This window comes from Bacillus sp. AC266, assembly GCF_979253805.1.
The window spans coordinates 514697-572367 of record NZ_CEEDEC010000004.1 but is presented as its reverse complement, the minus strand read 5'-3'; the positions used below and the strand labels follow the sequence as shown (position 1 = coordinate 572367).

53 protein-coding genes, 4 tRNA genes and 2 pseudogenes (2 of these 59 running past the window's edge) are annotated in these 57671 nt (G+C 34.7%); 49 read left to right on the top strand and 10 right to left on the bottom strand.

Annotation, left to right across the window (positions count from 1 at the left end):
* Positions 1 to 467, top strand: the 3' portion of a protein-coding gene (soj, locus tag AC0IXC_RS19855) for a sporulation initiation inhibitor protein Soj (protein ID WP_002016469.1). It extends 295 nt beyond the left edge of the window; the window shows 467 of its 762 coding nt (coding positions 296-762); the start codon falls outside the window, past its left edge; the stop codon is at positions 465 to 467.
* The gene (spo0J, locus tag AC0IXC_RS19850) at positions 460 to 1311 is read left to right on the top strand and encodes a stage 0 sporulation protein Spo0J (protein WP_170935246.1); all 852 of its coding nucleotides are present in this window, start codon (positions 460 to 462) and stop codon (positions 1309 to 1311) included. Before soj ends, spo0J begins: the two co-directional genes overlap by 8 nt.
* Before the next feature lie 20 nt (positions 1312 to 1331).
* On the opposite strand, the gene yyaC is transcribed toward spo0J, so the two are convergent.
* On the bottom strand, positions 1332 to 1928 hold the full coding sequence (gene yyaC, locus AC0IXC_RS19845) for a spore protease YyaC (protein WP_002089953.1): 597 nt from the start codon (positions 1926 to 1928) through the stop codon (positions 1332 to 1334).
* Positions 1929 to 2188: 260 nt separating this feature from the next.
* Here yyaC and AC0IXC_RS19840 point away from each other — a divergent pair, with 260 nt between their 5' ends.
* The 23 genes from AC0IXC_RS19840 (at position 2189) to rlmH (ending at position 20508) form a co-directional block, all read left to right on the top strand.
* Positions 2189 to 3046, top strand: a complete 858-nt coding sequence (locus AC0IXC_RS19840; RefSeq protein ID WP_002016466.1) for a mechanosensitive ion channel family protein — start codon at positions 2189 to 2191, stop codon at positions 3044 to 3046.
* Positions 3047 to 3066: 20 nt separating this feature from the next.
* Positions 3067 to 3264, top strand: a complete 198-nt coding sequence (locus AC0IXC_RS19835; RefSeq protein ID WP_000436054.1) for a DUF951 domain-containing protein — start codon at positions 3067 to 3069, stop codon at positions 3262 to 3264.
* Between the two features lie 115 nt (positions 3265 to 3379).
* A complete protein-coding gene (gene ychF / locus AC0IXC_RS19830) occupies positions 3380 to 4480 on the top strand; it encodes a redox-regulated ATPase YchF (RefSeq protein ID WP_002089951.1) in 1101 nt (366 codons plus the stop codon).
* Positions 4481 to 4671: 191 nt separating this feature from the next.
* Complete coding sequence (gene rpsF / locus AC0IXC_RS19825) at positions 4672 to 4962, top strand: 30S ribosomal protein S6 (RefSeq protein ID WP_001233782.1); 291 nt, start codon at positions 4672 to 4674, stop codon at positions 4960 to 4962.
* A gap of 26 nt (positions 4963 to 4988) precedes the next feature.
* Positions 4989 to 5510, top strand: coding sequence for a single-stranded DNA-binding protein (gene ssb / locus AC0IXC_RS19820; protein ID WP_000981963.1), 522 nt, complete (start codon positions 4989 to 4991; stop codon positions 5508 to 5510).
* A 44-nt stretch (positions 5511 to 5554) separates the two neighbouring features.
* Positions 5555 to 5788 (top strand): 30S ribosomal protein S18, encoded by a 234-nt coding sequence (gene rpsR, locus AC0IXC_RS19815; protein ID WP_000918874.1) that lies wholly within the window; start codon positions 5555 to 5557, stop codon positions 5786 to 5788.
* Positions 5789 to 5869: 81 nt separating this feature from the next.
* Positions 5870 to 6805: a YybS family protein gene (locus AC0IXC_RS19810; RefSeq protein ID WP_215590547.1), complete on the top strand. Its 936-nt coding sequence runs from the start codon at positions 5870 to 5872 to the stop codon at positions 6803 to 6805.
* 78 nt (positions 6806 to 6883) lie between these two features.
* Positions 6884 to 8857 carry a DHH family phosphoesterase gene (locus AC0IXC_RS19805; RefSeq protein WP_002016460.1) on the top strand — a complete coding sequence of 658 codons (1974 nt, stop codon included), beginning with the start codon at positions 6884 to 6886 and terminating at the stop codon, positions 8855 to 8857.
* Positions 8854 to 9300, top strand: a complete 447-nt coding sequence (rplI, locus tag AC0IXC_RS19800) for a 50S ribosomal protein L9 (RefSeq protein WP_002130186.1) — start codon at positions 8854 to 8856, stop codon at positions 9298 to 9300. Before AC0IXC_RS19805 ends, rplI begins: the two co-directional genes overlap by 4 nt.
* Positions 9301 to 9327: 27 nt before the next feature.
* A complete protein-coding gene (dnaB, locus tag AC0IXC_RS19795; RefSeq protein ID WP_002016457.1) occupies positions 9328 to 10689 on the top strand; it encodes a replicative DNA helicase in 1362 nt (453 codons plus the stop codon).
* 215 nt (positions 10690 to 10904) lie between these two features.
* A complete protein-coding gene (locus AC0IXC_RS19790; RefSeq protein ID WP_002034994.1) occupies positions 10905 to 12194 on the top strand; it encodes an adenylosuccinate synthase in 1290 nt (429 codons plus the stop codon).
* 154 nt (positions 12195 to 12348) lie between these two features.
* Positions 12349 to 12424: transfer RNA gene (locus AC0IXC_RS19785), tRNA-Lys, on the top strand.
* A gap of 13 nt (positions 12425 to 12437) precedes the next feature.
* Positions 12438 to 12509 (top strand) — tRNA-Glu (locus AC0IXC_RS19780).
* Between the two features lie 22 nt (positions 12510 to 12531).
* Positions 12532 to 12607, top strand: a tRNA-Asp gene (locus tag AC0IXC_RS19775).
* Positions 12608 to 12648: 41 nt separating this feature from the next.
* Positions 12649 to 12721, top strand: a tRNA-Phe gene (locus AC0IXC_RS19770).
* A gap of 282 nt (positions 12722 to 13003) precedes the next feature.
* Positions 13004 to 13711, top strand: a complete 708-nt coding sequence (gene walR / locus AC0IXC_RS19765) for a cell wall metabolism DNA-binding response regulator WalR (protein ID WP_000971867.1) — start codon at positions 13004 to 13006, stop codon at positions 13709 to 13711.
* Positions 13712 to 13714: 3 nt separating this feature from the next.
* Positions 13715 to 15550: a cell wall metabolism sensor histidine kinase WalK gene (gene walK / locus AC0IXC_RS19760; protein WP_002143958.1), complete on the top strand. Its 1836-nt coding sequence runs from the start codon at positions 13715 to 13717 to the stop codon at positions 15548 to 15550.
* Entirely contained in the window at positions 15547 to 16884 is a 1338-nt protein-coding gene (locus AC0IXC_RS19755; protein WP_159147364.1) for a YycH family regulatory protein, read from the top strand. Before walK ends, AC0IXC_RS19755 begins: the two co-directional genes overlap by 4 nt.
* On the top strand, positions 16865 to 17701 hold the full coding sequence (locus AC0IXC_RS19750) for a two-component system regulatory protein YycI (protein ID WP_098635886.1): 837 nt from the start codon (positions 16865 to 16867) through the stop codon (positions 17699 to 17701). The genes AC0IXC_RS19755 and AC0IXC_RS19750 overlap by 20 nt, the downstream gene beginning before the upstream one ends.
* Positions 17685 to 18479, top strand: a complete 795-nt coding sequence (locus tag AC0IXC_RS19745) for an MBL fold metallo-hydrolase (protein ID WP_002130181.1) — start codon at positions 17685 to 17687, stop codon at positions 18477 to 18479. The genes AC0IXC_RS19750 and AC0IXC_RS19745 overlap by 17 nt, the downstream gene beginning before the upstream one ends.
* Positions 18480 to 18542: 63 nt before the next feature.
* The gene (locus AC0IXC_RS19740; protein WP_002035000.1) at positions 18543 to 19730 is read left to right on the top strand and encodes a S1C family serine protease; all 1188 of its coding nucleotides are present in this window, start codon (positions 18543 to 18545) and stop codon (positions 19728 to 19730) included.
* Positions 19731 to 19783: 53 nt separating this feature from the next.
* Positions 19784 to 19969 carry a CxxH/CxxC protein gene (locus AC0IXC_RS19735; protein ID WP_044438334.1) on the top strand — a complete coding sequence of 62 codons (186 nt, stop codon included), beginning with the start codon at positions 19784 to 19786 and terminating at the stop codon, positions 19967 to 19969.
* Positions 19970 to 20028: 59 nt separating this feature from the next.
* A complete protein-coding gene (rlmH, locus tag AC0IXC_RS19730; protein ID WP_471653183.1) occupies positions 20029 to 20508 on the top strand; it encodes a 23S rRNA (pseudouridine(1915)-N(3))-methyltransferase RlmH in 480 nt (159 codons plus the stop codon).
* A gap of 111 nt (positions 20509 to 20619) precedes the next feature.
* Here the strand turns inward: rlmH and AC0IXC_RS19725 are convergent, their stop codons facing one another.
* Positions 20620 to 21462 carry a type II restriction endonuclease gene (locus tag AC0IXC_RS19725; protein ID WP_471653182.1) on the bottom strand — a complete coding sequence of 281 codons (843 nt, stop codon included), beginning with the start codon at positions 21460 to 21462 and terminating at the stop codon, positions 20620 to 20622.
* A gap of 55 nt (positions 21463 to 21517) precedes the next feature.
* On the opposite strand from AC0IXC_RS19725, the gene AC0IXC_RS19720 reads away from it, so the two are divergent.
* On the top strand, positions 21518 to 22480 hold the full coding sequence (locus tag AC0IXC_RS19720; RefSeq protein ID WP_471653181.1) for a DNA adenine methylase: 963 nt from the start codon (positions 21518 to 21520) through the stop codon (positions 22478 to 22480).
* A gap of 112 nt (positions 22481 to 22592) precedes the next feature.
* Positions 22593 to 22831, top strand: a pseudogene (locus AC0IXC_RS19715) (IS3-like element ISBt2 family transposase); the annotation flags it as partial.
* A 150-nt stretch (positions 22832 to 22981) separates the two neighbouring features.
* On the opposite strand, the gene AC0IXC_RS19710 reads toward AC0IXC_RS19715, so the two are convergent.
* Positions 22982 to 23737: a sigma-70 family RNA polymerase sigma factor gene (locus AC0IXC_RS19710; RefSeq protein ID WP_471653180.1), complete on the bottom strand. Its 756-nt coding sequence runs from the start codon at positions 23735 to 23737 to the stop codon at positions 22982 to 22984.
* 968 nt (positions 23738 to 24705) lie between these two features.
* On the opposite strand from AC0IXC_RS19710, the gene AC0IXC_RS19705 reads away from it, so the two are divergent.
* From AC0IXC_RS19705 to AC0IXC_RS19665, 9 genes are all read left to right on the top strand, one after another.
* Positions 24706 to 25008, top strand: a complete 303-nt coding sequence (locus AC0IXC_RS19705; RefSeq protein ID WP_471653179.1) for a hypothetical protein — start codon at positions 24706 to 24708, stop codon at positions 25006 to 25008.
* Between the two features lie 153 nt (positions 25009 to 25161).
* On the top strand, positions 25162 to 25362 hold the full coding sequence (locus AC0IXC_RS19700) for a hypothetical protein (protein WP_471653178.1): 201 nt from the start codon (positions 25162 to 25164) through the stop codon (positions 25360 to 25362).
* A 126-nt stretch (positions 25363 to 25488) separates the two neighbouring features.
* Positions 25489 to 26496, top strand: a complete 1008-nt coding sequence (locus AC0IXC_RS19695; RefSeq protein WP_471653177.1) for a hypothetical protein — start codon at positions 25489 to 25491, stop codon at positions 26494 to 26496.
* 286 nt (positions 26497 to 26782) lie between these two features.
* Complete coding sequence (locus AC0IXC_RS19690; protein WP_471653176.1) at positions 26783 to 28564, top strand: DNA polymerase; 1782 nt, start codon at positions 26783 to 26785, stop codon at positions 28562 to 28564.
* A gap of 19 nt (positions 28565 to 28583) precedes the next feature.
* Positions 28584 to 29045 (top strand): hypothetical protein, encoded by a 462-nt coding sequence (locus tag AC0IXC_RS19685; RefSeq protein ID WP_471653175.1) that lies wholly within the window; start codon positions 28584 to 28586, stop codon positions 29043 to 29045.
* A gap of 14 nt (positions 29046 to 29059) precedes the next feature.
* Positions 29060 to 30817: a DNA primase family protein gene (locus tag AC0IXC_RS19680; RefSeq protein ID WP_471653174.1), complete on the top strand. Its 1758-nt coding sequence runs from the start codon at positions 29060 to 29062 to the stop codon at positions 30815 to 30817.
* A 245-nt stretch (positions 30818 to 31062) separates the two neighbouring features.
* The gene (locus tag AC0IXC_RS19675; RefSeq protein ID WP_471653173.1) at positions 31063 to 32700 is read left to right on the top strand and encodes a recombinase family protein; all 1638 of its coding nucleotides are present in this window, start codon (positions 31063 to 31065) and stop codon (positions 32698 to 32700) included.
* A gap of 62 nt (positions 32701 to 32762) precedes the next feature.
* Positions 32763 to 33572 (top strand): bacteriochlorophyll 4-vinyl reductase, encoded by an 810-nt coding sequence (locus tag AC0IXC_RS19670; protein WP_471653172.1) that lies wholly within the window; start codon positions 32763 to 32765, stop codon positions 33570 to 33572.
* Positions 33573 to 33815: 243 nt separating this feature from the next.
* Positions 33816 to 34694 carry a radical SAM/SPASM domain-containing protein gene (locus AC0IXC_RS19665; RefSeq protein WP_002016446.1) on the top strand — a complete coding sequence of 293 codons (879 nt, stop codon included), beginning with the start codon at positions 33816 to 33818 and terminating at the stop codon, positions 34692 to 34694.
* 36 nt (positions 34695 to 34730) lie between these two features.
* On the opposite strand, the gene pepF is transcribed toward AC0IXC_RS19665, so the two are convergent.
* Positions 34731 to 36548 (bottom strand): oligoendopeptidase F, encoded by a 1818-nt coding sequence (pepF, locus tag AC0IXC_RS19660; protein WP_471653171.1) that lies wholly within the window; start codon positions 36546 to 36548, stop codon positions 34731 to 34733.
* Between the two features lie 138 nt (positions 36549 to 36686).
* Positions 36687 to 37670, bottom strand: a complete 984-nt coding sequence (guaC, locus tag AC0IXC_RS19655) for a GMP reductase (protein WP_033708487.1) — start codon at positions 37668 to 37670, stop codon at positions 36687 to 36689.
* A gap of 237 nt (positions 37671 to 37907) precedes the next feature.
* Here guaC and AC0IXC_RS19650 point away from each other — a divergent pair, with 237 nt between their 5' ends.
* Positions 37908 to 38939, top strand: coding sequence for an acyltransferase (locus tag AC0IXC_RS19650; protein WP_061673858.1), 1032 nt, complete (start codon positions 37908 to 37910; stop codon positions 38937 to 38939).
* Between the two features lie 229 nt (positions 38940 to 39168).
* Entirely contained in the window at positions 39169 to 40614 is a 1446-nt protein-coding gene (locus AC0IXC_RS19645) for a DEAD/DEAH box helicase (RefSeq protein ID WP_002035006.1), read from the top strand.
* Between the two features lie 44 nt (positions 40615 to 40658).
* Here the strand turns inward: AC0IXC_RS19645 and AC0IXC_RS19640 are convergent, their stop codons facing one another.
* A complete protein-coding gene (locus AC0IXC_RS19640) occupies positions 40659 to 41219 on the bottom strand; it encodes a DUF1836 domain-containing protein (protein WP_098635878.1) in 561 nt (186 codons plus the stop codon).
* A 164-nt stretch (positions 41220 to 41383) separates the two neighbouring features.
* On the opposite strand from AC0IXC_RS19640, the gene trhA reads away from it, so the two are divergent.
* Both trhA and galE read left to right on the top strand, forming a co-directional pair.
* Positions 41384 to 42031, top strand: a complete 648-nt coding sequence (gene trhA / locus AC0IXC_RS19635) for a PAQR family membrane homeostasis protein TrhA (RefSeq protein ID WP_002016441.1) — start codon at positions 41384 to 41386, stop codon at positions 42029 to 42031.
* Positions 42032 to 42214: 183 nt separating this feature from the next.
* Positions 42215 to 43231 carry a UDP-glucose 4-epimerase GalE gene (gene galE / locus AC0IXC_RS19630; protein ID WP_002035009.1) on the top strand — a complete coding sequence of 339 codons (1017 nt, stop codon included), beginning with the start codon at positions 42215 to 42217 and terminating at the stop codon, positions 43229 to 43231.
* Positions 43232 to 43280: 49 nt separating this feature from the next.
* On the opposite strand, the gene pelG is transcribed toward galE, so the two are convergent.
* Both pelG and AC0IXC_RS19620 read right to left on the bottom strand, forming a co-directional pair.
* A complete protein-coding gene (gene pelG, locus AC0IXC_RS19625) occupies positions 43281 to 45101 on the bottom strand; it encodes an exopolysaccharide Pel transporter PelG (protein WP_215590541.1) in 1821 nt (606 codons plus the stop codon).
* Positions 45102 to 45208: 107 nt separating this feature from the next.
* Positions 45209 to 45610: a hypothetical protein gene (locus AC0IXC_RS19620; RefSeq protein WP_193652235.1), complete on the bottom strand. Its 402-nt coding sequence runs from the start codon at positions 45608 to 45610 to the stop codon at positions 45209 to 45211.
* A gap of 523 nt (positions 45611 to 46133) precedes the next feature.
* Between AC0IXC_RS19620 and AC0IXC_RS19615 the strand changes: the two genes are divergently transcribed.
* Both AC0IXC_RS19615 and AC0IXC_RS19610 read left to right on the top strand, forming a co-directional pair.
* Entirely contained in the window at positions 46134 to 46724 is a 591-nt protein-coding gene (locus tag AC0IXC_RS19615) for an AmiS/UreI family transporter (RefSeq protein WP_061673851.1), read from the top strand.
* Positions 46725 to 46767: 43 nt separating this feature from the next.
* Positions 46768 to 47715: pseudogene (locus AC0IXC_RS19610) on the top strand (NAD-dependent epimerase/dehydratase family protein).
* Between the two features lie 88 nt (positions 47716 to 47803).
* Here AC0IXC_RS19610 and sodA read toward each other — a convergent pair.
* Positions 47804 to 48430 (bottom strand): superoxide dismutase [Mn], encoded by a 627-nt coding sequence (sodA, locus tag AC0IXC_RS19605; protein WP_002034977.1) that lies wholly within the window; start codon positions 48428 to 48430, stop codon positions 47804 to 47806.
* Between the two features lie 218 nt (positions 48431 to 48648).
* Between sodA and AC0IXC_RS19600 the strand changes: the two genes are divergently transcribed.
* Together AC0IXC_RS19600 and AC0IXC_RS19595 are read left to right on the top strand one after the other, a co-directional pair.
* On the top strand, positions 48649 to 49719 hold the full coding sequence (locus AC0IXC_RS19600) for a nitric oxide synthase oxygenase (RefSeq protein ID WP_471653170.1): 1071 nt from the start codon (positions 48649 to 48651) through the stop codon (positions 49717 to 49719).
* 363 nt (positions 49720 to 50082) lie between these two features.
* The gene (locus AC0IXC_RS19595) at positions 50083 to 51651 is read left to right on the top strand and encodes a BCCT family transporter (protein WP_002143945.1); all 1569 of its coding nucleotides are present in this window, start codon (positions 50083 to 50085) and stop codon (positions 51649 to 51651) included.
* 119 nt (positions 51652 to 51770) lie between these two features.
* Here AC0IXC_RS19595 and AC0IXC_RS19590 read toward each other — a convergent pair whose 3' ends face one another.
* Positions 51771 to 53069 carry an MFS transporter gene (locus tag AC0IXC_RS19590; RefSeq protein WP_193652232.1) on the bottom strand — a complete coding sequence of 433 codons (1299 nt, stop codon included), beginning with the start codon at positions 53067 to 53069 and terminating at the stop codon, positions 51771 to 51773.
* Positions 53070 to 53397: 328 nt separating this feature from the next.
* Between AC0IXC_RS19590 and lytS the strand changes: the two genes are divergently transcribed.
* From lytS to AC0IXC_RS19565, 5 genes are all read left to right on the top strand, one after another.
* Positions 53398 to 55167 (top strand): two-component system sensor histidine kinase LytS, encoded by a 1770-nt coding sequence (gene lytS / locus AC0IXC_RS19585; protein WP_002089899.1) that lies wholly within the window; start codon positions 53398 to 53400, stop codon positions 55165 to 55167.
* Positions 55145 to 55885: a LytR/AlgR family response regulator transcription factor gene (locus AC0IXC_RS19580; protein WP_002130151.1), complete on the top strand. Its 741-nt coding sequence runs from the start codon at positions 55145 to 55147 to the stop codon at positions 55883 to 55885. Before lytS ends, AC0IXC_RS19580 begins: the two co-directional genes overlap by 23 nt.
* 133 nt (positions 55886 to 56018) lie before the next feature.
* Positions 56019 to 56450, top strand: coding sequence for an antiholin-like murein hydrolase modulator LrgA (lrgA, locus tag AC0IXC_RS19575; protein ID WP_000104908.1), 432 nt, complete (start codon positions 56019 to 56021; stop codon positions 56448 to 56450).
* A 34-nt stretch (positions 56451 to 56484) separates the two neighbouring features.
* Positions 56485 to 57177 carry an antiholin-like protein LrgB gene (lrgB, locus tag AC0IXC_RS19570; RefSeq protein WP_000168872.1) on the top strand — a complete coding sequence of 231 codons (693 nt, stop codon included), beginning with the start codon at positions 56485 to 56487 and terminating at the stop codon, positions 57175 to 57177.
* Between the two features lie 334 nt (positions 57178 to 57511).
* Positions 57512 to 57671 carry the beginning of an AI-2E family transporter gene (locus tag AC0IXC_RS19565; RefSeq protein WP_002016425.1) on the top strand. 875 nt of this gene lie beyond the right edge of the window, so the window shows 160 of its 1035 coding nt (coding positions 1-160); it begins with the start codon at positions 57512 to 57514; the stop codon falls past the right edge of the window.

Here is a 57671-nt window from a genome sequence, read left to right as displayed (position 1 = left end):
TACCAACCATTTCCCGGGAAGTACGCTTGCAAAGAGCGTTACAGCCGATTCGTGATGAATATGAGTATATTATTATTGACTGTCCCCCATCCTTAGGGTTATTAACGATTAATGCATTAACAGCAGCAGATTCTGTTATTATTCCTGTACAGTGTGAATATTACGCGCTGGAAGGGTTAAGTCAGCTATTAAATACAGTTCGACTTGTGCAAAAGCATTTAAATAAAAATTTAGCAATTCAAGGTGTATTGTTAACGATGTTGGATGCTCGTACAAATTTAGGAATTCAAGTTATAGATGAAGTGAAAAAATACTTTAGAGATAAAGTATATCGTTCGATTATTCCTCGTAATGTTCGCTTAAGTGAGGCACCAAGTCATGGGAAACCAATTATGCAGTATGACGCTAAATCAAGAGGAGCAGAAGTATATTTAGATTTAGCAGAGGAAGTGATTGCAGGTGGCTAAGGGATTAGGAAGAGGAATCAACGTGTTTTTTCCAGATTTAGATGTGAAAGAAGAAGAAACAATTCAGGAGATTATAGTAACTGAATTAAGGCCGAATCCATATCAACCACGTAAATATTTCAATAAAGAAGCGATTCAGGAATTAGCGGCTTCTATTAAAGAGCACGGTATATTGCAACCTTTAATTGCTCGAAAGAGTATTAAAGGATATGAAATAGTTGCAGGTGAAAGAAGATATCGTGCTGCTAAAGAGGCCGGACTTGAGAAAGTGCCTGCTGTCGTAAGGCAATTAAATGAGCAGCAAATGATGGAATTTGCTTTGCTTGAAAACTTACAACGAGAAGATTTAAATCCTATGGAAGAGGCAATGGCATATCAGATGTTAATGAACGAGCTAAATGTAACACAAGAACAATTAGCAAAACGTCTTGGTAAAAGCAGGCCTTATATCGCAAATTATACTCGTTTGTTAAGCCTCCCTTCATTCGTTCAAGATATGATTGCAAACGGTCAACTTTCAATGGCTCATGGAAGAACTTTACTTACAATAAAAGATGAAGAACAGTTGAAATCTTTATTGAAGCGAATTGAAAAAGAAGGACTGAACGTTCGCCAATTGGAACAAATTGTCCAGGAAATTAATCAACGTGTTTCACGTGAAACACAACAAGTGAAAAAAGAAAGAAATATATTTTTTGTAGAGCGCGAAACGTTTTTAAGAGAAAAGTTTGGTACGGATGTAAAAATTAAAGAAACGAAAAAAGAAAAAGGTAAAATCGAAATCGAATTTTTTAATAAAGAAGATTTAAATCGAATTTTAGAATTATTATCAAAGGGAAATTAAAAAGCAAACCATCTTATTGTTTATAGATGGTTTGCTTTTTTTAATGCAGATAATTTTTGATCGGTTTCTTTTATACTTTGTGCAATTACATCGGCCATCTTCATAACTAAACTTAGTCTTGTATTTTGAAGTACGAAAAACTCCATGAAACCATTTAAATTTACGATGCCATGAATATGCAAGTCACCAATTTCAGGTAATTTCTTATTCATCGCAGCTCCAGGTTTACTGGGGCCCTTTCCGGTAGTTATAGAACCGATACTTTGAGATTTTCCTAAACATGCATCAACAGCAATAATAAATGAAGTAGGGTTTTCTTTCTGTATATTCTGAATTTTTTCCTCTAGATTTAGTGCATGTATTGGTTCGTCTAGTGTGCCGAATACTTGAAGGTTTTTGATTTCAATTTGTTCTAGTTTAGTACCAACTAATGGACCAAGTGCATCACCGGTGGAACGGTCTGTTCCGATACAAACGAGAATGAGTGGCATATTAGTCTTAATGGGAATATGGGAAAGTAAGAAATTACTGATTGTCTCAGAGGCTTCTAAGTCATGATGCATAACATTTTGAGTTTCTTTTTCAAAAAAAGGTAAGCGAAAACTTCTAATATTCATGAAGCACCCATCCTTTTAATAAATTTTCACAATATGTTATATGGTGTGTGAAATGGAAAATTATAAGTGCATACTTTCTACAAACTGTGAATGAAAATGGAAATAATAGTACTAGTATATATATATTCGTTTCATTTTATACCTGAATGGAAGTTAACAAATGGAATTAAAGTCATAAATTTTTTTCAGAAATCAGAGAGAGTTCTGATACAATAATAAGGATAACTAAAAAGAAATTTTAGCTAGAGAGGTAGAGGGACATGGATTTAGCGTTGAAATGGTTTGAGTCCATTGATTGGACGAATATAGGTGTGAAGTCACTAAAAATAATCGTTATTTTAATACTTGGTGCAATCGTTGTGCGAGTTGCAAGGGCAATTGTACGAAATGCGTTTCGTATGGGAAGCCGTTCGCCGATTCAAATTTCAGAACGTCGTACAGTTACGGTAGCGAAGTTGCTTGAAAATATTGTGGCATACGTTGTTATGTTCATTATGTTAATTGCGATTTTAGGTGTGTTTGATATTAATGCATCAGGTCTATTAGCCGGTGCTGGGGTAATTGGTTTAGCAGTCGGTTTTGGTGCACAAAGTTTAGTTAAAGATGTTATTACAGGATTATTTATTTTGTTAGAGGATCAATTTTCAGTAGGTGATTATGTAAGAATAGGGCAATTTGAAGGAACTGTTTTGGAAATTGGACTACGTACAACGAAGATGAAAAGCTGGACAGGTGAAATTCATATAATACCAAATGGTAGTATTGTACAAGTAACGAACTTTTCCGTTAGTAATAGTGTAGCATTTGTTGATGTATCTATTTCTTATGAAAGTGATATAGTACGAGCGGAGCAAGTTATTGAAGATTTATTAGTAGAATTACCAGGAAAATATGAGAAAATGGTAACAACACCTCAATTGCTAGGTGTTCAAACATTGGCAGCGTCTGAAGTTGTATTACGTGTTATTGCTGAAGTTGAGCCGATGCAGCATGCAGTTATTGCGAGGGCTCTTCGCAAAGAGATTAAAAATCGTCTTGATTTACATGGGATTGAAATTCCATACCCACGTATGGTTTTATATAGTCGCGAAGAATTAGTTAGTGAAAAAGCAATTTAATAGTGGGAGGGATTTAGAGAATGGAGCAAAAGCAATATAACTTGTACGATGTTGTGGAAATGAAGAAAGCCCATCCATGTGGTGAAAATCGCTGGAAGATTATTCGTATGGGAATGGATATCCGCGTTAAGTGCGAGGGGTGTGACCATTCGGTAATGATTCCTCGAAGAGAGTTTGATCGCAAGGTAAAAAAAATACTTGTGAAGCACGAAGAATAGTGAAAAAGCAACGGCTGCAGTAGACAGCCGTTGCTTTTTTTCATTTGGTGGAAACTTGTCATTTTTTTCGTTACTATCTATAATGATGAAAGATTGAGACATAGGAGTGAAAAATATGGGATTAACGGCTGGGATTGTTGGATTACCTAACGTAGGTAAGTCCACTTTATTTAATGCAATTACACAAGCAGGAGCAGAATCTGCGAACTATCCATTCTGTACAATCGATCCAAACGTAGGGATTGTAGAAGTACCAGATGAGCGTTTAAATAAATTAACGGAATTAGTAGAACCGAAAAAAACTGTTCCGACTGTATTTGAATTTACTGATATTGCAGGTATCGTAAAAGGTGCGAGTAAAGGTGAAGGGTTAGGAAATAAATTCTTATCTCACATTCGTCAAGTAGATGCAATTTGCCAAGTTGTTCGTTGTTTTGAAGATGAAAATATTACGCACGTTTCAGGAAAAGTAGATCCAATTGATGACATTGAAACAATTAACTTAGAACTAATCTTAGCGGATTTGGAATCTGTTGATAAGCGTATCGAACGAGTTGCGAAGTTAGCAAGACAAAAAGATAAAGAAGCTGTATATGAGCATGAAATTTTAGTTCGTTTAAAAGAAGCTTTTGAAGAGGGAAAACCAGCTCGTACTGTTGAATTTACAGAAGAGCAAATGAAGATTGTTAAAGGCCTTCATTTACTTACAACGAAAGAAATGCTATATGTAGCAAACGTAAGTGAAGATGATATTATGGATCCTTCTGACAATAAATATGTACAAATGGTAAAAGAATTTGCAGCAAATGAAAATTCTCAAGTAATCGTTGTATGTGCAAAAATCGAAGAAGAAATCGCTGAGCTAGACGAGGAAGAGAAAAAAGTATTCCTTGAAGAACTAGGCATTGAAGAATCTGGTTTAGATCAATTAATTCGTGCTGCATATGATTTATTAGGACTTGCTACTTACTTCACAGCTGGTGTGCAAGAAGTACGTGCATGGACGTTTAAACAAGGTATGAAGGCACCACAATGTGCTGGCGTAATTCATACAGACTTTGAGCGTGGATTTATTCGCGCGGAAACAGTTTCTTATGATGATTTAATGACAAACGGTTCTATGACAGCTGCAAAAGAAGCTGGAAAAGTACGTTTAGAAGGAAAAGAGTATATCGTAAAAGACGGAGATGTTATGCACTTCCGCTTCAACGTTTAATTTAATATTTCCTAGGAAAAATAAAGATATGAGCTTGGCAAATATATTATGTGTTTGCCAAGTTTTTTACGTATTGGTGAGTTGATTCATATAACTTACTATGATATAATCTAAACTCGTGAGTAATTACTATAAATTAATTGCTCCTTGCCCATTATGGGCCGTTTAGACCAAAAGGAGGTGAAAGTGTAATGAGAAAGTACGAAATTATGTACATCATTCGTCCTGGCGTTGAAGAAGAAGCTCAAAAAGCTTTAGTTGAACGTTTTGCAGGTGTTTTAACAAACAATGGTGCAGAAATCATTAACACGAAAGAGTGGGGTAAGCGTCGTTTAGCTTACGAAATCAACGACTTACGTGAAGGTTTCTACATGATCTTAAACGTGAACTCTAACTCAGAGGCGATTAACGAATTCGACCGTTTAGCTAAGATCAACGAAGATATCCTTCGTCATATCGTTGTTAAAGAAGAAGAAAAATAATTGATATATAAGGGAGAGTGGTTCGATTGATGAATCGTGTTATCCTCGTTGGTCGTTTAACTAAGGACCCTGACTTACGTTACACGCCCAATGGTGTTGCAGTAGCTACTTTTACGTTAGCTGTGAATCGCGCATTTGCGAATCAACAAGGTGAGCGTGAAGCTGACTTTATTAATTGTGTAATATGGCGTAAACAAGCAGAAAACGTGGCAAATTATTTGAAAAAAGGTAGCTTAGCAGGCGTAGACGGACGTCTTCAAACTCGTAATTACGATGGACAAGATGGTAAACGTGTATATGTAACAGAAGTTCTTGCGGAGAGCGTACAATTTTTAGAGCCGCGTAATGGCGGTGGGGAGCAACGTGGTTCATTCAATCAGCAACCATCAGGAGCTGGTTTCGGTAACCAAAGCTCTAACCCATTTGGTCAATCTAGTAATTCAGGTAACCAAGGTAATCAAGGTAACTCTGGATTTACGAAGAATGACGATCCATTTTCGAATGTTGGTCAACCGATTGACATTTCGGACGACGATTTACCATTTTAATGGTGTGAATCGGCTATTTTTAACAAAGAATGGAGGGAATAGACATGGCAGGACGCAAAGGTGGACGTGCGAAGCGTCGTAAGGTGTGTTTCTTCACATCTAACGGCATCACTCGCATTGACTATAAAGATGTTGATTTATTAAAACGTTTCGTTTCTGAGCGCGGTAAAATTTTACCTCGTCGTGTAACAGGAACAAGCGCGAAATACCAACGCAAACTTACAGTTGCAATTAAACGTGCTCGTCAAATGGCACTTTTACCATATGTTGGTGAATAATAGCGTATGAAATGCACAGTAGAGTCGGACTCTACTGTGCATTTTGCTATGCTTTTCTTTTTTTGAAAGAGAGGTTAGATGATGAAGAATACGAAATTTATTACTGAGGGTGCAGCACTGTTAGCGATATATGCAATGTTATTGCTTATATCTATGTATGTTCCAATTTTAGGTACAGTTGTAACGTTTGCGTTGCCATTGCCATTTATATTGCTAACGATAAGATATAGATTATCTAACGCCTTTATAGTTTTTACTGCGGCGCTTTTTATTACTGTTATTGTCAGTCAGCCGATGAACCTAGTAAAGACAACTATGTTTGGATTGATAGGTATCGTTTTAGGATATATGTATAAAAAACGAAAAAAGCCGGTAGAAACTTTAATGGCGGGGACGCTTGTGTACTTAATTGGTATTATGCTCATTTATGTTGCGAGTATAAAGTTTTTTAACATAGATTTAATGAAGCAAATGCAAAATATGTTTAATGAAAGTATGGCGCAAAGTGAAAAGATAGTTACTGCTGCGAGTATGCCTATTAGTAAAGAGCAAAAAGAATTATTTACACAATTTAATGATGTGTTACAAACGTTATTCCCAAGTTTGCTTGTAATGGTTTCTGTATGTTTTTCTTGGATTACAGTTATGATATCAGGTAGTGTTTTGAGAAAACTAAAGCATGACGTTATACCTTGGCCTAAATTTAAAGATATACAATTACCAAAGAGTATTGTTTGGTATTACGTTATATTTATTTTGCTATCAACTTTTATAAAAGTAGAACCGACATCATATTTACATATGGTATTTTCTAATTTATATGTCATATTTGCTTTACTACTAGTACTGCAAGGTCTGACATTTATCGCTTTTATAGCGCATAGCAAAGGTTTTACGAAAGGTGTTCCTATTATTAGTTTTATTGTCTGCATGTTTATTCCGATGATGTTTCCTCTTGTAACAATCTTAGGTATAATTGATTTAGGGATTTCATTGCGTTCTAAAATAGGGGAATAAAATAATATTCCTTACACTATTTTAATTTGTTTAACTAACTGGAAAGTGAGTTAGTTTTACTTTATAGGAGTTGTATACATGCCTGAATTTTATAAGAAACAGTGGTTTTTATATCCTGTTTACGTATTGGCATTTTTTGTATTCGTGCTAATTTCACTCCTCTGTTACTTTCATTTAATTATGGGGATATCAGCCTTCTTTATCTTTTGTATTGTACTTTTTTTCGTTATACGATTCGAACTTACTTTTCAAAGGAATTTTGAAAAACATACGACAGATATGATTACAAGGGTAAAGAAAGTGAGTAATGAAGCATTTAACCAAATGCCAATTGGTATTTTGTTATACAATAAGGATTATGGAATTGATTGGGCGAATCCTTATTTATCATCATGTTTGGGGCAGCATGCATTAGCTGGTTGGCACCTTTACGATGTATCAGAAACATTACTCCTTTTTATTAAGGGGGAAACTTCTGACGATATAGTTTCTTTAAATAATCGTAAGTTTCGTGTTTTTGTAAGGAAAGAAGAAAAACTAATTTATTTCTTTGATGTAACGGAACAAACAGAAATTGAAAAGATGTATGAAGATCAACGCACTGTTTTAGCTGTTATTTATTTAGATAACTATGATGAAGTTACACAAGGATTAGATGACCAATTACGTACGAATATAACAAGTCTTGTGACGTCACGTCTAAATGAATGGGCTGTTAAGTATGGTGCATATTTGAAACGTGCATCTTCAGAAAGATTCTTCGTTGTACTAAATGAAAGTATTTTAGCGCAAATGGAGAAAGGGAAATTTAGTATTTTGGATCAAGTGCGTGAAGAAACATCAAAAAGGAATATACCACTTACATTAAGTGTTGGTGTTGGCTCAGGTGATTTACCTTTATCAGAGCTTGGAGCGATGGCTCAATCTGGTTTAGACCTTGCATTAGGACGAGGAGGAGACCAAGTAGCTATTAAACAAGCAACGGGTAAAGTTAAGTTTTACGGTGGTAAGACGAATCCGGTTGAAAAGCGTACTCGTGTACGTGCTAGGGTTATTTCGCATGCATTAAAGGATTTAGTATTAGAAAGCAGTAATGTCATTATAATGGGGCATAGAGCTCCTGATATGGATGCGATTGGTGCAGCGATTGGTATTTTAAAGGTAGCTCAATTAAATGAGCGCAAAGGATATATTGTATTAGATGAAAATGATTCTGATAAAGGAATCAAACGTTTGATGGATAAAGTGAAACAAAATGAAGAGTTATGGTCACATTTTATTACACCAGGGCAAGCGATGGAATTTGCAAATGATGATTCATTACTTGTTGTTGTTGACACGCATAAACCTTCAATGGTGATGGAGGAAAAACTGTTACACAAGATTGAAAATGTAGTAGTTATTGACCATCATCGCCGCGGGGAAGATTTCATTGAAGATCCATTACTTGTTTATATGGAGCCATACGCTTCTTCAACGGCAGAGCTTGTTACAGAATTACTTGAGTATCAACCGAAAAATTTAAAGATGACAATGTTAGAAGCAACGGCATTGTTAGCTGGTATTATTGTTGATACAAAAAGTTTTACATTCCGTACAGGCGCTCGTACATTTGATGCCGCTTCTTATTTACGCTCGCATGGCGCAGACACTGTACTTGTACAAGAACTTTTAAAAGAAGATATGGGTCAGTATTTACGAGTTGCAAAAGCCATTAAAAATGCGTACATTTATAAAAATGGAATTGCGATTGCTAAAGTTGATGGTGATGAATATTATGACCAAGTACTTATTGCACAATCAGCAGACACATTATTGACAATGACAGGTATCATTGCATCGTTTGTTATTGCAAAACGTGGAGAAAATTTCATTGGAATTAGTGGTAGATCTTTAGGTGAATTGAATGTACAGCTAATTATGGAGAATTTAGGAGGTGGCGGGCACTTAACAAATGCAGCCACACAAATGAAAAATGTTACAGTAGATGAAGCGGAGGAGAAGCTTCGATTTGTTATTGATGACTATTTACAGGGAGGCACACAATCATGAAAGTAATTTTTCTAAAAGACGTAAAAGGTAAAGGTAAAAAAGGAGAAATAAAAAACGTACCAGACGGTTATGCAAATAATTTCTTACTAAAACAGGGGTTAGCTGCCGAAGCGACAAACAGCAGTATGAAAACTTTAGATGCTCAAAAGCGCAAAGAGGAAAAAGATGCAGCAGCAGAAGTTGAGAATGCAAAAGAGCTGAAAGAAACATTAGAGAAATTAACTGTAGAAGTAAAGGCGAAATCTGGAGAAGGTGGCCGCTTATTTGGTTCTATCACGAGTAAACAAATTGTAGATGTAATGCAAAAGTCACACAAGATTAAACTTGATAAACGTAAATTTGAAATGGATGATGCAATCCGTGCATTAGGTTATACAAACGTCAATGTGAAATTGCATCCGCAAGTAACAGCAACAGTAAAAGTTCATGTTAGTGAACAATAAAAATAAATTAAGCAAGGAGGATTGCGCATGAGTGATGTAATGGCTGATCGTACCCCTCCGCATAATATAGAAGCTGAGCAGGCAGTCTTAGGTGCCATATTAATTGATCAGGATGCGTTAACGTCAGCATCGGAACTATTGGTACCTGACTCATTTTATCGAACGAAACATCAAAAGATTTTTGAAGTCATGCTTGGGTTGTCTGATAAGGGAGAACCAATCGACTTAGTAATAATGACATCAGCGATGGCTGATCAAGGATTACTAGAAGAAGTTGGTGGGGTTTCTTATCTAGCAGAGTTAGCAGAAGTTGTTCCAACAGCTGCTAACGTAGAATATTATGCACGCATCATCGCTGAAAAGGCACTTTTACGTCGTTTAATTCGAACGGCGACTCATATTGTATCGGATGGATACGAGCGAGAAGATGATGTGGATGGCCTTTTAAATGAGGCTGAGAAAAAAATATTAGAAGTATCTCACCAAACAAATGCAAAAGCATTCCAAAACATTAAAGATGTTCTTGTAGATGCTTATGATAAAATTGAACTTTTGCATAATCAAAAGGGTGAAGTTACCGGGATACCAACTGGATTTACTGAATTAGATAAGATGACCGCAGGTTTTCAGCGAAATGATTTAATCATCGTGGCGGCGCGTCCATCGGTAGGGAAAACTGCATTTTCACTAAATATCGCACAAAACGTAGCGACGAAAACTGATGAAAATGTAGCGATTTTTAGTTTAGAGATGGGCTCTGATCAGCTTGTTATGCGTATGCTTTGTGCAGAAGGAAATATTGATGCACAAAGACTTCGTACCGGTTCATTAACTTCTGATGATTGGGCGAAATTAACAATGGCGATGGGTAGCCTTTCTAATGCTGGTATATATATTGATGATACACCAGGGATTAAAGTAAATGAGATTCGAGCAAAATGTCGTAGATTAAAGCAAGAGCAAGGTCTTGGGATGGTTTTGATTGACTATTTACAGCTTATTCAAGGAAGTGGGAAATCAGGAGAAAACCGTCAGCAGGAAGTATCTGAGATTTCTCGTACATTAAAAGGGATTGCACGTGAATTGCAAGTACCTGTTATTGCCTTGTCGCAGTTATCTCGTGGTGTAGAATCTCGTCAAGATAAACGTCCGATGATGTCTGACATTCGTGAATCAGGAAGTATCGAGCAGGATGCTGACATTGTAGCCTTCCTATATCGTGAAGATTACTATGATCGTGAAACAGAAAATAAAAATACAATTGAAATTATCATTGCAAAGCAACGTAATGGTCCGGTAGGTTCAGTAGAGCTTGCGTTTGTTAAGGAATTTAATAAATTCGTCAACTTAGAACGCCGCTTTGAGGATGGACATGCACCGCACGCATAAAGGCAGTATAAAAAAGAAACACATTTCTTATAATAAGATGTGTTTCTTTTTTTTTATATGAAAGATAGGGCTTTCATAAGGTGAATATGTAATTCTTACGAACGAAAACGTTTTTCGATAAAAAAATGTTCGTTTTTTGGTTGACTTCTCTTTCTGTTTTGGTACAATTATATTGTTTGAATAGATCGTTTGAAAATTGCGGAGGTGCTTTAATAATGTCTTCAGTAGTAGTTGTAGGAACACAATGGGGCGACGAAGGAAAAGGTAAAATCACTGATTTTCTTTCTGAGCATGCGGAAGTAGTTGCAAGATATCAAGGTGGAAATAACGCGGGACATACAATTGTTTTCGGCGGAGTTAAATATAAATTACACTTAATTCCATCTGGTATTTTCTATAAAGAGAAAATTTGTGTAATCGGAAATGGCTTAGTAGTAGATCCGAAAGCATTACTTGAAGAGTTGAAATACTTACACGATCGTGGTGTAAGTACTGATAATTTACGTGTAAGTAACCGTGCGCACGTTATTTTACCTTATCACTTAAAACAAGATGAATTAGAAGAAGCGAGTAAAGGTGATAACAAGATTGGTACAACGAAAAAAGGTATCGGTCCTGCATATATGGATAAAGCTGCTCGTATTGGTATCCGTATGGCTGATCTTTTAGACCGTGAAGCATTTAAAGAGAAGCTTGAGCGTAATTTAGTGGAGAAAAATCGTTTGTTTGAAAAAATGTACGATACAGAAGGTTTCAGCGTAGAAGAAATCTTTGAAGAGTACTTCGAATACGGACAACAAATCGCACATTACGTATGCGATACATCTGTCGTATTAAATGATGCACTAGATAACAATAATCGTGTATTATTTGAAGGTGCACAAGGTGTTATGCTTGATATCGACCACGGTACGTACCCGTTCGTTACATCTTCTAACCCAATTGCTGGTGGTGTAACAGTTGGAACTGGAGTTGGTCCTGCGAAAGTTACTCGCGTTGTAGGTGTATGTAAAGCATATACAAGCCGTGTTGGTGATGGTCCATTCCCTACTGAACTTAATGATGAAATCGGTCACCAAATTCGTGAAGTTGGTCGTGAATACGGAACAACAACGGGTCGTCCACGCCGTGTAGGTTGGTTCGATAGCGTTGTTGTAAGACATGCACGTCGTGTTAGTGGTTTAACAGATTTATCATTAAACTCTATCGATGTATTAACAGGTATTCCAACTGTTAAAATTTGTGTTGCTTACAAATGCAATGGCGAAGTTATCGATGAAGTTCCAGCTAACTTAAACATTTTAGCGAAATGTGAGCCTGTATATGAAGAGCTTCCAGGTTGGACAGAAGATGTTACTGCTGTGAAATCATTGGATGAGCTTCCTGAAAATGCAAGAAAATACGTAGAGCGTGTTTCTGAATTAACAGGAATCCAATTATCTATGTTCTCGGTTGGACCAGATCGTAATCAAACAAATATCGTTCGTAACGTATACGAAGCTTAATTGATATAAAAAATTGATTTTTTTAAGAAAAAACTCATATTTTTATGAGTTTTTTCTTATTTTTTATAAAAAAATAAAAAAAGGTATTGCAAAAATGAAAGACATCATGTTATGATATGTCTTGTCGTCACGAAAATATGACGTTGGTGAGTATGAGCCATTAGCTCAGTTGGTAGAGCATCTGACTTTTAATCAGAGGGTCGAAGGTTCGAATCCTTCATGGCTCACCATTTTATTTTTCGTGGCCCGTTGGTCAAGTGGTTAAGACACCGCCCTTTCACGGCGGTAACACGGGTTCGAATCCCGTACGGGTCATGTTTTTTTTATGTTCATTTTTGGTCCCGTGGTGTAGTGGTTAACATGCCTGCCTGTCACGCAGGAGATCGCCGGTTCGACCCCGGTCGGGACCGCCACTTTTGTTTATACCACCATTAGTGGTTTTATATATAGTTTTGGCTCGGTAGCTCAGTCGGTAGAGCAGAGGACTGAAAATCCTCGTGTCGGCGGTTCGATTCCGTCCCGAGCCACTCTCAGGATATTAAGTGGGCCCACTTAATATCCTTTTTATTTTGTCCAGTTTTACAAATGTGGGTAGTTATTTTACAATAGAATGAGGAGCCTCTAGCAGTTGAAGCTAGAGGTTTTTCTATAGATCGTATAGGATTCCGTGTAAAAGTGGATGATACATGAGTCTATGAGAATAGAGGAGAAATACTTAGACTAAGATTGTTGTCATATAGGAACATACTATAGAAACACCAATATGTTTGAGGATTATTGATCATATTTTTATAAGGAGGAAATAGACGATGATGGGAAAGAAAATTTTAGTAGTTGATGATGAAAAGCCAATTGCGGATATTTTGAAGTTCAACCTAGAAAAAGAAGGTTTTGAAATTGTAATGGCGCATGATGGTGATGAGGCGATTGAAAAAGCAAATGAAGAACAGCCAGATATGGTTTTATTAGATATTATGTTACCGGGAAAAGACGGTTTAGAGGTATGTCGTGAAATACGTAAAAGCTCAGAAATGCCAATTATTATGCTTACAGCAAAAGACTCTGAAATTGATAAAGTATTAGGGCTTGAGCTTGGAGCAGATGATTATGTAACGAAGCCATTTAGTACGAGGGAGTTACTTGCTCGTGTGAAAGCGAATTTACGTCGCCATCAGCAGGGTGGTGCTGCAGAGAAAGAAGAAAATACCGAAATGGTTATTGGACCAATCGTTATCAATTCGAACGCTTATAGTGTAACAAAGCGTGAAGAAAGCATTGAGCTTACACATCGTGAATTTGAATTACTACATTATTTAGCGAAGCATTTAGGTCAAGTTATGACTCGTGAACATTTATTACAAACAGTTTGGGGTTATGATTATTTTGGAGATGTACGTACAGTAGACGTAACAGTACGTCGTTTACGCGAAAAAATTGAAGATAATCCAAGTCATCCTACTTTAATTGTAACTAGACGTGGGGTAGGGTATTACTTGCGTGACCCAGAACAGGAATAGTATATGAAGAAAGTTGGTTTTTTTCAATCTATTCATTTAAAATTTGTGCTCATATATATGCTGTTAATATTAATAGCAATGCAAGTAATTGGTGTATATTTCGTCAGGGAATTAGAAAAAAGCCTTGTAAAAGGCTTTCAAGATTCCTTAACGCAGCAAACAAATCTACTTTCTTATAACCTGAAGCAAGAGTTTGTAAAAGAACGTCCTAAAACAGAATCAGTAGATAAAGCTATTAATGATTCGATTCAAAAATTTGCATCAGATCGTAAGAAAGATATTCAAGAAGTAAGTGTAATTGATTCTACTAAAAAATTAATGGCAATTTCAGACGGGTCTAAGCAAAATAAGGTAGGAAGAACGTCAGCAGATACAGCTGTACAACGGGTAATGGTACAAAAGAAACCAGAGTCAAAGATTGAGAAAGATGGAAATACAGGTCATCGAGTTCAAGTTATGATTACCCCTATTCTAAAAGATCCAGGCGGAGAGGTACTTGGTGTCATTCATATCGTTGCATCTATGGAAGATGTGTATAAACAAATGAAGGACATCAACCAAATTTTCGCAACGGGTACAGTAATTGCTTTATTAGTAACAGCTGTACTTGGAATTTTATTGGCTCAAACAATTACGAGACCAATTTCAGATATGCGAAGACAAGCAATTGAAATGGCGAAAGGAAATTATTCGCGAAAAGTAAAGGTGCATAGTCACGATGAGATTGGACAATTAGCATTATCTTTTAACAATTTATCTAAAAAATTACAACAAGCTCGTTCCTCCACAGAAAGTGAAAGACGAAAATTATCATCTGTTTTATCACATATGACAGATGGAGTAATTGCTACTGATCGAAAAGGGGATATCATTTTATTAAATGATCCTGCGGAAAAGATGTTAAATGTTTCGCGTGAAACGGCGCTAGATCAATCAGTTTTAGAAGTGCTAGGAATACAAGAAGAATTTACACTGGATCATTTATATGAAGAGCCGGATTCAGTTTTATTAGATTTTAGTACGAGAAATGAACCATATATTTTACGTGCTAGTTTCTCTGTTATTCAAAAAGAAACAGGGAAGGCAAATGGTTTAATTGCTGTATTATATGATGTAACAGAGCAGGAGCGGATAGAACAAGAGCGCCGTGAGTTTGTTGCGAACGTATCTCATGAGTTAAGAACGCCGTTAACAACGATGCGCAGTTACTTAGAAGCACTTACTGATGGAGCATGGCAAGATCCCAATATTGCACCGCAATTTTTAACAGTTACACAAGAAGAAACGGAAAGAATGATCAGGCTTGTAAATGCATTGTTACAACTATCTAAACTAGATAGCACAGAACATCGCTTAATGAAGGAATGGGTTGACTTTACTGATTTCTTTAATAACGTTATCGATCGTTTTGAAATGTCTAAAGAGCAAAATGTAAGCTTCAAACGATCTTTCTCTAAAAAATCTCGATTTATTGATATGGATACAGACAAAATTACACAAGTTTTATATAACATTATTTCCAATGCACTAAAATATTCGCCAGAAGGTGGTACAGTAACATATCGCCTACGTGACCGCGGGGAGTTATTAGAGATTAGTGTGAGTGATCAAGGAATGGGAATTCCGAAAGAAAATGTAGATAAAATATTTGAACGTTTTTATCGTGTAGATAAAGCGCGTTCGAGACAAATGGGTGGTACAGGTCTTGGGTTAGCCATTGCGAAAGAAATGATTGAGGCACATGGCGGCTCGGTTTGGGCGAAAAGTGAGGAAGGAAAAGGGACAACTATTTATTTCACATTGCCAATGGCGACAGATGAAGAGGACGATTGGGAATGAGTATGGAAAACTTTAAAACGATAGTTCTAATTAATTTGGTTGTCATTAGTCTATTTCTTACTTTTAACTTGTGGACATATGTTCCTGATTCTACTTCTATGCAAAATACAAAGTTCGTTCAAGGTAACGAAGAGATAAATACGATAAAGATTTCGGAGGTTGTTCGCCCATCCTCTGTCGTTATTCATAAAGAGAAAAATCATTATGTAAGCGAAAAGAAGGAAAATATGGATTCGATTTATAAAATTCTTGAAAACGGAGAATTACATAATTTCGAGGAAATAACGGGGACAGTCCCTAAAGGTGATTTTCTGTCTTATGTACACGGAGAAGAAAAAATTGAATTTGTTTTTCCTACAAATATCCCGTTAGATACGATTAAAAATATGTTTAATATTAAAGATAAAAACATAGAAAGTAACAGAAGTTTTAATCGTATTATAATTGATCCTTCTAGAAGTAAGGATCAAGAAATTAAAGTTAGCTTTGTTTCCTATGATACTCCTCATAAAATATATCAAGCAACATTAAGTGGTGCTTATATAAAGGATATTATAAATGCTCAAAATCAACTTATAACAGTAGCAAGACCATATTTTGAGTATCAAATAAATGATACAAAAAAACTTTTTTTACCAGAGGGAATTACGGAATTAAGTAAGGCAGAGTATATTACAGCTAAACTAGAAGTGGATCCATTTAAAAATGCTTTATTTAGTGATCCACGTTATTTAAGTCCTATTTCTGAGAAAACAAAGGAAACATTTACAGATGGCATCCGTTCTATGGAAATTGATAAGTCGGATGCAATGTTGAAATATAAAAATTCCGCTGTACATGGTGATAAATCTACGGATAATGCGGTAATTTTACAAAAAAGTTTTGACTTTGTAAGTGGGCATAGTGGATCCTTGAAGTCCTATCGTTTTGATTATATTAATGGGAGGAAAACTTCATTCCGTTTATATGAGGATGGTTTGCCTGTATTTAATGCAAATGGAATAGCGGAATTAAAACAAGTATGGGGTTCAGGTGAAATTATGCAGTATGAAAGACCCTTTTTTGAGTTCAGTATTACTTTGCCTAGTAAACAACAAACAACTTCTCTCGCATCAGGTCGTACAGTGATGACATCACTAGAGAATAATCCAGAAATTGATAAAAAATCAATTCAGGATGTTGGTATTGGTTATAAAATGTCATTGGAACCGTCCATCAGTGATGCGAGAATCGCTGTCTTACAGCCGATATGGTATGTAAAATGTGAAGAAGATGGTAAGCAACAAATATATGAGTGGAGTGAGGGGGGACTAAATGGATTGGGATCGAATTAAGACCATATTTATTGTGACCTTTTTTGTTTTAGACCTCTTTCTTATCTTTCAGTTCATTCAAAAGCAAGATAGTAATCAATTAGAACTTGTGACGGAAACGAAAATCGATCAACAATTAAAAGCTGAAAAAATTACTATGGGAAATTTTCCTAAAGAACCGAAAAAAGAGTCATTTATAATGGCGAAAAATAAGAGTTTCAAAGAAGAAGATGTGCAATCTTTAAAAAATCAGACAGCGCATGTGCAAGACGAATATCAAATAGAGGGTAAATTAAAAGAGCCTTTTTTAAATACAAAATCATTGTCAAAAGATAAGTATAATGAGTTTTTGAAAAATTATGTGCTGGATGGACAAAAATATGAGTTTGGAGCAATAAAGGACTCAAAAATTTACTTCTTTCAAAAGTATAAAGATAAACCAATCTTCTACAATAATCGTGCGATGATTGTTGTAGATTTAAATGAAAAAAATGAGCTTATTTCGTATACACAAACAATGTTAACGGATTTGAAGGAAATGGGCGAAAGCGAAAAGACGAAAGAACAAGAAATTATTACTGCTCAAATAGCTTTAGAAAATATATATTTGAAAAATAAAATTGCAGAAAATACGCACGTGAAAGAGGCGCAGATTGGATATGCGACTCTTGCGGAGTCTTCTTCTAATATACAAGTGCTTGCTCCAACATGGAACTTAAAGACAGAACAAAAAAAGGATTTTTTTGTGAATGCAATTGAAGGACAAGTTATGGAATTAGGGGAAACTCAAGTGCCGGAAGAACATAATGGAGTGAGAAAGAATGAGCATGCATTTTAGTGTACTTGCAAGTGGAAGTACAGGGAATATGCTATATGTAGGAACAGATGAAAAAAAACTGCTTGTCGATGCAGGTTTAAGTGGTAAAGCGACAGAGGCTTTATTTAAACAAGCTGAACTGAATATAAATGACATATCAGGTATTCTTGTAACACATGAGCATAGTGATCACATTAAAGGATTAGGTGTATTGGCGCGTAAATATGATTTACCTGTTTATGCGAACGAGAAAACATGGAATGCAATGGAACATTTAATAGGTAATATCCCAACTGATCAAAAATTCATTTTCTCAGTAGGAGACGTGAAAACATTTGGGGATATTGAAGTTGAATCATTTGGTGTTTCTCATGATGCGGCGGAACCGATGTTTTACGCTTTTCATAACAATAATAGAAAGTTAGCTCTTATTACAGATACGGGCTACGTAAGTGACCGTATGAAAGGTGTTATTAAGGGAGCAAATGCTTTCGTGTTTGAAAGCAATCATGATGTGGAAATGCTTCGTATGGGACGCTATCCATGGAGCATTAAGCGACGTATTTTAAGCGACGTTGGCCACGTTTGTAATGAGGACGCTGCATTAGCGATGGCTGATGTTATTACAGATGAGACAAAACACATTTATTTAGCGCATTTAAGCTTAGATAATAACATGAAAGAATTAGCGCGTATGTCTGTATCACAAGTATTAGAAGAAAAAGGTTTTGGGGTTGGAAAATCCTTTGAAATACATGATACGGATCAAAAAATGCCTACGAAAATTCAATACGTATAATTCTTCATTTTAGTAAACAATAAAGGTGAATATAGTTGTTTTCAGGAAGATAGGTGAACAAATATGTCCTTTATTGATGAAGAAAAATATCGTATTAAACGTGCAGGCAAAAAGAAACATAAAGGTATTGTCATTTCTAGCATAGCGGGGACAATTGTAGGGGCTTCATTATTTGCATTTGGAGCTCCTTTATTTTCAAATCATGCAGGTAAGCTTCCGCAAGCTGAAGCAAGTGAAAAAAATATGGCTGAAGCTCAAAGTGGAAATGTTCCTGTTAAACAGATTAGCTTTGTAGACGCTGTGGATCGTGCTTCAGAGGCTGTTGTTGGTGTTATTAATATTCAACGAGACAATTTTTCGGAGGCTGATTCGGAAGCTGGTACAGGCTCTGGTGTGATTTATAAGAGAACAGATGGACATGCGTATATTGTAACGAATAACCACGTTGTTGCTGGGGCGAATCGTATTGAAGTGAGCTTAAGTGACGGTAAGAAAATTCCAGGTAAAGTATTAGGAACCGATGTAGTCACTGACTTAGCTGTACTAGAAATAGATGCGAAGCATGTGAAGAAAGTGATTGAAATTGGCGACTCTAATACCGTTCGTAGAGGAGAACCAGTTATTGCGATTGGAAATCCACTGGGGTTACAATTTTCCGGAACTGTCACACAAGGTATTATTTCGGCTAATGAGCGTATTGTTCCTGTAGATTTAGATCAAGATGGACATTACGATTGGCAAGTAGAAGTATTGCAAACAGATGCGGCAATTAATCCAGGTAATAGTGGTGGAGCGCTTGTAAATGTAGCGGGACAATTAATAGGTATTAACTCAATGAAAATTGCAGCAAAAGAAGTAGAAGGAATTGGATTAGCTATTCCAGTTACGAGAGCTGTTCCTATTATGAATGAACTAGAAAAGTACGGTAAAGTAAGAAGACCTTACGTTGGGATTGAACTAAGATCATTAAATGAGATTCCGAGTTACTATTGGTCAAAAACATTACACTTACCAGGTAACGTAACAGAAGGAGTCTGCATTTTAGATGTGAAAAGTCCTTCGCCAGGTACGGATGCGGGTCTTAGAGAACATGATGTTATTGTGGCGGTAGATGGAAAAGCGGTGCACGATATTATTGGGTTCCGCACGGCCTTATATAATAAAAAAATTAATGATAAAATGACTCTTACGTTTTATCGTGGTACAAAACGAGCGACAACAACGGTGAAATTAGGCATTCAAAAGTATTAAAAACAGGAGGGCCTACCTCCTGTTTTCTATTGTAGAAAAGTGAGGTGAGGAATATGAATTTACCTTGTTGTTTAGAACATGTTGAATTAGCATTAGATATCATTGTGGATGAGTGTGAAGTCGCACCGGTTATTAACAATGTGGATAACTCTAAAGGAGAGAAAAAAACATGTGAATTTTGTCAAAATGAGGCGACATATGTTGTATCGAACACAGATTCTCACACAATATGTGGGTAACATTTGTGGATATGTGGATAAGTCCTGTGGATAACGTGTTTGTAAGGTGGGGAATAAATGTGAATATCTCGATTATTTCAATCGGAAAATTAAAAGAAAAATACTTAAAACAAGGTATAGCAGAATACTTAAAACGATTATCTTCTTACGCAAAAGTAGAAGTAATTGAATTGCCAGATGAAAAGGCACCAGAAAATTTAAGTGCAGTAGAAATGTTAATTGTAAAAGAAAAAGAAGGTATTCGTATACTGGATAAAATTTCTGATGATACGCATGTCATTGCGTTAGCTATAGAAGGAAAACAAAAATCATCAGAAGAATTTGCGGTAAGTATAGATCGCCTTGCTACATATGGAAAGAGCAAGATCACATTTGTAATTGGTGGATCACTGGGGCTTAGTTCTGAAGTAATGAAGCGTTCAAACGAATCTCTTTCTTTTTCGAAGATGACATTACCACATCAATTAATGCGATTAGTATTGCTTGAGCAGGTGTATAGAGCGTTTCGGATTAATCGTGGTGAACCGTATCATAAGTAAATGAGGTTTTTCCACTAAAGAAAGAGTTGAATATTGGTAAAGGTAAGACAGTATTAAATATGTTAAAATATAAAAAGGACAACCTCTTCTCGTTGTCCTTTTTATAATTACTTACTGGTGAGAATGCCAATCGAGAAAGTTTGGTTTATAGTTGAATAAATCCCTAAGCTCTTCTAACTTTGTAGGGTCATCTTCATTACGTATTGTTAGTTCTAACCACTCAAAATATGTCGCTAAATCAATATAATGTTTGCTAGCCTGAGTGTACTTAGGGTAATTTCTCCAGTAATGTAGATATAAACTTTCAGGTAAAACAGCAAAAGGGCCATTAGCATCTTTAAATTCTTGCAGGTTTCTGACGGATATTGAACCAACGTTATCGGTATTACCGCTTCCTTTCTTTTGACCAGTAATGTTAATTTTCTTTTGTACAAAATACTCAACATTTGAGTATGGATAATCTAACGTTGAAATATTTTCGTAGGATGTTATTTGTCCTTCTTCTGCATCTGCGTTTCTTTCATATAAGAAACCTATCACAAAATGGTCTTTATATTCAGTATAAGGAAATTCAATGTTTTTTGTATTGTTTCTAAGATAAGACGTAAAGGAGCCGAGAGTATAGCTTAGTCTTTTATTACCTTCTTTATATGTTGTCTTTACATCAATTGCAATTTTCTCGGTATCATCTAAATTTTTCATTAATGTAAAGTCAGGATAAGTATTTTGTTTCTCTGGAATTCTTACCATGTAACCATGCTCTTCAGCGATTTCCTTAATAACCGGAGCAGCAATAATTTCAAATATTCTACCTAAAAGTTTAGAATCACTTCCAATAGCATAAACTTGATTGTTATTTCCAATTAACCCTTTAATATTCCAATCAATATTCATTTCAGCTACTTTTTTGTAGAATTCATCAATAAAATTAAATTGATTAAGAGTGCCTGACATTTTATCACCTCTACCATTAGTATATGACTATATTACCATAAAAAGGAGAAAGTGTATGTTACCTTTACAAATAAATCATGTAAGAATCCCTCCAATTAAATGCCAAGGGATTAAATCAAAGTTAATAAACTTTATTACCAGCAATATATCTTGGAATGGCGAAGGACGGTGGGTAGAACCATTTTTAGGTTCCGGTGTCGTCTTGTTCAATGTACAACCAGAAAGAGCTTTAATTGGGGATAGTAATCCACATATTATTAATTTTTACCAACAAATACAAAACGGAAATATTACCCCTGATATAGTCAGGGAATATTTATATGAACAGGGACAGCAACTTGAACAGACAGGTGTCGATGCAAGTAGCTATTATTATGAAGTTAGAAAAAGATTCAATGAAAACCCCAATGCATTGGATTTTTTGTTTCTATCTAGAGCTTGTTTTAATGGGGTTATGCGCTTCAATAAAAAAGGTGGATTTAATGTACCTTTTTGCAAAAAACCAGAGCGCTTTAGACAAGCTTATATCACCAAGATAGCTAATCAAGTTGGTTGGGTTTCCGAAATTATGCAAGGAAAGGATTGGACTTTTGTTCATCAAGATTGGAGGGAAACGTTATCTGATTTGACAACTAGAGATTTTGTTTACTTAGATCCCCCTTACATTGGAAGGTTTGCAGATTACTATAATCAATGGTCAGAAGAGGACGCAAATGATTTAGCTAGAATCACTCAAAAACTGGATTCAGGCTATGCCTTATCTATGTGGGCTAGTAGTGAATTTAGAACGAATGATTATCTTGAGCAATGGAATGGTGAAGTCATCACAAAAGGCCACTTCTATCACATGGGAGCAACAGAAAATTTAAGAAACGAGATTAATGAAGCTTTAGTCATGTCCCCAGACTATCTATTTACTGGAAATCCAAATGAAATTCCAATAAGAGGGGATAATAATGATGAAGAAAAACAAGTGCAACAAGAAAATCTACGTTTTGAACAGATGGAGCTTATTTAATTCCAATAAAGAGCTAGTGATATAATGAAGTGAACCCGAATAGTGGTACATGAAAGAAACACCTCCTGAATTCGCATACTAAGTATGCAAATTCAACAGAGGTGTTTTTCATTTGAAGGAAAGGGGACATTACCCAGAAGAAATAAGTGGAAAGTGATTGAGATGAAAAAGGATGGTTATTCAAATCGTATCATTATGGAGACACTTGGAATTGAAAATTGTTCTAAAATTAAGAAATGGGTGAAATGGTATCGTACAGATCAAAGTTATTGTTTTCAACAACCTGTAGGAAAACAATATTCTCATGAAAAAGGGCCAAAAGAGCTAAGTGAATTGATAGAAAATAAATATTAAAAAGCAAAGATGTGGTGAGTAATATAAAAAAATACTCACCAGAGATATTAGCGGGTAAGTATAATTATGAACACAATTTTAAATATGTTGATGTTTCTATCTCTAAATATTCTTATAGAAACTTCTCTAATACTGGGAGTGAAGAAATTATCTTTCACTAAGAATATTTTTAAGCTTTTGAAATGCTGATTTTTTTATTTGCCCTATTCTTTGTCGAGAAAGTCCCATTTCTTTAGCTATCTCTATATTATTAAAACCTTTTAAAAAATAACGGACATAAGATTTTTCATTTTCATTCAAAAAACATAATGCTCTATTCATATCTATTTTAGAATTTATAGAATCCTGAAAATTATTATTGAACTTAGATTCAATAATATCTATTAATTGGGTATCTTCACCGTTGATTGTTTGATTTAAAGAAGCAGACTTTAAAGTTAATGCTTTCTCTTCAATTAATTCTATGTCTTTAACGCTAATATCCATACGAGTGGCTACTTCTATTTTCGTAGGCTCCCTATTTAATTCTATTTGTAAAAACTCTTTAGTTTTATTCACTTTAAAGACGTTGTGAACAGTATTAACTCCCATTCCATTAGATTGTTTGTATATCTTACCAATCTCTCGTTTGATTCTCCAGGTAATCAAATTGCCAGCATAACTGATAAATTTAGAGTAAGTTTGTGTAGTATCATAACTTTCAAGAGCATCTAATAGCGCAGTATATCCAACTTGAATAAGGTCTTCATAAAAAAGGTCTTGCCTTTCCCTGGGCATGCAAGTTTTAGCTATTTTTATTATTAAAGGTTTATTTCGCTTAAGAATTTCTTCAACTAATTGTTCGGATTTATATTCCTGATAATCTGCTACCAACATTTCATTAGTTTTTTCTATAGTTTTCATGCAAATTACTCCTTGTGTTGCAACTGCAAATTTAAAGTCATATCTAGTCTAACCTATTTTAATAAATTTATCATTTTAATATATAAGTTGCAAAGATGAATTAGCGCTTCCGTTTTAAAAGAAATATTCAAATATATATTATTAATTTGAATTCAATAAACCCATCTTCCTATTATCTATTAAGGAAGGTGGGTTTTATATTTAACAGAGGGAGCTGGAAAACATGAGCAATAAATTAGAAAAGAATTAAAGTAAGAAAAGTCATACAAAAAGGATTAATAACCTTTCTAAATTGGAATACGATGCTGTAGGGATTGCAAATTTATTTTCAACAAATTGAAAGAGTTGAAATAAAAGGGTCTGTGGTAGAAAACTTGAAATGTATTCAAGAAGCTATCACAAGAGCGGTTGTATCCAACTTGGTAGAAGCCGTTGATTTGAAAAAGATAAAGCTGAACCATATCAAAAATGGGGGTGGTTTATTATAATTAATTTAGTATGAAAGTATGTTTTGGAAGGGAAGAAAATATAGGAATAACTTTAAAAAATTATTAGATGAATGTATAACGGCTCTTACTCATTTGAGTGAGGAGTGGGAAAGGTTAGAAAGGGATCATTCGGATCAGCTATCAGAGAACTATCCATTCAATAAAGATTTTAGCGAACTAATTATTGATATGATGGAATGGAGAGAATCGATTAACAAATAATTAAATATTATAAAAAAGTAAAAAGCTAGTCTAAACTAGCTTTTTTATTCTCTGGGAATCATGATATTAAATGGGTATGAGTTAAAAGGGAATGCATATCTTTTTCATTTGAGAAGTCGAATTTATTTCTTCGAACATTAAAAGTAAGTGTTTAATCGTATTAGTTGGAATTTTGAATATATATTATAACTATGAAAGAAGTTCAAGCACTAATCAATGGTGCTTGAACTTCTTTTTAATTTTTAGGAGGCGATAATAATGGATTTAGAATTAGAAGAGTTTTGTAATACAATAAAGTACAAATTTAATGTAGTGGCTAAAGAAGAAGAGGTTGGCTGGGAGAACATAGAACAGTATCGAGATGAATTAGATGTAGATTTATTTCCAACGGTTGTTTATGAAAGTTTACCGGATCCATGTTTGTTTCAAGTAATGATCTTCACAGATAAAAATTTGACTGATTTGATGTCGATTGTTCCTATTCATCCATCTACAAAAGAGCGCCTATATATAATTTGGCTGAAAAATTTAGAAGTCGTTGATTGGGAAAAAATAAAGTAGATACAATTATGGATGAAGTTGTTAGAAGTAGTAATGAAGCAATCAAATACAAACAGTAAATCGAACAATAAAAAGGAATAATATCAATTGGGGTATTATTCCTTTTTATTGTTGAAATGAAAGTTGATTATTAGAAAGAAGGGAGTAAGTAGGATGACGTTTCTTAATATGCCTTTAAAAACATTGGGAGGAAAAGTGTGGTGGATAAATAAACATCAAAAGAGGGAATGGAAGTTGCAGCAGCATATTTTGACTTCACATTATAGGATTCTTGATCCAGAGGATATACGTCAAGCATGGGGAACTGAGTATAATGCAGTATATATGACATTCTTAAAATTTATGGCCAGTTAGAGGAAATGGTATAGGGGGCATCAATTTTAATTTGAATTGCCTCTTGTACTTTTATTTTTTTTGATTGATATTAATTAATAATAGTTATTGCTCGAATCCAATAACGTTAGCATAGGGGGAATTGAAATGGTGCAAGAAATAATTAACATGTATCAAATTACAAAGGAACTGATTATGGAAGAGGATGGCGTAGGTGAGGTAGAACCTGCAATCATAAAGAGTGAAAATCCGAATAACTGTAAGTTTTTTAAAAAAGTAGTTAATGCGGTTGGAATAGATGAAGATATATTTAAAAGTAATAATAGTTATAAATTTAAAGTTGGATCAAAAGAGGCTATCAAGTCTATTTTGTGTAAGCATAAAGAATATGGAAAGCTAATGAAACAACATCCTAAGGAAAGAAATCTTAAAATATTAGATGAATTGACTACATGCATAACATGGATCTTAAAAAATGAAATAGAGGAAGCATCAATATTAAATTCTAATTTAGCCAAAGTGGAATTGATTACTTTTAATCAGCGCCAGAAACTGAATCAGTATTTGCAAAAACTGATTTTACCTGATTTTGAGGAAATGATTAATGCTTCAGATAATGAAATTATCCACCTATATTATATAGAAGAAATGATGAAGCTACGTAAAAAAGTTGAAAGAATAAGAGGGATTTTTTCAGAAATTCGAACAGAGGAGATAGTAAATTTAAGCTTGGAAGAAGTAAAGAATACAGATGTAGCCGCATTGGAAAATGAGCTATATCCAGGGAAAATTTACTTAGATAAATTAATAATTAAAGATTTAATTGATCCAAAACAAAGCAAGTCCGAAATTGTTCAAGATACATTGCAAGATTTATCAGATAAATTAAATATGCCAGTAAAAAAAGTAGTTGCAGCATTAAAGCAATTTAGAAAATCGGGCTATGAGGATAATGAATATTTTGAACTTAGTATGGAGCGAGATTATGCCAATGCAAAGGGATTAATACCAGCATACGATGTTTTGCAAAAGGCAATCGAAGAGTATGACGAGAATTTGAAAGTAGAAAAAAGGACCCCAAGTGTATCAACTGTAGAGAGTGATGTATTAAAAGAAATAATTGCGGATTTTAAAAATCCTAAAGAGGAGAAATAGCGTGAGAAATCGCTATTTCTCTTTTTTAGGGTGTATCAAAATTGTTGTTTGGAGACACCCTAGTTATTTGCATGTTATGAGATGATATGAATTGTAAAGCACTAATAAGTAATTACAAGATTATCTTAACGTGGTATTCAATGTTAAGAAGGGATGTATCAAAGTTATTATGACGGGATACCCGGGTAGCTTTTGAAATATGTAATTATAATACTTGTAGATTACATCAAGTATTGTAAGTTGTTTTACATCGAACATTGATAACCGAATATGAGGGGGAATCGTTATGATTTTGAAAAAGGTACAAGAGGCATATAATGTTACGGTTTTAGGTGACTCAATTCGATTGGATCCCAGTACTGTAGCTTATAAACCTGATGAACAAATGCTATCAACCCTAACCAAGTTAAAGTTACACAAACAAAATGCCTTGTATTTATTAAAAAAGCCTGCCACCCCCACCACCATTGTTGCAGTAGACATTGAAACATCTTCCAAGCACTTTTTAGATGGAGAAATCCGTTTAATTAGTATTTACTCCGAGCATAAATTTAGTGTGACCCAAAATGTTGCAGAGGTGGCAGCTATACTAGCAGATGACAAAGTACTAAAGGTATTCCACAATGCAGCGTTTGATGTGGCTTGGTTGAAGGCAAAAGGATTTTTTGTTCAAAATTACACTGATACCATGATTATGGCTCAAATAGTACATAATACTACAAAATCTGTAAATTCATTACAAGCTCTTGCATTAGAATGCCTAGGAATTATATTAGATAAGCAACTTCAAAGTGAATCCAATTGGCAAGGTGAATTGACAGAGGAGCATAGAAATTATGCCCTGAGGGATGCAGAAGTAACCCTTATGCTTTATCATCACTTAATCCAGGCTATACAAGAAAGAAGTCTGGATGTAGTACTTGATCGGGAAATCCGTGCATTACCTGCTATCATTGAATTGAATCTGAATGGTATTCCGTTTGATTATCAAGGGTGGCAAAGTATATTGGATGATATGAAGCAAGAGAAAGATAGCATTGAGCAGGAAATTCTTAATTTTTTTGCTATGCCAGAGCTGAATTTATCTTCACCAAAACAAGTACTAAGTGCTTTTGAGAAAATCGGTATTTTACTTCCATCAACAAAAGAAGAAGACCTAGTAAAGTATGAAGCAGAACATCCAATCATCGTTCGACTCTGTAAGTATAAACGATTGAAAAAGCGTATTTCTACTTATGGAGAAAAGCTACGCTCCAAAATCCATAGTGATGGTAGGGTCTATGGAAACTGGAGATTGATTGGAACTGATACTTCTCGTATGAGTTGTAAACAGCCAAACCTCCAAGGATTACCATCACAAGCAAAGAAATTTGTGAAGGCGCCGAATAATTTTATATTTGCAATAGCTGATTACAGTACAATTGAACTTCGTATTTTGGCAGAAATTACACAAGATCATGAACTTATCGATGCTCTTCATAATGGTAAGGATCTTCATGAAAAGACTGCCCGAGCAATTTTTAATTATAACAAGGAGCATGAAATAACTCCTGAAGAAAGAAAGATTGGAAAAGTTGTAAATTTTGGACTGATATATGGAATGACTGCTCATGGATTACAAAAGAAAATTACTACTGCGACAGGTGTAGAAATTTCTTTAGAACAAGCGGAAATATTTCGTAATCGTTATTTTAATTTATATCCGGCAGTTATCCGCTATCAGGATCGTATGTTGAAGGCTGAAATGATTTCGACTTTAGGTGGGCGTTACTGGTCTAACGAGAACATTATGCTAAAAGAAGGGGCAATTGCTCGTTACAATTATCCAATTCAGGGAACGGGTGCAGAAGGTTTTAAAGAATCATTGGGGCTCTTGCTATCACTTATGCTACCTAATTGGAAACTTATTGCAGCTATTCATGATGAAATTGTATTACAAGTACCAGAGCAAGATGCAGAAAAAGCAAAAAAACTGCTCTTAGAAGTGATGCGTGAGGGTATGCAAGTCTTAATTCATAGTATTCCTATTTGTATAGATGTTAAAATTTCAGATCACTGGACTAAATAATAGAAAAGGATGAAAAAGGATGGCAATTACTAATAATTTAGCGTTAATGCAAGCCTTACAAAAGGCGAATCAAAATAAATCAGAAGTGGCAGAGGTTGTACCGCAACAAAAGTATGTACCTAAGTTAGCACCTGGTTCCTATATAGCGGTGGTGGTTACTGCTATTTATGAAAAAAATCAGCCATCGAAATATGGTATTAACAATCGAGTGAAAGTGATATTTGAGGTTATTACTAATGATGGACCTGTCGAATTAAGAGTGCAATGTTGGGAATCAGTAGCAGACAACTCCCTATATGTGAAATATTTGTCTAATCTTCTAGGGCGTGATAGTCGTGACGGATTTTTTGTAAATGAATTGATTGGTTCAGTGGCAGAAATCATAGTAGTACACAATGAAACAGAAAAAGGTGTGTATGCCAATATTGAAAATATCACCCTTCTAGACATTAACCAATTTGATCCAAGTATTACAATTTAGGGGAGAGGTTTATTATGATAAAACAATCTAATCACATTGATAGTTATATGAAGTACGATGCTCAAGATTCATTGAATTTATTTGCGTATGAAGTTCCTTTTTTAAAAGGAGCTTCATACAACATTAAGAATTTTACTGAGCAACAATTAAAGGTGTTTGTTCAATTATTGAAAGCTTTTCCATATACGATTAGTAAATATCAAAAAGTAGTGTTTGAGGCTTTAGATGAAGATAAAAGCCAATTTGTAAATCATTTCAATATGAACGAATCGCCTAAGTTATATTCATATGAGCAACTTGCTGCATTTGAATTCGATGTATCTGTAAATGATTTAGAGTTTCTTAATCCATGGGAGCATTTACAACAAATTCAAAGCAAGTACCGTTGGTCAAAACGTGGATTAAGTTTGAATGAAAAAGGTAAACTGCAGTTTGATGCAAATACTTTTGCAACATATGTACTGGAACGATTGGAACTTGTGCAAACAGAATTAGGGGAAATTTTTCGCTATACCGGACAGGGTGTGTATGTTCCATTGAAAGAAAATATCTTGAAATCTCTATGTCGAAAAATATTAAATGAAGCAGGCGAAAGCTTATGGAGAAAAAACTTAGAGACTGAATATATAGCAGCTTTAAAAAATGAAATTCCGTTTGTATTTGAATTTGATCCCAATCCTTCTGTGATTAATTTTCCAAATGGATTATTCAATTTAGAGACGACGCAGTTACATCCGCACTCTTCTGATTATTATTCTATAAATCAATTGCATTACAAATATATTCCTTCTGCCAAATGTCCAAGATTTGAAAGATTTCTTAATGAAGTTTTTGAAGGGGATATGGAGAGAAAGCAGTTAATTCAAGAAATTATGGGTTATCTGTGGTTGAAGGAAATTAAGATGCAGAAAGCATTTATTTTTATTGGAAAGGGTTCTAATGGTAAATCGGTCTTATCTAAAACCATCAGAAAATTAATGGGTGAGTCAAATGTGTCTAGTGTGGGTTTAAAGAAACTACAAGATCGGTTTGGACTACAAGAATTCCCAGGAAAATTGGTAAATATATCTGGTGAAAATGAGTTTTCTGGCGATTTTACTACTGAAAATTTCAAGTTAATTACTTCCGGGGACTCCTTGTCTGTTGAAAAGAAAAACAAGGATTCTTATACAACGACTATTTATATCAAATTAATTATTTTATTAAATAAAATGATGGATTGTCGAGACACTACTGATGCTTTCTTAAGACGATTAACAATTGTCCCGTTTAATAAAAAATTTGTGGAGTTAAAGCAGGGTGAGCTACCCGTGGATGGGGTAGCTTATATGGATCCAAATCTTGAGAAAATATTGGAAGATGAGCTACCAGGAATCTTTAATTTTTCAATGCAGGGATTACGACGACTGTTTGAAAATGATTTTAAAATGACTTCAAGTAGGACTAGTGATAATGCTTTAGAAGATTATAAGCGGAATCAAAATCCTGTAATCAGTTATATCGAAGATCGTATTCAGTTTAAAGAAGGAGCAAAAGTCATACGTTCTAGGATATATGATAATTATAAATTATGGTGCAAAGAGAACTGTATCCAAGGTTCACGTATTTCAAGTAGACAATATATGCTTGAAGAATTGAAACATCAAGCATTACTCAAAGGGCATGAAATAAGGGAGCCTAAAATTAAAGGGCTCTATTTTTTTGAAGGTATCGAACTAATTGGAACTGATATAAAGAGCATTGAAAATGATGTAGTACCTTCGCTTAGATAGTGTTGAAGGTGGCGTTGAAAATAAATTATTAGCTGAATCTAAATACATTAATAAATTTGTTTAAAGAATTTTTTTAACTCGATGCCACCTACGCCACCCATTGTTTTTATACAATACTTAAATATATATTATAAATTTGATCTTAGCTCTAGGGGGTAATGTAATGGAAACAACTCAAGCAGTACTATTGATATTAGCCGAGATGTGCGAAACATACTTACTAAATGAAAGCGAGATGATGACAGATGGTAACCCTTCAAAGTAGAAAAGCTGCTATTTATGCTCGGGTATCTACTACTGAACAAGCCGAAGAAGGTTACAGTATTGATGAACAGATTCGTGTTTTAAATGAATTTTGTGAACGCGAGGGCTACGAAGTTTATGATGAATACGTAGATCGTGGCATTAGTGGCAAGAATATTTCGGGTCGTCCAGCAGTTCAACGATTGCTTGCTGATGCTGAGGAGAAAAAGTTTGATGTAGTATTAGTCTGGAAAATGAACCGTCTAGCACGTAAAAGTCTAGACTTAATGAATATTGTCGAAAAACTAAATAGTAAAAATATCGCTTTTCGTTCATATACAGAAAAATACGAAACAGAATCTCCTACAGGTAAACTGCAGTTTCAAATGATGGCCGCTATTGCAGAGTATGAACGAAACAATATTGCAGAAAATGTAAAGATGGGCATGATAGCTCGTGCTAAAGAAGGTAAATGGAATGGCGGTCATGTACTTGGTTACGATGTAATGAAAGTTGAAGAAGATAGCAAAAAGCGCAAAAACACCTCGTTGGTTATCAATGAATGTGAAGCGCATATTATTCGAAAAATCTTTCAAATGTATACTACTGGTCATGGTTATAAAGCAATTGCTAATACGATTAATAAGGTAGGGTATCGTACCAAGATGAATAAGATGTTTTCTTTAAATGCTATCAAAATAATCGTCACTAATCCTGTTTATGCAGGCTATATTCGTTACAATGTACGCAGAGATTGGAATGAGAAAAGACGTAATAATATTAATCCAGATCCAATCATTGTAAAAGGACACCATGAACCAATTATTTCAGAAGGAACATGGCAAATAGCTCAAAAAGTTTATAAGGAGCGTTCTTGCAAGCCGAATCGTATTCATGACGGAGAGTTTCCTTTGACTGGTATTATGCGTTGTCCTCAATGTGGGGCTGGTATGGTAATTGGACGTACTACGAATCGAACAAAATCTGGTGAAAAGTGTGTACTTGAATACTATGTATGCGGTGCATGGAAAAACAAAGGGACAAATGTTTGTCGCTCAAATGGTATTAGGACAGACTATGCAGACCCTTATGTATTAAATAAGATTGCTACATTATTAAATGGTGAAAGACTTATTAAAGGGTTGGTTGATAGAATTAACGATAGGCAATCAGCTGTATATGAACCAATACAAAAAGAGCATGATCTTTTTGTGGCAGAAGTGGAACAGCTTAAGAAAAAGTTAGATAAAACGTGGGAAGCTTATATGGATGAAATGATTTCAAAATCTAGTTACGTGGAGAAATCAAAAGTAATAGAGCAACAGATGAATACAATTAAAGCATCCCTTGAGCCATTGAAGGAACAGCTTCGTAACTCAATGATTACAGAAGTGCGGTATGAGCAAGTTAAAGCGGTATTTGAGAAGTTTGCAGAAGCATTTAAAAAAGCACTTACTAGGGAGCAACGAAAACGGTTATTACATTTGCTAATTCGTCAAGTTACCATTAGCGAAGATCGTACAATCGAAAGTATTCAATTAAAATTGAACAATGATGTTCTTCAAGAGTTAAAATTAGGAGCAGGAGACTTATCTGTAGATGGGTTCCCCGCTCCTTTTTCAATTTTGATAGCAATATAAAAATTTTCATTACATTTTATGGTATAGTATCTATGGATTATTTTGTTAGGAGTGAGAGTATCATGACAAGTGAAAATAGTTCTGGGTCATTTGAAATTATTATGGGTAGCGCCTTAAAACTTCCTGGTATCAAAGTGGATAGGAAGGAATTCTTGGCTAAGAGTTTTTCAAATCATGTATCGGGGGATGTTTTAAGTAAAATCGTAGAGCGAGATCCTATCTTAGCTAATGTTGATATTGCTATTATAAATAAAGTAGCAAAAAAATTAGTCATTACAAGAACTATAACGAGTTCGAGTGCCTCGTTTGCAGCAGGAGTACCTGGCGGATTTGCTATGGCTGCAACAATTCCGGCCGATACTTTGCAATTTTTTGGAGTAGCGTTAAGATTAGCTCAAGAACTTGGTTATCTGTATGGATATGAAGATTTTTGGGATGATGAGGGAGTTAATGTAGATAGAGTAAATGGAGACTTGGTTTTATTTTTAGGGGTAATGTTTGGGGTTGGTGGAAGTACGGCGGCATTAAAGGTTCTCTCTTCAAAACTTGCTCAACAAGCTTTGAAAAAAATCCCGAATAAAGCTTTGACTAAAACTATTTACTACCCAATAATTAAAAAAACTGCAGCATTCATCGGTGTAAAAATGACAAAAGATACTTTTGCAAAGGGTGTATCCAAGGTTATACCGATTGTCGGAGGAGCGGTTTCTGGGGGAATAACATTTGCTTCTATGAGCAAAATGGGTAAAAGACTGATGACTTCTTTGCAAGATACTATTGTTTATGATACAAAAGATTTAGAAAAAGATTTTAATGAATTGAAAAAGGAAAATCTAGATATAATTGATATTGATTTTGAGGATCTAACGTGAATCCGTTATTCAATATATTAAAACCTCATTTAGTACTATTACGGTGAACCGTATCATAAATAAATTTTTCATTTGTATATAAAGAGTAAAAAAGAACATTGGACAAAAATCACCGATGGTCTTTTAAACATTAATAGATGGTATGTAGATTTCCTAAAATAAGTATGTTTCTATTTCTAAAAAAATATGCTGTAATATGAAGAGGGAAAAAGTATAAGTAGTCATAGAAGTGAGGAATTAAAGGTGAAGAAGTTTAAGAAGTTTTACTTGGAGATTACGAGTGTATGTAATCTTGCGTGCAGCTTTTGTCCGCCGACGGAAAGGCAGAAGCAATTCATTTCTGTAGAGGATTTTGCTAAAAGATTAGACCAAATTAAACCTCACACAGACTACATTTATTTGCACGTGAAGGGTGAGCCGTTGCTCCATCCGAAAATAGATCAACTATTAGATTTAAGCCATGAAAAAGGGTTTAAAGTTAATATTACAACGAACGGAACGTTAATTAATAAGAGAAGGCATAGACTGTTAAATAAGCCTGCGTTAAGACAAATGAATTTTTCACTGCACAGTTTTGATGGACACCCAGGTTCGCAAGATAAAGAGGGCTATGTAAGGAGTATACTTTCTTTCATTAGAGAGGCAACAAGTCAATCGGACTTAATCGTTTCGCTAAGATTATGGAATTTAACTCAGGATAATAAAACAAATGCTGAAATCCAAAAAAATAGGGATTTATTATCTATAATTGAAAATGAGTTTGATCTATCTTATCAAATTGAAGAGAAGCTTACACCGGGAAAAGGTATAAAAATTGCGGAACGCGTCTTTATTAATCAAGACTATGAATTCCAGTGGCCGGCATTGCATGAAGAAGAGGATGATGGAAAAGGATTCTGTCATGGTCTTCGAAATCAGGCTGGAATCTTAGCGAACGGAACGGTTATTCCTTGTTGTCTAGATGGTGAGGGAATTATTAATCTTGGAAATATTAATAATGATTCATTCTCTAATATTATTGAAGGTGAAAGAGCGAACAATATTGTGGATGGATTTTCAAAAAGGGTTGCAGTAGAAGAACTATGTAGAAAGTGCGGATACCGCAAAAGATTTGGAAAGTAAATATAGAATAAGCCCTCATAAAGCGAGGGCTTATTTTTATTCTTGATAAGAACGTTCTAATTCATCAATTAAGGAACCGACGTAAGAAACGGCTTTACGGATTGCATCTGGTTTTGACATGTCAACTCCAGCGTGTTTCATTAATTCAAGTGGTTTCATTGTACCGCCTGCACGGAGTACATCAAGCCAGCGATCAACAGCAGGTTGTCCCTCTTCTTTAATCATTTGAGCTACAGCGGTAGAAGCAGTTAGTCCCGCAGAATATGTGTAAGAATATAAGCCCATATAATAGTGAGGTTGACGCATCCATGTTAAACCAGCGCCTTCATCAATTTCTACGGAATCTCCCCAGAATGTCGAAAGGACCTTCGTTTTTATTTCAGTTAAAGTTGTAGCTGTGAGTGCTTGCCCTTCTTCTGCTAGAGAGTATACTCTTCTTTGATATTCTCCCTCAAGTAGATGGGTTACGAAGTTGTGGTAATATGTGCCGAGTAGTTGCAGAATAACCCATCTGCGCATTCTCTTATCTTCAGTAGTCGCAAGTAAATACTGGGCTAATAGTAATTCATTCATTGTTGATGGAGCTTCAACGAAGTACATAGATGGACGCACATTCATAATACGCTGATTTTTATTTGCTAAATAAAAATGACCAGCATGTCCAAATTCATGAGCTAATGTGAAACACCCGCGCATCGTACCCTGCCATGTAATTAAAATATAAGGGTGAGAACCGTATGGGCTAGAGCAGAAGGCACCTGTTGATTTTCCTACGTTATCTGCAAGGTCTACCCATCTTTCTTTGAAGCCCTTTTCGATAATGGAACTATATTCATTTCCTAATACTTTTAAAGAATCTTGAATGAGTTTGCCAGCTTCTTCGTAAGTGATTGTTGGATTAAATTCAGGATCTAACGGTGCATGTAAGTCACAGAAAAGCATTTGATCAAGCCCTAATACATTCTTTTTTAAATCTGCAAAACGGCGCATATGAGGCGCTAATTCGTTATAAATAATATCTAGTTGGTTGTTATACATTTCAAGTGGAACTTTTTGAGGTTCTAAAAGCATATGGGTAACGGACTCGTACTTGCGCAAACGAGAAAGCGCCACTTGTTTTTTTACTTCAGTAGCATATGTTGTTGCAACTGTATTTTTATATCGTTTCAATGTGGAAACAAATGATGAATATGCTTTTTTACGTATATATGCGCTTGGAGAAAACTCATATTTGCTTTCGAATAATGCAAACGATACAGGCAAATCATTTCCCTGTTCATCTTGTATAGAAGGGAAATCCATATCGGCTAATTTAGTCATGCCGTAAATTTTGTAGGGTGAACTATGAACTTCGCCGAGTGCAGCAAGAGCTTCTTCTGTTTCAGGAGAGAGAGTGTGCTGCCTCTTTTTGAGTATCTCTAGTAATGATTTACGGAAAGGTTCAAGTTTTATTTCCTCAGTTAAATATTTTTCAATTGTTCCCTCCTCAAATGAGAGAATTTCGTTATGAATAAAGGATAGTGCGGTATGTACATTCGTTCCTAGAGCGGAAATTTTGGAAGAGTTCGCTTGAATAACTGAATCTGTACGATCAGCGGATTCTTTTAAATTTGCATATGCGCCGATTTTTGTTAGCTTCATTAAAAGCTCTTCTTCTAAAAGTAGGCAATTTAATAAGGTAGCGGGGCTAGTGTGTAATTGTCCTTTAAATGCATCAAGTTTTTTTATATCGGCTGTTAATACACGTAATGCGGTTTCCCACTCTTTATCAGATTCGTATAAATCAGAAAGGTCCCATGTCAATTCAGTAGAGACTTCCGCGCGAATAAGGCGTTTCTCAATTACATTTTTCATTTGTTATATCCCCCTTATTATAAGTATCTAAAAACATGATACTAGAAAATTCAGTGAAATGAAAATATTTTACATTTTTATACATGAAAAAGAAGGACAAGCATAAAAAATGCTTGTCCTTCTAGTTAAATTTATAAATTAATATACTTTGTCACCGTTGAAAATAGAGTTTTTCACGACTACATAATCTACAGTACGAATTGAGTCTAATTTTGTTCCGCCAGCGTAAGAGATAGAGGATTGAAGATCTTGTTCCATTTCGATTAAAGTGTCTTCTAAAGAACCTTTATGCTCAACGAACATTTTCTTACCTTCAACGTTTTTCTTCTCACCTTTTTGGAATTCAGAAGCTGAACCGAAGTACTCTTTATAAAGTTTGCCATCTTTTTCGATTGTTTCCCCTGGAGACTCTTCATGACCTGCGAATAGAGAACCGACCATAACCATAGTTGCTCCAAATCGAATTGATTTAGCTACGTCGCCATGTGTACGAATACCACCGTCAGCGATAATTGGCTTACTTGCAGCTTTTGCACACCAGCGAAGTGCAGCTAGCTGCCAACCGCCAGTTCCAAAGCCTGTTTTAATTTTAGTAATACAAACTTTACCAGGTCCAATGCCAACTTTTGTTGCATCAGCACCAGCGTTTTCTAATTCTCTTACCGCTTCTGGAGTTCCAACGTTTCCAGCGATAACGAAGCTTTCTGGTAAATGTTTTTTTATATGTTGAATCATGTTGATCACAGCATTAGAGTGACCATGCGCGATATCGATTGTAATGTATTCAGGTGAAAGTTTCTCAGCAGCTAATTGTTGTACGAATTCGTACTCGTCTTCTTTAACACCAACGCTGATTGAAGCAATTAATCCACGTGATTGCATATCTCTAATAAATGAGATGCGTTTCTCTGGTTGGAAACGATGCATGATGTAGAAGTAATTATTTTCAGCTAAATAAGTTGCGATTCTTTCATCAATAATCGTTTGCATATTTGCAGGTACGACAGGTAATTTAAATTTATGTTTTCCTAAAGTGACAGTTGTATCACACTCAGATCGGCTATTTACAATACATTTTGCAGGAATTAATTGAATGTCTTCATAATCAAATACATTTTCCATCATTTGCACTCCTAAAATACGAATATTTTATTTAGTTTCTTTAAAAACGTTCGTCCAAATGATAATTTACAGTATTTTTAGTAATAAGTCAAAGGTTTTAATGTTTAATTTTAAAAAATAAAGCTTATTTAATATTTTTGGATTTATATGGCTACAATGTATTTTAATGTGTAATCGATTACTGTAGAATTATGTAGGGAGAATAATAGAGAAATATATTAATTTAGGGGAGATTTTATGGGACGATTAGTGTATATGGATTGGCTACGTGTATTAGCGACAATTGCGGTTGTTACAATTCACGTTGCTGCTGGTTATGTTTCTACATTAGATTCAAATAACGTATCGCGTTGGCTGGCTGGTAATTTTTACGACTCACTTTCGCGTGCTAGTGTACCAATTTTTGTAATGATTAGTGGAGCGCTATTATTAAAGGGAACAAAAGATACTTCTATTGGGGAATTTTTAAAGAAACGTGCAAGTAAAGTGATTATACCTTTGATAGGTTGGAGTGCTATATTTTATATCTATGGGGCTTGCGTAGGATATTTTCCGGCTTCTTTAAAGCAAGGGATAAAGTACTTTTTAACAAATAGTATTGGGTTACATCTATGGTTCTTATATATGATTGTAGGAATATATTTAATCGCACCTTTACTGAAAGTATTTGTGAAAAATGCTAAGAAGAGAGAGATAGAATATTTTTTAATTTTATGGCTATATGCATCTGTTATCGTCAAGCTAGTAAATTATTATTATCCTATCAACTTTAATATCGAACTATTTTACGTTACAAATTATGTAGGGTATTTCCTACTTGGTTATTACTTATCGAATTATGATATTGTGAAAAAATGGAGAAATATTTCTTATATTGGAGGACTTGCAGGATTTATTGGTACGTTCTTTATTACATATCATTATACAGTCAAAGCTAATGGACAGCTGGATCAATATTGGTATGAATATTTTGCTCCGGGTGTTGTACTTATGGCAATTGGGTTATTTGTCTTTTTCAAATATGCTTTCCAAAATTCAGAAAGACAATTACCATTTTTATTACGTGGCATAAACCAAGCAAGTCTTGGGATTTATATTCTTCACTTTTTCTTATTAAATAATTATCTATACATGGTCATTCCAAAGGTGAATGCACATGTACATGCAATATTGGCAATACCTATAAATGTAATTATTACACTTGTCCTTAGTATGTTAATAACTTTAGTATTGCAAAGAATACCGGTTGTAAAAAGGCTAGTTCCGTAAAGAAAAAATCTGAAAAGAAAATATTTTCCGTTATGTAGGTGGACAGGCTTATTATTAAGACTGTCCTTTATTATGTTGTTTTAAAAAACAATATAAAAAGAGTTATACTTAGGTTAAGTTGATATTTTAGCGAATTAAAAATATTAGTTTGATATATCCTCTTAGTATAATTAAATGTAGGGGAATAAAAAATATAATTATTAAATACAGAATAAAATGAGGTTATTACATGAGCAAAAGAAGTTTTACCGATTATGCATTAAGTAAAGAAATTGTAAGAGCACTTACTGGTTTAGGATATGAACATCCAACGGAAGTGCAAGGAGAGGTTATTCCAGTTGCCTTGCAAAAGAAAGACCTTGTCGTGAAATCACAGACTGGAAGTGGAAAAACCGCTTCATTTGGCATACCACTTTGTGAAATGGTGGAGTGGGAAGAGAATAAGCCACAAGCTTTAGTTTTAACACCGACGAGAGAGCTTGCGGTGCAAGTAAAAGAAGATATTACGAATATAGGTCGTTTCAAAAGAATTAAGGCCGCTGCAGTTTATGGTAAATCTCCATTTGCACGTCAAAAATTAGAGTTAAAGCAAAAAACACATATTGTAGTTGGGACTCCTGGCCGTGTGTTAGATCATATTGAAAAAGGTACCCTTTCTTTAGATTGTTTGAAGTATTTAGTTATTGATGAAGCGGATGAAATGCTGAATATGGGTTTTATCGATCAAGTAGAGGCAATTATTGACGAATTACCTAAAAAACGAATGACAATGCTATTTTCAGCAACACTTCCAAAAGATGTTGAAAAGTTATCTCGTACGTATATGGATTCGCCAACGCATATTGAAATTAAGGCTACCGGGATTACAACAGATAAAATTGAACATACACTTTTTGAGATGAGAGAAGAGGAGAAGCTTTCACTTCTTAAAGATGTAACAACGATTGAGAATCCAGATAGTTGTATTATTTTTTGCCGTACGCAAGAAAATGTAGATCACGTATTTCAGCAGTTAAAGCGGGTTAACTATCCTTGTGACAAAATACATGGTGGTATGGTACAAGAAGATCGTTTTGAAGTTATGGACGATTTTAGAAAAGGAAAGTTCCGTTATTTAGTAGCGACAGACGTAGCTGCTAGAGGAATTGATATTGATAATATTACACATGTTATTAACTATGATATTCCATTAGAAAAAGAAAGTTATGTACATCGTACGGGAAGAACGGGACGAGCTGGTAATAACGGGAAAGCTATTACATTCATGACGCCGTATGAAAATAGATTTTTAGAAGAGATTGAGGAGTACATTGGCTTTGAAATTCCAAAGGCACTTGCACCTTCAAAAGAAGAAGTTATGAAAGGGAAAGCAGTATTTGAGGAAAAGATACATGCTAAACCAATTATAAAGAAAGATAAAAATGCAGACCTAAACAAAGGAATTATGAAATTGTACTTTAATGGCGGGAAGAAAAAGAAAATTAGGGCGGTAGATTTCGTCGGTACAATTGCTAAAATTAAAGGTGTTACAGCAGAAGATATAGGAATTATTACAATACAAGACAATGTTTCTTACGTTGAAATATTAAATGGAAAAGGACCACTTGTTTTAAAAAATATGAAAAACACAACGATTAAAGGGAAACAATTAAAGGTTCATGAAGCAATTAAGTAAACAAAAAAACTATCCACCTCTAACAGGTGGATAGTTTTCTTTGTTTAAGTTTCTTTGAGGTCATCAACTAGTTTCTCTGCTAAACGTCTATACATATTACTCATAGTCACGAAGGATGTTAGTAATAAAAGCTTTTCTAGCTTTGGATCTTCTAAGGAAGAAACCTCGTTTACTTCCTTAACACGGTTATTCACGTCTTGCTTAAAGCTTTCCACATTGGTGTCAGTAAGAGAAAGGTAATCTTTATATAGAGTATTTAATTCGAATGTATCATCGTTTATTAACGGTGCATTTATATTTTCTAAGGAGCTTTTTATATCATTAATGGAAAGAGCTCCTTTTAATTGATAAATTAAGCTGATTAAAATCATATGTTCTTTTGAATACTTTTTATTTTTGATAGGGATGAATAATTTCCCTTTTGCGTAATTGTTAATCATTGTTTTTGTTAATACTTTTTCATCATCAGTTCTCGTTGTATCCGCATAAGTATTCTCAAATAGTTGGACAACTTGGTCTACATATAAGTCGACATTTGGGATATCCTCAAGTTTAATACTTTTTTCTAAATGTAATGATTCAAGTAATTTATTTATATTTTCCACGTAGAACCCCTCACTTTTATAACTTAGTGGAACTTAATGTTTAGTATATCTTTAAATATGGTATTACGAAACAAATGAATTGTAAATGTTGACCCGCACGGATAATACGTATATAATTACATGTAGTTATGAAAACTACATGTAATTATATGAGGGGTGTTTATATGAATGTTTATGTAAGAGAACCGGTTAATGCATTTACTCACTTAGGAGGAGCTGTATTATCATTTATTGCATTATTAGCTATGCTTGTGAAAGTTTCTGTTAAGATGCCATCTGTTGCTGCAATTACAGCTGTTATTTTATTCGGTATCGGGATGATGGTCCTTTATATGGCATCAGCTGTGTATCATAGTGTCGTAGCCAGTGAACGTGTTATTTATTTCTTTAGGAAGCTAGATCATTCTATGATTTTCATATTAATTGCAGGTACATATGCACCCTTTTGCTTAATTACATTAAATTCGGCAAATGGTTTACTATTATTTTGTTTAGTTTATGCAACGGCAATTTGTGGTATTGCTTTTAAAATGTTTTGGTTTAATTGTCCAAGATGGTTATCGACAGCAATTTATCTTCTGATGGGTTGGTTAATTGTTCTATTCTTTGCACCGCTAGCTGAGAATCTAAGTACAGGAGGTATTATTTTCTTAGTACTTGGAGGCATTTTTTATACAATTGGTGGGTTTATTTACGGTGCGAAGCCAAAATGGTTGGAGTTTAAATATATGGGACACCATGAAATTTTTCATGTTTTTGTATTGTTAGGTAGTCTTGCACATTTTCTAAGTGTATATTGTTACGTAATTTGATTAAAAAACGCCACGCGATGTCTGTTATGTGGCGTTTTTTTATTACCTGATTTGAATCGTGTATTGTACTAAAAATCATGGGATAAAATGTAAGTTTCTGTGTTCGCATAATAAACATATGATAAGAAATATGTGATATACTTTGAGAAGTTTATAATGAATGAAATATGGAGGACTATAATTATGGCAATACTTGTAACAGGTGGAGCAGGATATATTGGTAGTCATACATGCGTAGAATTACTAAAAAACGGTTACGAAATTATAGTAGTAGATAATCTTTCGAATAGCTCAGTAGAGTCTATAAATCGAGTGACAGAGATAACAGGAAAACAGTTTAAATTTTATAAAGAAGATATTTTAAATCGAGAAGCACTTGATACGATTTTTGAAGAAAATACAATTGAAGCTGTTATTCACTTTGCAGGCTTTAAGGCTGTAGGGGAATCAGTAGAAATTCCGTTAACGTATTATCATAACAACATTACAAGCACATTAGTATTATGTGAAGTGATGCAGAAGCATGATGTGAAGAAGATGATCTTCAGTTCGTCTGCAACAGTGTATGGTATTCCAGAAACATCACCAATTACGGAGGAGTTTCCATTAAGTGCAACGAATCCATATGGTCAAACGAAATTAATGATTGAACAAATTATGCGTGACGTAGCATTTGCGGATGCAGGATGGAGTATTGCATTACTTCGTTATTTCAACCCATTTGGTGCACATGAAAGTGGACGTATTGGAGAAGATCCAAACGGAATTCCAAATAACTTAATGCCATATGTAACGCAAGTAGCAGTAGGGAAGTTAGAGGAATTAAGTGTATTTGGAAATGACTATCCAACAAAAGATGGCACGGGTGTCCGTGATTATATTCATGTTGTAGACTTAGCAAATGGCCATGTAAAGGCGCTTGAAAAGGTACTTGGCACTACTGGGATAGATGCATACAATCTCGGTACAGGTACTGGTTATAGTGTGTTGGAAATGGTTGAAGCATTTGAAAAGGTTTCGGGCAAAGAAGTTCCTTATAAAATTACGGAGCGTCGACCTGGTGATGTGGCAGTATGTTTTGCAGATGCATCGAAAGCGAAGCGTGAATTAGGATGGGAAGCAAAACGCGGATTAGAAGAGATGTGTGCAGACTCTTGGAGATGGCAATCAAATAACAAAAATGGCTATCTAGAAGTTTAATAAACAGATAAAAAAATGACCTTTTGCGGGAGCAAAAGGTCATTTTTATTTATTTATTTCCATTAAGTTTATTAGCAAATTTAGTAAAGAAAGTTCGCCGTTTTATAGGAGTATTTGACTGACAAAACGTATAGTAATCAATATCTTTAATGTAAGTAAAGAGTCTAGAAATAGCATATAAGAATGTAATAGAAGATCCGAGTGCAAAACTAATACCGTAACCATTGAACCCAAATGGAAGTAGAAGAAGACTTAATAACAAATTTGCAGAAAAGAACAGGGCTGATGTTCGAAATGCCCCTTTACGATCTTCAAAATATAAGAGTAGTAACGTGATAACAAGGACCATCCCGTTTGCATAAGCACCAATTATAGTCAGCTGCAAAATAGAGTATTCAAGTGTTACGTTCCCAGATTGTGAACTAAACATCCATATTATAAAAATAATAAGTAAAGAAAAAATACCTTGATTACGAAGTATTCGTTCCATTTCTTGCTTTAGGACAAAGTTCATTGATTCTTTTAATTGTAAAATTGTATTTAATGTCGCCCCATTGTTAACTGAACCGAAGAACTTCTTATACCGTTCATAAAACCTTGTTTCAATGGATACTACGAAGAAAATATAGGTTGGGATAATGCTTAAATAAGCCCAGAAAACAGATGTATCATAAATTTGATGATAAATAAACGTGTTTTCAATATTTCCTCGCCCTTCTCCGAACCAAATAACAAAGTTACATACCCAAATGCCAATATTGTAAAGTAAGCTTGACCAAAATAGTTCTGGATATTTATCTAAATAAGAAAGAAAGGTAAATTGTTCAGTAGCATCACTATTTGGAAACATTCGTACAATAACTATACTTAACCACACTAATGTAATGAAAGTCCCGATTGTAAAAGAAATTAAAAGTAATAGGGCCAATCCGTGTTCTATTCCAAGTGTTGGATGCCAGTAAGCGATAAGTGCAATTCCAGATAAGGAGAAAATGGAACCAATTAAAAATGCAAGAGCGATGGACTGATAATCTTTAGCTGCTGTTAAATAAATGGATTGAATCCAAATGATGTTTAAAGCTAAAAATAAAAATAGCATCACAATTTTATAATACAAGGCTAATGGTTGTCCTTCAGATATACTTGTTAATACGAGAATATCTGTTTGTTTTAAGTAATCTTTAATATTTACTTTGCCGGTCATTATTACATGCTCTTCTAATCCTAATTGTTGAATTAAATCACGACATTCCTGAGCATATTCTGCTTCTTCTGTATCAGGACCTAGTAAGTAAAATATAAATGGAATATTTTTTTCTAATAATAATTTAGCTGTATAAATCATTGTTTTTACATCTTTAATTGGCACAACTCGTATAATAGCGGAAATGATGAGTTTATCCGAATTGTATTTTGGTTTACGTAACCCTTTATAGTCAGATAAAGTAACGCCATTTGGAACGATTTTTAGTTTATGGGCCGGAGCACCTAATTCTTTTTGATATGCACTATTTCGGCCGAACAACGTAATTACATCAGCGGCTTGTTCATATGCTTGATGAGACAAGTGATGAAAGAAAGAAACCCATCTTTTTTTATATTCAATTGGTATCCAAGTAGATTGTAGTATTTCTTCTTCACGCTCCCGAGAATAAATACCGTGTTCAGTTAGAATAAATGGTATATCGGACTTGGCACTAATTGCAGCACCAAGCAATCCACCATACCCTGTCGATACAGAATGAATAAGATCTAATTCAGGAAAATCAATTTGTAAAATTTGAATTATTGGTGTGAACATAGATCTCCACATCCAAAAGTAATTTAAGAAGGATCCACTACTTTCTTCATATAAATAGCAAGTGTTCAAAATGAGAAACTATCAAGATTGACTATCACGCTTTAGGTCAGTAATAAGATTATCTTATAAAGATAAATGTATTACTGACCAGCCCCTTTCACATAATAGGGGGAGATTTAATGAATTCGAACGAGTTGTTTATGGTATACTGTATTACCTTCTTGGCTTGTATATGGCGGGATACTTCGCCCAAAACAATTTGCAACAATATTGGAGTGGCCAGGATAAGAAATACGAATTTCATACAAATCAATAGAGTCATCTAAATCAGCATAAAAAACTGCTAAGTGGTTGCCTTGTAAAATATATGGGAATGCTACTTCCGTATTTTCAACAAGTAGTACAGGTAATTTTACAGGATTAGAATAGTTAGACCAATCCCAAACCTCTATAGTTACATGGTGTGTGTAATATGCATCTAAATTTACAATGTTTACTACTGCTGAAACAGTTGCGGGCTCTCTTGTTAATACACCTGTGGAGTGAAAAACAAAATGATTTGGATAATGAAGAGGCATAAATATCAAACCTTTCTAAATTAATATGAGTGTACGATATTCTATGCAAAAAATTAATAGAATGAGATAGGGAAAATGTATCATTCTACTAATTTTTTATAGAAATTCAAAACGTAGTATTGAAAAGTATTCCAACACTTGTATCATTGTTAGAGTACGTTTATAATCAAGGAATCCTATTTCATGTTTTGATAGGGTTATTTATTATTGAAAGCGTTTTAAATTTGTTGTTTTTTAAGGTAGGAAGTCTAACTTATTCAGATTAAAAATTATGTATGTAGTTTTAAATAGGAAGAAAAATAATAAAGTGAAACTTTAATCAGTGGGTGGGGGTTGTTCATCCCCAATGATTATTAGCTTTCACCAATCGGGCTTTACGGGCAGTTGATCTCCCACTTAACTTCTTTGCTCTAGCTGAATTTTGAGGTGGGGGTTTTACTGCTCGTTAATGCAGGATAAAGTATCACTTTATATTGTGGGGAGGTTAAAAGTGTGAAAGGGAAAGATTTTCACACGAATATATATGGGTTACGTAGGATTATTACTTTCAGGTGCAGCTTTATTTTTAAATAGTCTTGTCATATTAGGCAAAGTAGAGATGAAAAGTGCAGGTGTTTTTAATTTATTTGTAGGAGCGTTACAAATTATTATACCGTTTTATTTAATTATGATTTCTGATCAAAGTAATTGGACGGTATATTCATATGCAGCTACTTTTTTATTTGGTTTAACTTATTTATATGTGGGCGTTACTTTTATTAAAGGAATGGATAGTAGTGGACTAGGCTGGTTCTGTATTTGGGTAGCAATTATTGCTTTATTCTATATGGTTGTTTCATTTGTTCAATTCCACGATGTTGTTAATGCGTTAACATGGTTTATGTGGGCATTACTTTGGTATTTATTCTTTGTATTAAATGCACAAAAAAAGAATATCAATCAATATCTTGGCAGAATTGCTTTTGTACAATCGTGGGTAACATTGACGTTGCCTTCACTCTTTTATTTTATGGGAGTATGGGGCGAGGGATTCATATATGAACTATGGGTTTATGTATCAGTAATTTCTATTTTATATTGCTGCTATTGTATTTTTAAATATAGAGTACGTTAATGTATCGTGTGTAGAAAAAACATGGAATCGTTAAACTGATTCCATGTTTTTTTATTTTAGCGTTTATAATAATAGAGGTAGTATTTTACAATTTGTAAAAACGGGGATGATGAAGGTGAAAAAAGTATTGGTGCTAGGGGGAACAAGATTTTTTGGTAAACATTTAGTAGAAGTACTGTTGCAAGCTGGACATGATGTAACGATTGCGACGAGCGGAGTTACTGAAGATCCCTTTGGAAGTGCAGTAAAAAGACTGATTGTAGATAGAGAAGATGAGAGGCTACTAGAAGAGCGTTTTGAAGGTAAAAGTTATGATATCGTATACGATAATTTATGCTATAGCTCGAATGCAGCGAAGATAATATGTGAAGTGCTAAAAGGAAAAACGAAGAAATAATACATTATGACATCTTCAATGGCTGTCTATGAGCCTGCGCTAGGCCTGTTAGAAGAAAACTTCAATCCGTACGAGTATACAATTACGTATGGAGGTAGGAATGATTTCAATTATAGTGAAGGTAAGCGATTAGCTGAAGCAGTTTTATTTCAACATGCAACATTCCCAGTCGTTGCGGTAAGATTTCCCGTCGTTATTGGAGAAAACGATTATACGAAAAGATTACAATTTTACGTTGAACATGTTGTGAAACAAGAGTCTATCGTTGTGGATCATGTAGATGGAGAGTTGTCATTTATACATGAAAAAGAAGCAGGAGAATTTTTAGCTTGGTGCGGGATGAAGGACATAGAAGGGCCAATTAATACTTGTAGTAACGGGGTGGTTTCTACCAGAGAAGTTATTCGTTTCATAGAAGAGAATACCGGGATAAAAGCGCTCATTCAAGAAGTAGGAGATAATATAGCTCCTTATAATGGAGTGATTAATTGTACGTTACATAATGGAAAGGCTCGTGAATTAGGATTCCCGTTCCGAGAGTTGAAATTAGAGACGGAAAAAGTTTTACTTTATTACATAAATACAATGAAATAATCATAAATACCCCGGTGGCAATCCGGGGGATTCTGGAGGATTTCGACAATACTAATTTTACATTACCAAATTTACCTTATACGCACGACTAATGTGTTTGTGATTGAATTGCTTGTAAATACTTTTCATTTACCCGGTCCCAGTTCACCGTATGCCACCAGTTGGTAACAAATTCTGGACGCCGATTTTGATACTTTAAATAATAGGCGTGCTCCCATACATCGATGACGAGTAATGGAATTTTACCTTCTTGCAAAGGTGTATCTTGATTGGGTGTACTCATAACGGAAAGTTCCTCACCGTCCAGAACAAGCCATCCATAGCCACTTCCAAAACGACTAATAGCTGCTTTGGAAAGTTGATCTTTTAAGTTGTCAAAGGTATTGAAATAATAATCAATTACTTTTGCAACGTCTCCATTAGGCTCACCGCCACCTCGCGGGCTCATTAATTCCCAAAAAAGACTATGACAATAATGTCCACCACCGTTATTTCTGACAGCTGTAACAATTTCTTTTGGTAAAGTTTTTAAATTACATAGTAACTCTTCTAAAGATTTATTATGTAATTCCGTATAGTTTTCTAAAGCGGCATTCAAGTTATTTACGTATGTCGCATGGTGCTTTCCATGATGAATAGAAAGCGTGTTGCTATCGATATATGGCTCTAGTTCATCATAGTCATATGAAAGCTTTGGCAATTGAAATGAAGACATAACATTCCCTCCTTTCTTATTAAAAAAGTTGGTCTAGGTAAAAATAATTTACCTGAGTCAAAAATACACCTATTTTTTATACAAGTCAATAGTAATCTCTTTAATTTTCTGAAAAATATTACAATAAAAGTAACACTTCGACTTTCATTTGTGACTCTTATTCTTTTTGCTTATACTGTAAAGTAGTAACGTTTTGTTGAAATAGAAGGAGATCGTTTATGAGTAAAACGAAACAATTAATAGAGGAAGCGAGTCATTTTATTACGGTTTGCTATAAAGAGCTTAATAAAGAACAATTCATAGAAGAGAGAATAAAAGAAATTCAAATTGAAATAGAGAAGACGGGGACGTATGAGCATACATTTGAAGAACTTGTTCATGGATCACGAATGGCATGGCGCAATAGTAATCGATGTATCGGAAGACTATTTTGGAGTAAGATGCACATATTAGATGCACGTGAAGTAAATGATGAGGAAGGTGTATACAATGCATTAATTCATCATATTAAATATGCAACGAACGATGGGAAAGTTAAACCGACAATTACAATGTTTAAGCAATATCAAGGTGAAGAAAATAATATACGAATTTATAATCACCAATTGATTCGGTATGCAGGATATAAAACAGAAATGGGAGTGATTGGTGACTCTCATTCCACTGAGTTTACGGATTTTTGTCAGGAACTTGGCTGGCAAGGAGAAGGTACGAATTTCGATGTATTGCCACTTGTGTTTTCTATAAACGGGAAGGCACCTATATATAAAGAAATTCCGAGAGAAGAAGTAAAAGAAGTGCCAATTGAACACCCAGAATACCCGATTTCGTCACTTGGAGCAAAATGGTATGGGGTTCCAATGATTTCAGATATGCGCTTAGAAATTGGCGGTATTTCTTATACGTCAGCCCCGTTCAATGGATGGTATATGGGAACGGAGATTGGGGCTCGTAACTTAGCGGATCATGATCGCTATAATTTACTTCCGGCTGTTGCGGAGATGATGAAGCTCGATACATCGAGAAACGGTACGTTATGGAAAGACAAGGCGCTAATTGAATTAAACGTGGCTGTTTTACATTCTTTTAAAAAACAAGGAGTTAGTATTGTGGATCACCATACAGCTGCACAACAATTTCAACAATTTGAGAAGCAGGAAGCGGCATGTGGACGGGTTGTAACAGGTAATTGGGTGTGGCTCATTCCACCGTTGTCGCCAGCTACCACTCATATTTATCATAAACCGTATCCAAATGAAATTTTGAAGCCGAATTTCTTTCATAAATAATAGCTAGTATAGTTTTTTTTTCTGCAAAATATAATTTTTTTTAATTACTGTTACGTAGCAAATGGAAGCCTTTACTATCGGTTATTTTTGGAAAGGACTTTTTGAACCAAGGAGTTCCTTATGTTATAATCAAATTTCTGTTTCGAAGACCTTATAGAAATATAAGGTCTTTTGTTTTGCTTTTTTATGTAATAGGAATAGAAATTTTCTTTTAAATAAGGGATTTAGCATATTTTTAGGGACAACATAAGTGTGTAGGAAATTGATGGATTATTATTCTTATATAATCATTGTGTTTTGGGTGTAAACAAGAAAACATAATAAAGTTGTTTTTTTAGATTGCTGAGGAAGGAGGAAGTGAAAATGAGGATGAAGAGTCGAAAAACGGATTGGCCTGTATTTCTTATTAGTGGTGGCTCACTTTTATTATTTGTAATTGCAGTTATTTTAAATAAAAGTTACGTAGAGGGAGCCATTAATAGCAGTTTTGCAGCTTCAATTAAATATTTTGGTGCCTTTTGGCAGGTTTTATTAATTGGTACATTTGTTGTTGCAATGTGTATGGCGTTTTCAAAATATGGGAGAGTTAAACTTGGGGGGCTAGAAAAACCTGAGATTAGTACGACAAAATGGCTCGCTATTATTATGTCTACATTACTTGCTGGAGGTGGCGTTTTTTGGGCAGCCGCAGAGCCGATGTACCATTTGATGACGGTGCCACCAATACATGAAGGTATAACTGCTGGAACGCAAGAAGCAGTCATGCCTGCTTTAGCACAAAGTTATATGCACTGGGGTTTCCTGGCTTGGACGATTTTAGGTACAATTAGTGCGGTAGTTATGATGTACGGACATTATCATAAAGGTATGCCGTTAAAGCCTCGAACGCTTTTATATCCTATTTTTGGAGAGAAATTGCGAAAGAGTTGGCTTGGAACGATGATTGATGTATTTGCCATTATTGCAGTAGCTGCAGGGACGATTGGTCCAATCGGATTTTTAGGACTACAAGCAAGTTATGGGTTACAAGCATTGTTTAACATTCCTGATGTGTTTACTACTCAATTAGCCATTATTGTTTGTGTAGTAGCTGTTTCTACTATATCTGCGGTAACAGGAATTGATAAAGGGATTCAAATTATAAGTAATTTAAATGTTAGGTTAGCAGTTCTATTAATGGTATTTGTATTACTATTTGGACCAGGTGGATTTATTATCGATTCATTTGTTTCTTCGTTTGGATTTTATATAAATGAATTTATTCCAATGAGCACATATCGTGGTGATACAGCTTGGTTAGGATCGTGGACAATCTTTTTCTGGGGATGGTTTATTGGATATGGACCGATGATGGCAATTTTAGTGAGCCGAATTTCAAGAGGAAGAACAATCCGAGAAATCATCGTTGCAATTGGAATTATTGCACCTATTATTACAACGTTTTGGTTTACTATACTAGGGGGATCAGGTGTGTTTTATGAGTTAATGAATCCTGGTTCTATCTCGACCGCATTAAGTGAATCAGGTATGCCAGCGGCTATGATTGCAATTACGCAGCAACTGCCATTATCTAATATTATTGGACCTGCATTTCTTTTATTAACAATTTTATTTGTAGTGACAACAGGAGATTCAATGGCTTATTCGATTTCAATGGCAGTGACTGGAGATGGAGATCCTAGAATTAGTTTGCGAGTTTTTTGGTCGCTTATTATGGGCGCAGTTGCGGCAATTCTTTTATATATGGGTGAGGGAAGTATTAACGCCTTACAATCCTTCATTGTAGTGACGGCTGTTCCGGTATCTATTCTGTTATTCCCAATGCTATGGCTAGCGCCTAAAGTCGCAGGGGAATTAGCGTTAAAACAAGGTATTGTAAAAGAAGAAGATAAAACTAGCTTCTTGTTCCAAAAAGCTAGTAAATCAAAATAAATAATTGTATGTATATAAGAAGAGGAAGCATTTCATTTGAGATGCTTCCTCTTTGCTATTTATCCAAATACTTTTCCTGAGGGGATAGTATTTGGATAAACATTTCGTACAGTTTCAATCTATTCTAATACTTTATCTTTCGTCTCTGGGACACATAATAGCATTGTAACTAAACCGATTGGATAGATAATGAAGATGAGAGATAATGCTCCCATTAAATTACCACCTGCAGCAAGTAAGCCGATAATAACAGGTCCAAATCCAGCTAACCCACGTCCTGTACCGAAAATAAAGTTCTCTGCTGTCGAGCGAGCTTCAGCAGGATAGTTTTCAGCTAAAACTGCTCCGAATCCCCCCATCATGCCATTGGCAAAGAATCCAAGCAATGCACTTCCCCATAACAATGATGTTGAGTCTGTGAATAAGAAGAAGTAAATGAGACAGTATATAGTACCACCGACATAATAGATTGTAAAAGTTTTACGGCGGCCAATTTTATCGGCTAGAATACCAAAAGTTGCAATTCCAACTAGCATGCCGATTGTAGAGATGAACATCCAACCGCTCGCTTTTGCTAATGTGTAGTTATACTTATTCGCTAAAATAGTTGGCATCCATGTGAAAATTCCATAATATCCGAAGTTCTGGATGAATGACATAATAATAAGACCAATTGTTGTTATCGTTACTTTTTTATTGGCAAATAACTTTCGAAGTGGGAACTTTTTCATTTGCTTTAGTTGTTCTGCCTCAGTAGTTGTTAAATTACCTTTAGCTTCTTTTTGTAACAATTCTTTTTTGTATCGTTGTTTTTGTTCCCATATTTTCGGTTCACTTAAACTTTTGCGGACGTAAACAGCTAGTAGAGCGGGAATGAGTCCAAATAAGAAAACAGCTCTCCATCCGAAATGTGGGACGATAAATGCCGGAAGGAGTGAAGCGACTAGTACGCCAAATTGCCATCCAAGTGCAACAACGGATGTCGCCTTAGCGCGCATTTCTTTAGACCATGTTTCAGTTACGATGGCCATCCCAATCCCGAATTCACCACCAACTCCCATTCCAACTAAAAAGCGAAGAATTAATAATTGCCAATAATCTGTTGCGAAATAAATAAGTGCTGTTGCTAGTGAGAATAGTAAGATTGTGAAGGCCATCGTACGGATACGCCCAAATAAATCAGCAATAAATCCAAATAAATAAGACCCGATTAGCATTCCTATTGTGGTAGCTAATGTTAAGTTTCCACCTTCAACAGGGCTTAAATGAAATTCTTTTAAAATGTAGACGAGTACGAAAGATAAGAGCAACATGTCTAAACCTTCTGCTGCATATCCTAGCGCAGAACCAAACAATGTTTTATATCTTTTCTCTTTCGTCTCCTCTGTTGTTGATTGTACATCAGTAGTGACGTTCATCATTAATCCTCCTTATTTTCTTCTACAGTCGCTATGGAAGAATAACAAAAGGCCTTCTCACCTGATATGATGAGAAGGCCAAAAAAGCATACGTATCCCTAAAAAAGACCATACGTATAGTATATTCCGACTTCCTTCTCAACCTCACGGGGTTGGGTTAAAGGACTGTATTATATTACTTTATTTTTAGCACTCTTCTGTTAGATTGTCAAATAAAGAGGGGATAGTTATGTGTAAAATATTTCAAAAAACATTTCATTCTCCTTGACGCACGCTTCATTATTTTCCCATAATAAAACTAACTCATATAAAAAGGAATGAATCACAGATGCTAAATTTAGTACTTATGATGATTGAACGCGTCGGACTTATTGTTATTTTAGGATTTTTACTCTCTCATATTAAAACGTTCCGGCGTCTTCTTCATAAGCAAGACGGATATGTAGATAAGTTTAAGCTTATTTGTATTTTTTCAGTGTTTACAATTGTAAGCAATTACACAGGGATTGAAATAGCAGGAAATACTATTATGAATGAAAATTGGTTACAAGGTGTTTCATCATCCAGCACAATTGCGAATACACGAATCATGGGTGTTGGAATTAGTGGATTGCTTGGCGGTCCTATCGTCGGAATTGGAGTAGGTTCTATTGCGGGTATTCATCGTTATATGCTTGGTGGGACGACGGCAGTAAGTTGTGCAATTTCATCAATTTTAGCTGGGATTATAACAGGTTATATTGGATACATTTTCAAAAAATATAACCGTACTATTACTCCTAAATTTTCTGCGATTTTAAGTGTTTTTATCGTTACTTTAGAAATGCTTATGATTCTATTAATTATAGAAGATGGACTTAGTGTTGTGAAAACAATTGCGCTACCGATGATTCTTGTAAATAGTTTTGGCAGTTTCATTTTACTTTCGATGATACTAGCTATTTTACGACAAGAAGAAAACGCAAAAGCTTTGCAAACGCATAAAGTATTACGAATTGCTGATAAGACGTTACCATATTTCCGCCAAGGGTTAACAGAAGAGTCTTGTAAACATGTGGCACAAATTATTCACCGCTTTACGGGAACAGATGCGGTATCCTTAACAGATACAGAGGAAATCTTAGCTCACGTTGGATTAGCATCAGATCATCATATTCCTTCACACAGTTTAATAACAGGTTTATCAAAAGAAGTATTAAAAACAGGGAAAATAATGAAGGCAAAATCACGTGAGATTATTAATTGTCAACATGAAGGGTGTCCATTACAAGCGGCAGTTGTTATTCCATTAACTTCACATGGAAATACGATAGGAACATTAAAACTTTATTTTAAAAACCCTAATCAATTAAGTCGTGTTGAAGAAGAGTTAGCGGAAGGGCTAGCGAAAATATTCTCCACACAGCTTGAGTTAGGTGAAGCTGAGTTACAAAGTAAGTTATTGCAAGATGCCGAAATAAAAGCGTTGCAAGCACAAATCAATCCGCATTTTTTATTTAATGCAATTAATACAGTATCAGCTTTATGCCGAACAGATGTAGAGAAAGCGAGAAAATTATTATTGCAGCTTAGCGTTTATTTTCGTTGTAATTTGCAAGGGGCACGACAATTACTTATTCCATTAGAACAAGAGTTGAATCATGTACATGCATATTTATCGTTAGAGCAAGCGAGGTTTCCGAATAAGTATGAAGTGAAGATGTACATTGAAGAGGCACTAAAGGTGACTTTAGTTCCACCATTTGTGCTTCAGCTATTAGTTGAAAATGCATTGCGCCATGCTTTTCCGAAAAAGCAGCCAGTGTGCCAAGTCGAGGTACATGTGTTTGAAAAAGAAGGGATGGTTCACTTTGAAGTAAAGGATAATGGACAAGGGATTGAGAGTGAACGTCTAGAGCAATTAGGAAAAATGGTAGTTCCATCAAAGAAAGGGACGGGAACAGCCTTATATAATATTAATGAACGACTTATCGGGTTATTTGGGAAAGAGACAATGCTTCAAATTGAAAGTGAATTAGAGCAAGGGACAAAGATCCTCTTTGTGATTCCGAAAAAAGTAGAGGAGGAAAAACGGAGTGTTAAAAGTATTAGTAGTTGATGATGAAATGTTAGCACGGGATGAATTGAAATATTTATTAGAGAAAACAAAAGAAGTAGAGATAATTGGTGAGGCGGATTGTGTAGAGGATGCATTAGAAGAATTAATGAAAAACAAACCAGATATTGTTTTTCTAGATATTCAATTATCTGATGATAATGGATTTGAAATCGCAAATATATTAAAGAAAATGAAAAACCCACCTTCAATTGTGTTTGCTACTGCATATGATCAATATGCGTTGCAAGCATTTGAAGTAGATGCGTTAGATTACATTTTAAAGCCATTTGATGAAGAACGTATCGTACAGACATTAAAGAAATATAAAAAACAAAAGCAAATAAAGTTAGAAACAAAGCAAGATGTAAAGAGTGTAGATGTAACGGCCGAGATGCATAAATTAGCATTACCAATTGAGGAATCAATTGTACTTGTTAACATTGAAGATATTATTTATGTAGGGCTTGTAGATGGGAAAGTAACTGTAAAAACAATGAAAGAAACATATGTAACACATGATACGCTTGTCATTTTGGAAAAGAAATTACCACAAACAATTTTTATGCGTGTTCATCGTAGTTTCGTTGCTAATATTAATCATATTTCTGAGATACAGCCGTGGTTTAATTCGACTTATAACTTAATTATGAAAGAGGGATCCAAAGTCCCGGTTAGCCGTACATATGCAAAAGAACTTAAAAAGCTGCTTCGTATTTAAGAAGCAGCTTTTTGTATTTCGTCTGCCTATTTTTGTAACTAATTTTGTATATTTGACGTTCTGTTATGTAAACGCTTACAGTTTTATTTTTATCTTATACAATAAAGGTACCAAATCGAAAGAGGTGGCCAAAATGAGTACGAAAAAAGTATATAGTTTCTTATCACAAGCATTCATATTTTCAGCTATTATGTTAGTTTCTAATATTATTGCAACGCATTTACCAATTCCAATGCCTTCATCGGTGATCGGATTAGTTATTTTATTTAGCCTATTATGTTTAAAAGTTATTAAATTGGAACAAGTTGAATCACTCGGAACGGCTTTAACAGGTATTATCGGATTCCTTTTCGTTCCATCAGGTATTTCGGTTATTAATTCTCTCGGTGTAATGGGACAATATTTTGTACAAATTTTAACTGTAATTGTTGTCGCAACAATTATTTTACTCGCTGTAACAGGATTATTTGCACAATTTATTTTAGGAAAAGACGATAAAGAAATAGAAGATACGAAAGAATTGAAAGTAGTAAATAAAGGACGCAAGCACGGAAAAGTTGCGTAACCAATTTAGTATATATTGTTAGGAGGGAATGAACATGGCAAGCACAATGACTCCATATTTCGGAATCGTCGTTTCATTAATCGCATACGGAATCGGAACATTATTATTTAAGCATTCAAAAGGATTCTTCTTATTCACACCATTATTCGTAGCGATGGTATTAGGGATTGTCTTTCTAAAAGTAGGTAACTTTACTTTTGAAGAATATAATACTGGCGGAAAAATGATTAGCTTCTTCTTAGAACCAGCAACAATCGCGTTTGCAATTCCATTATATAAACAAGTTGATAAGTTAAAAAAATATTGGTGGCAAATTTTATCGGCTATTGTGGTTGGATCTATTTGTTCAGTGGTTGTTGTGTTCATTGTCGCAAAAGCAATTGGTCTAGATACAGCTGTAATGAACTCAATGTTACCGCAGGCAGCAACAACAGCAATTGCATTACCAATCTCTGAAAGTATCGGTGGTATTCCAGCAATTACATCATTTGCAGTTATCTTTAATGCTGTTATCGTATACGCATTAGGAGCTTTATTCTTAAAAACATTTAGAGTTAAACATCCGATTGCTAAAGGTTTAGCGCTTGGAACAGCAGGACATGCGTTAGGGGTTGCAGTAGGTATCGAAATGGGTGAAGTAGAAGCAGCTATGGCCAGTATCGCTGTGACAGTGGTTGGTGTCGTAACAGTGGTGGTTATTCCAATGTTCATGCCGTTTATTGGATGATAAAACTTACTAAAAAAAATATAAAAGCAAGTTATTTGTAGGACGGATTTCTACTGATAGCTTGCTTTTTATGTTACAGTAGTGGTAAGACCTATTGAAGGATAAAAGTTTCCTTAAATCTTCATTAATACTACGTATAATGCGTTCTGAAATAGGTCATTGTATTGTAAAATAAGAAGTAACATAATATATAGCACAATTAACGGGTGGTTAGAGTTGAATATAAATTGCTCGCAATGGCTTTAATATTAAAGGATAATTATAAGTAGAGGATAGAGAGAGATCTACTTGTTAACGTTTTACTTTATAGGACAGGAGAGAGTACTCGTCGATTATGCAAATAAAAAACCTGTTTCAAAGCAAAGGATTTCAGAGGTTAATCGTATTAGTATTACTTGCTCTCATATTGTATGGGATGCAAAGTATGTTAAATTTAATTTTAATTACGTTTATGTTGACGTATTTAATGGATCGATTCCAAAAGTTTATTTCTC

Bases quoted from the DNA above. Each gene is read 5' to 3' on its own strand.
- yyaC (WP_002089953.1), bottom strand. From the start codon at position 1,928: ATGAATATTAGAAGTTTTCGCTTACCTTTTTTTGAAAAAGAAACTCAA.
- AC0IXC_RS19840 (WP_002016466.1), top strand. From the start codon at position 2,189: ATGGATTTAGCGTTGAAATGGTTTGAGTCCATTGATTGGACGAATATA.
- AC0IXC_RS19835 (WP_000436054.1), top strand. From the start codon at position 3,067: ATGGAGCAAAAGCAATATAACTTGTACGATGTTGTGGAAATGAAGAAA.
- ychF (WP_002089951.1), top strand. From the start codon at position 3,380: ATGGGATTAACGGCTGGGATTGTTGGATTACCTAACGTAGGTAAGTCC.
- rpsF (WP_001233782.1), top strand. From the start codon at position 4,672: ATGAGAAAGTACGAAATTATGTACATCATTCGTCCTGGCGTTGAAGAA.
- rpsR (WP_000918874.1), top strand. From the start codon at position 5,555: ATGGCAGGACGCAAAGGTGGACGTGCGAAGCGTCGTAAGGTGTGTTTC.
- AC0IXC_RS19810 (WP_215590547.1), top strand. From the start codon at position 5,870: ATGAAGAATACGAAATTTATTACTGAGGGTGCAGCACTGTTAGCGATA.
- AC0IXC_RS19805 (WP_002016460.1), top strand. From the start codon at position 6,884: ATGCCTGAATTTTATAAGAAACAGTGGTTTTTATATCCTGTTTACGTA.
- rplI (WP_002130186.1), top strand. From the start codon at position 8,854: ATGAAAGTAATTTTTCTAAAAGACGTAAAAGGTAAAGGTAAAAAAGGA.
- dnaB (WP_002016457.1), top strand. From the start codon at position 9,328: ATGAGTGATGTAATGGCTGATCGTACCCCTCCGCATAATATAGAAGCT.
- AC0IXC_RS19790 (WP_002034994.1), top strand. From the start codon at position 10,905: ATGTCTTCAGTAGTAGTTGTAGGAACACAATGGGGCGACGAAGGAAAA.
- walR (WP_000971867.1), top strand. From the start codon at position 13,004: ATGATGGGAAAGAAAATTTTAGTAGTTGATGATGAAAAGCCAATTGCG.
- walK (WP_002143958.1), top strand. From the start codon at position 13,715: ATGAAGAAAGTTGGTTTTTTTCAATCTATTCATTTAAAATTTGTGCTC.
- AC0IXC_RS19755 (WP_159147364.1), top strand. From the start codon at position 15,547: ATGAGTATGGAAAACTTTAAAACGATAGTTCTAATTAATTTGGTTGTC.
- AC0IXC_RS19750 (WP_098635886.1), top strand. From the start codon at position 16,865: ATGGATTGGGATCGAATTAAGACCATATTTATTGTGACCTTTTTTGTT.
- AC0IXC_RS19745 (WP_002130181.1), top strand. From the start codon at position 17,685: ATGAGCATGCATTTTAGTGTACTTGCAAGTGGAAGTACAGGGAATATG.
- AC0IXC_RS19740 (WP_002035000.1), top strand. From the start codon at position 18,543: ATGTCCTTTATTGATGAAGAAAAATATCGTATTAAACGTGCAGGCAAA.
- AC0IXC_RS19735 (WP_044438334.1), top strand. From the start codon at position 19,784: ATGAATTTACCTTGTTGTTTAGAACATGTTGAATTAGCATTAGATATC.
- AC0IXC_RS19725 (WP_471653182.1), bottom strand. From the start codon at position 21,462: ATGTCAGGCACTCTTAATCAATTTAATTTTATTGATGAATTCTACAAA.
- AC0IXC_RS19720 (WP_471653181.1), top strand. From the start codon at position 21,518: ATGTTACCTTTACAAATAAATCATGTAAGAATCCCTCCAATTAAATGC.
- AC0IXC_RS19710 (WP_471653180.1), bottom strand. From the start codon at position 23,737: ATGAAAACTATAGAAAAAACTAATGAAATGTTGGTAGCAGATTATCAG.
- AC0IXC_RS19705 (WP_471653179.1), top strand. From the start codon at position 24,706: ATGGATTTAGAATTAGAAGAGTTTTGTAATACAATAAAGTACAAATTT.
- AC0IXC_RS19700 (WP_471653178.1), top strand. From the start codon at position 25,162: ATGACGTTTCTTAATATGCCTTTAAAAACATTGGGAGGAAAAGTGTGG.
- AC0IXC_RS19695 (WP_471653177.1), top strand. From the start codon at position 25,489: ATGGTGCAAGAAATAATTAACATGTATCAAATTACAAAGGAACTGATT.
- AC0IXC_RS19690 (WP_471653176.1), top strand. From the start codon at position 26,783: ATGATTTTGAAAAAGGTACAAGAGGCATATAATGTTACGGTTTTAGGT.
- AC0IXC_RS19685 (WP_471653175.1), top strand. From the start codon at position 28,584: ATGGCAATTACTAATAATTTAGCGTTAATGCAAGCCTTACAAAAGGCG.
- AC0IXC_RS19680 (WP_471653174.1), top strand. From the start codon at position 29,060: ATGATAAAACAATCTAATCACATTGATAGTTATATGAAGTACGATGCT.
- AC0IXC_RS19675 (WP_471653173.1), top strand. From the start codon at position 31,063: ATGGTAACCCTTCAAAGTAGAAAAGCTGCTATTTATGCTCGGGTATCT.
- AC0IXC_RS19670 (WP_471653172.1), top strand. From the start codon at position 32,763: ATGACAAGTGAAAATAGTTCTGGGTCATTTGAAATTATTATGGGTAGC.
- pepF (WP_471653171.1), bottom strand. From the start codon at position 36,548: ATGAAAAATGTAATTGAGAAACGCCTTATTCGCGCGGAAGTCTCTACT.
- guaC (WP_033708487.1), bottom strand. From the start codon at position 37,670: ATGGAAAATGTATTTGATTATGAAGACATTCAATTAATTCCTGCAAAA.
- AC0IXC_RS19650 (WP_061673858.1), top strand. From the start codon at position 37,908: ATGGGACGATTAGTGTATATGGATTGGCTACGTGTATTAGCGACAATT.
- AC0IXC_RS19645 (WP_002035006.1), top strand. From the start codon at position 39,169: ATGAGCAAAAGAAGTTTTACCGATTATGCATTAAGTAAAGAAATTGTA.
- trhA (WP_002016441.1), top strand. From the start codon at position 41,384: ATGAATGTTTATGTAAGAGAACCGGTTAATGCATTTACTCACTTAGGA.
- galE (WP_002035009.1), top strand. From the start codon at position 42,215: ATGGCAATACTTGTAACAGGTGGAGCAGGATATATTGGTAGTCATACA.
- AC0IXC_RS19620 (WP_193652235.1), bottom strand. From the start codon at position 45,610: ATGCCTCTTCATTATCCAAATCATTTTGTTTTTCACTCCACAGGTGTA.
- AC0IXC_RS19615 (WP_061673851.1), top strand. From the start codon at position 46,134: ATGGGTTACGTAGGATTATTACTTTCAGGTGCAGCTTTATTTTTAAAT.
- sodA (WP_002034977.1), bottom strand. From the start codon at position 48,430: ATGTCTTCATTTCAATTGCCAAAGCTTTCATATGACTATGATGAACTA.
- AC0IXC_RS19600 (WP_471653170.1), top strand. From the start codon at position 48,649: ATGAGTAAAACGAAACAATTAATAGAGGAAGCGAGTCATTTTATTACG.
- AC0IXC_RS19595 (WP_002143945.1), top strand. From the start codon at position 50,083: ATGAGGATGAAGAGTCGAAAAACGGATTGGCCTGTATTTCTTATTAGT.
- AC0IXC_RS19590 (WP_193652232.1), bottom strand. From the start codon at position 53,069: ATGAACGTCACTACTGATGTACAATCAACAACAGAGGAGACGAAAGAG.
- lytS (WP_002089899.1), top strand. From the start codon at position 53,398: ATGCTAAATTTAGTACTTATGATGATTGAACGCGTCGGACTTATTGTT.
- lrgA (WP_000104908.1), top strand. From the start codon at position 56,019: ATGAGTACGAAAAAAGTATATAGTTTCTTATCACAAGCATTCATATTT.
- lrgB (WP_000168872.1), top strand. From the start codon at position 56,485: ATGGCAAGCACAATGACTCCATATTTCGGAATCGTCGTTTCATTAATC.